General features: G+C 74.0%; 53 protein-coding genes (1 of these 53 running past the window's edge). 34 read left to right on the top strand and 19 right to left on the bottom strand.

The features are described 5' to 3' along the window. Positions 1–629, top strand: partial view of a putative bifunctional diguanylate cyclase/phosphodiesterase gene (locus AC1DQC_RS04385; protein WP_477049998.1) — the 3' end only. It extends 1,561 nt beyond the left edge of the window; only the last 629 of its 2,190 coding nucleotides appear in the window; the start codon falls outside the window, past its left edge; its stop codon occupies positions 627–629. Here AC1DQC_RS04385 and AC1DQC_RS04380 read toward each other — a convergent pair. Continuing rightward, positions 619–1,929, bottom strand: a complete 1,311-nt coding sequence (locus AC1DQC_RS04380) for a CapA family protein (protein ID WP_477049997.1) — start codon at positions 1,927–1,929, stop codon at positions 619–621. The genes AC1DQC_RS04385 and AC1DQC_RS04380 overlap by 11 nt on opposite strands. Positions 1,930–1,984: 55 nt before the next feature. Here AC1DQC_RS04380 and pgsA point away from each other — a divergent pair, with 55 nt between their 5' ends. The 3 genes from pgsA (at position 1,985) to AC1DQC_RS04365 (ending at position 3,653) form a co-directional block, all read left to right on the top strand. Further along, positions 1,985–2,605 (top strand): CDP-diacylglycerol--glycerol-3-phosphate 3-phosphatidyltransferase, encoded by a 621-nt coding sequence (gene pgsA, locus AC1DQC_RS04375; RefSeq protein ID WP_477049996.1) that lies wholly within the window; start codon positions 1,985–1,987, stop codon positions 2,603–2,605. A gap of 1 nt (position 2,606) precedes the next feature. Further along, positions 2,607–3,071 (top strand): CinA family protein, encoded by a 465-nt coding sequence (locus AC1DQC_RS04370; protein WP_477049995.1) that lies wholly within the window; start codon positions 2,607–2,609, stop codon positions 3,069–3,071. A 240-nt stretch (positions 3,072–3,311) separates the two neighbouring features. Next, positions 3,312–3,653: a helix-turn-helix domain-containing protein gene (locus AC1DQC_RS04365; protein WP_477049994.1), complete on the top strand. Its 342-nt coding sequence runs from the start codon at positions 3,312–3,314 to the stop codon at positions 3,651–3,653. A gap of 187 nt (positions 3,654–3,840) precedes the next feature. On the opposite strand, the gene AC1DQC_RS04360 is transcribed toward AC1DQC_RS04365, so the two are convergent. Both AC1DQC_RS04360 and AC1DQC_RS04355 read right to left on the bottom strand, forming a co-directional pair. Beyond that, positions 3,841–4,602 (bottom strand): DNA-formamidopyrimidine glycosylase family protein, encoded by a 762-nt coding sequence (locus AC1DQC_RS04360; RefSeq protein WP_477049993.1) that lies wholly within the window; start codon positions 4,600–4,602, stop codon positions 3,841–3,843. 12 nt (positions 4,603–4,614) lie between these two features. After that, positions 4,615–9,492: an ATP-dependent helicase gene (locus AC1DQC_RS04355; protein WP_477049992.1), complete on the bottom strand. Its 4,878-nt coding sequence runs from the start codon at positions 9,490–9,492 to the stop codon at positions 4,615–4,617. 61 nt (positions 9,493–9,553) lie between these two features. Between AC1DQC_RS04355 and AC1DQC_RS04350 the strand changes: the two genes are divergently transcribed. The 6 genes from AC1DQC_RS04350 to rny all read left to right on the top strand — a co-directional run bounded on the left by AC1DQC_RS04350 (position 9,554) and on the right by rny (position 16,144). Further along, complete coding sequence (locus tag AC1DQC_RS04350) at positions 9,554–9,787, top strand: DUF3046 domain-containing protein (protein ID WP_477049991.1); 234 nt, start codon at positions 9,554–9,556, stop codon at positions 9,785–9,787. Between the two features lie 13 nt (positions 9,788–9,800). Then, positions 9,801–11,879 carry an alkaline phosphatase family protein gene (locus AC1DQC_RS04345; RefSeq protein WP_477049990.1) on the top strand — a complete coding sequence of 693 codons (2,079 nt, stop codon included), beginning with the start codon at positions 9,801–9,803 and terminating at the stop codon, positions 11,877–11,879. Next, entirely contained in the window at positions 11,876–12,652 is a 777-nt protein-coding gene (locus AC1DQC_RS04340; RefSeq protein ID WP_477049989.1) for an MBL fold metallo-hydrolase, read from the top strand. Before AC1DQC_RS04345 ends, AC1DQC_RS04340 begins: the two co-directional genes overlap by 4 nt. A 217-nt stretch (positions 12,653–12,869) precedes the next feature. Beyond that, on the top strand, positions 12,870–13,910 hold the full coding sequence (gene recA / locus AC1DQC_RS04335) for a recombinase RecA (RefSeq protein WP_477049988.1): 1,041 nt from the start codon (positions 12,870–12,872) through the stop codon (positions 13,908–13,910). 8 nt (positions 13,911–13,918) lie between these two features. Then, positions 13,919–14,509: a regulatory protein RecX gene (locus AC1DQC_RS04330; protein ID WP_477049987.1), complete on the top strand. Its 591-nt coding sequence runs from the start codon at positions 13,919–13,921 to the stop codon at positions 14,507–14,509. A 135-nt stretch (positions 14,510–14,644) separates the two neighbouring features. Continuing rightward, complete coding sequence (gene rny, locus AC1DQC_RS04325) at positions 14,645–16,144, top strand: ribonuclease Y (RefSeq protein WP_477049986.1); 1,500 nt, start codon at positions 14,645–14,647, stop codon at positions 16,142–16,144. 138 nt (positions 16,145–16,282) lie between these two features. Here rny and AC1DQC_RS04320 read toward each other — a convergent pair whose 3' ends face one another. From AC1DQC_RS04320 to AC1DQC_RS04305, 4 genes are all read right to left on the bottom strand, one after another. Then, positions 16,283–17,143: an amino acid ABC transporter permease gene (locus tag AC1DQC_RS04320; RefSeq protein WP_477049985.1), complete on the bottom strand. Its 861-nt coding sequence runs from the start codon at positions 17,141–17,143 to the stop codon at positions 16,283–16,285. Beyond that, complete coding sequence (locus AC1DQC_RS04315) at positions 17,140–17,829, bottom strand: amino acid ABC transporter permease (protein WP_477049984.1); 690 nt, start codon at positions 17,827–17,829, stop codon at positions 17,140–17,142. The genes AC1DQC_RS04320 and AC1DQC_RS04315 overlap by 4 nt, the downstream gene beginning before the upstream one ends. A 67-nt stretch (positions 17,830–17,896) precedes the next feature. Further along, positions 17,897–18,766, bottom strand: a complete 870-nt coding sequence (locus tag AC1DQC_RS04310) for a glutamate ABC transporter substrate-binding protein (protein ID WP_477049983.1) — start codon at positions 18,764–18,766, stop codon at positions 17,897–17,899. Positions 18,767–18,827: 61 nt separating this feature from the next. After that, positions 18,828–19,601: an amino acid ABC transporter ATP-binding protein gene (locus AC1DQC_RS04305; protein ID WP_477049982.1), complete on the bottom strand. Its 774-nt coding sequence runs from the start codon at positions 19,599–19,601 to the stop codon at positions 18,828–18,830. A 123-nt stretch (positions 19,602–19,724) separates the two neighbouring features. Between AC1DQC_RS04305 and miaB the strand changes: the two genes are divergently transcribed. Continuing rightward, positions 19,725–21,290 carry a tRNA (N6-isopentenyl adenosine(37)-C2)-methylthiotransferase MiaB gene (gene miaB / locus AC1DQC_RS04300; protein ID WP_477049981.1) on the top strand — a complete coding sequence of 522 codons (1,566 nt, stop codon included), beginning with the start codon at positions 19,725–19,727 and terminating at the stop codon, positions 21,288–21,290. A gap of 12 nt (positions 21,291–21,302) precedes the next feature. On the opposite strand, the gene AC1DQC_RS04295 is transcribed toward miaB, so the two are convergent. Further along, positions 21,303–21,824 carry a type III secretion system chaperone family protein gene (locus AC1DQC_RS04295; RefSeq protein WP_477049980.1) on the bottom strand — a complete coding sequence of 174 codons (522 nt, stop codon included), beginning with the start codon at positions 21,822–21,824 and terminating at the stop codon, positions 21,303–21,305. Further along, positions 21,821–22,414, bottom strand: coding sequence for a type III secretion system chaperone family protein (locus AC1DQC_RS04290; protein WP_477049979.1), 594 nt, complete (start codon positions 22,412–22,414; stop codon positions 21,821–21,823). The genes AC1DQC_RS04295 and AC1DQC_RS04290 overlap by 4 nt, the downstream gene beginning before the upstream one ends. Positions 22,415–22,511: 97 nt before the next feature. Here AC1DQC_RS04290 and AC1DQC_RS04285 point away from each other — a divergent pair, with 97 nt between their 5' ends. From AC1DQC_RS04285 to AC1DQC_RS04265, 5 genes are read left to right on the top strand one after another with little or no spacing between them, the layout of a single operon-like run. After that, positions 22,512–23,255, top strand: a complete 744-nt coding sequence (locus tag AC1DQC_RS04285) for a class III extradiol ring-cleavage dioxygenase family protein (protein ID WP_477049978.1) — start codon at positions 22,512–22,514, stop codon at positions 23,253–23,255. A gap of 35 nt (positions 23,256–23,290) precedes the next feature. Then, entirely contained in the window at positions 23,291–23,803 is a 513-nt protein-coding gene (locus AC1DQC_RS04280) for a type III secretion system chaperone family protein (RefSeq protein WP_477049977.1), read from the top strand. Positions 23,804–23,807: 4 nt separating this feature from the next. Continuing rightward, the gene (gene miaA, locus AC1DQC_RS04275) at positions 23,808–24,776 is read left to right on the top strand and encodes a tRNA (adenosine(37)-N6)-dimethylallyltransferase MiaA (RefSeq protein ID WP_477049976.1); all 969 of its coding nucleotides are present in this window, start codon (positions 23,808–23,810) and stop codon (positions 24,774–24,776) included. After that, positions 24,773–25,738, top strand: a complete 966-nt coding sequence (gene dapF / locus AC1DQC_RS04270; protein WP_477049975.1) for a diaminopimelate epimerase — start codon at positions 24,773–24,775, stop codon at positions 25,736–25,738. Before miaA ends, dapF begins: the two co-directional genes overlap by 4 nt. Next, entirely contained in the window at positions 25,735–26,064 is a 330-nt protein-coding gene (locus AC1DQC_RS04265; RefSeq protein ID WP_477049974.1) for a TlpA family protein disulfide reductase, read from the top strand. Before dapF ends, AC1DQC_RS04265 begins: the two co-directional genes overlap by 4 nt. Here AC1DQC_RS04265 and AC1DQC_RS04260 read toward each other — a convergent pair. Beyond that, on the bottom strand, positions 26,013–27,395 hold the full coding sequence (locus tag AC1DQC_RS04260; RefSeq protein WP_477049973.1) for an MFS transporter: 1,383 nt from the start codon (positions 27,393–27,395) through the stop codon (positions 26,013–26,015). The genes AC1DQC_RS04265 and AC1DQC_RS04260 overlap by 52 nt on opposite strands. Continuing rightward, positions 27,392–27,997 carry a class I SAM-dependent methyltransferase gene (locus AC1DQC_RS04255; RefSeq protein WP_477049972.1) on the bottom strand — a complete coding sequence of 202 codons (606 nt, stop codon included), beginning with the start codon at positions 27,995–27,997 and terminating at the stop codon, positions 27,392–27,394. Before AC1DQC_RS04255 ends, AC1DQC_RS04260 begins: the two co-directional genes overlap by 4 nt. A gap of 105 nt (positions 27,998–28,102) precedes the next feature. On the opposite strand from AC1DQC_RS04255, the gene hflX reads away from it, so the two are divergent. Genes hflX through AC1DQC_RS04240 form a run of 3 tightly spaced genes read left to right on the top strand, consistent with a single transcriptional unit; the run spans position 28,103 to position 32,757 of the window. Then, positions 28,103–29,623, top strand: coding sequence for a GTPase HflX (gene hflX, locus AC1DQC_RS04250; protein WP_477049971.1), 1,521 nt, complete (start codon positions 28,103–28,105; stop codon positions 29,621–29,623). A gap of 29 nt (positions 29,624–29,652) precedes the next feature. Beyond that, complete coding sequence (locus tag AC1DQC_RS04245) at positions 29,653–31,725, top strand: ATP-dependent DNA helicase (protein ID WP_477049970.1); 2,073 nt, start codon at positions 29,653–29,655, stop codon at positions 31,723–31,725. A gap of 30 nt (positions 31,726–31,755) precedes the next feature. Continuing rightward, positions 31,756–32,757, top strand: coding sequence for an L-lactate dehydrogenase (locus AC1DQC_RS04240; RefSeq protein WP_477049969.1), 1,002 nt, complete (start codon positions 31,756–31,758; stop codon positions 32,755–32,757). Between the two features lie 36 nt (positions 32,758–32,793). Here the strand turns inward: AC1DQC_RS04240 and lexA are convergent, their stop codons facing one another. Next, on the bottom strand, positions 32,794–33,507 hold the full coding sequence (gene lexA / locus AC1DQC_RS04235; protein ID WP_477050072.1) for a transcriptional repressor LexA: 714 nt from the start codon (positions 33,505–33,507) through the stop codon (positions 32,794–32,796). Positions 33,508–33,846: 339 nt separating this feature from the next. Between lexA and AC1DQC_RS04230 the strand changes: the two genes are divergently transcribed. The 3 genes from AC1DQC_RS04230 to AC1DQC_RS04220 all read left to right on the top strand — a co-directional run bounded on the left by AC1DQC_RS04230 (position 33,847) and on the right by AC1DQC_RS04220 (position 37,162). Further along, positions 33,847–34,302 carry a LysM peptidoglycan-binding domain-containing protein gene (locus AC1DQC_RS04230; protein WP_477049968.1) on the top strand — a complete coding sequence of 152 codons (456 nt, stop codon included), beginning with the start codon at positions 33,847–33,849 and terminating at the stop codon, positions 34,300–34,302. 244 nt (positions 34,303–34,546) lie between these two features. Then, positions 34,547–35,071, top strand: a complete 525-nt coding sequence (gene nrdR / locus AC1DQC_RS04225; RefSeq protein WP_477049967.1) for a transcriptional regulator NrdR — start codon at positions 34,547–34,549, stop codon at positions 35,069–35,071. Positions 35,072–35,131: 60 nt separating this feature from the next. Further along, on the top strand, positions 35,132–37,162 hold the full coding sequence (locus tag AC1DQC_RS04220) for a S9 family peptidase (RefSeq protein WP_477049966.1): 2,031 nt from the start codon (positions 35,132–35,134) through the stop codon (positions 37,160–37,162). Here AC1DQC_RS04220 and AC1DQC_RS04215 read toward each other — a convergent pair. Continuing rightward, on the bottom strand, positions 37,128–38,150 hold the full coding sequence (locus tag AC1DQC_RS04215) for an aldo/keto reductase (protein WP_477049965.1): 1,023 nt from the start codon (positions 38,148–38,150) through the stop codon (positions 37,128–37,130). The genes AC1DQC_RS04220 and AC1DQC_RS04215 overlap by 35 nt on opposite strands. A gap of 135 nt (positions 38,151–38,285) precedes the next feature. On the opposite strand from AC1DQC_RS04215, the gene AC1DQC_RS04210 reads away from it, so the two are divergent. Continuing rightward, positions 38,286–38,486 (top strand): DUF5302 domain-containing protein, encoded by a 201-nt coding sequence (locus AC1DQC_RS04210; protein WP_477049964.1) that lies wholly within the window; start codon positions 38,286–38,288, stop codon positions 38,484–38,486. A 70-nt stretch (positions 38,487–38,556) separates the two neighbouring features. Here the strand turns inward: AC1DQC_RS04210 and serA are convergent, their stop codons facing one another. Further along, positions 38,557–39,756 carry a phosphoglycerate dehydrogenase gene (gene serA, locus AC1DQC_RS04205; RefSeq protein WP_477049963.1) on the bottom strand — a complete coding sequence of 400 codons (1,200 nt, stop codon included), beginning with the start codon at positions 39,754–39,756 and terminating at the stop codon, positions 38,557–38,559. A 73-nt stretch (positions 39,757–39,829) separates the two neighbouring features. After that, on the bottom strand, positions 39,830–42,076 hold the full coding sequence (locus AC1DQC_RS04200; RefSeq protein ID WP_477049962.1) for a HelD family protein: 2,247 nt from the start codon (positions 42,074–42,076) through the stop codon (positions 39,830–39,832). 243 nt (positions 42,077–42,319) lie between these two features. Between AC1DQC_RS04200 and AC1DQC_RS04195 the strand changes: the two genes are divergently transcribed. The 5 genes from AC1DQC_RS04195 (at position 42,320) to AC1DQC_RS04175 (ending at position 46,998) form a co-directional block, all read left to right on the top strand. Further along, a complete protein-coding gene (locus tag AC1DQC_RS04195) occupies positions 42,320–43,498 on the top strand; it encodes a PP2C family protein-serine/threonine phosphatase (protein ID WP_477049961.1) in 1,179 nt (392 codons plus the stop codon). Then, a complete protein-coding gene (locus AC1DQC_RS04190; RefSeq protein ID WP_477049960.1) occupies positions 43,495–45,063 on the top strand; it encodes a sensor histidine kinase in 1,569 nt (522 codons plus the stop codon). Before AC1DQC_RS04195 ends, AC1DQC_RS04190 begins: the two co-directional genes overlap by 4 nt. A gap of 76 nt (positions 45,064–45,139) precedes the next feature. After that, positions 45,140–45,517 carry a response regulator gene (locus AC1DQC_RS04185; protein ID WP_477050071.1) on the top strand — a complete coding sequence of 126 codons (378 nt, stop codon included), beginning with the start codon at positions 45,140–45,142 and terminating at the stop codon, positions 45,515–45,517. 71 nt (positions 45,518–45,588) lie between these two features. Further along, entirely contained in the window at positions 45,589–46,524 is a 936-nt protein-coding gene (locus tag AC1DQC_RS04180) for a PAC2 family protein (RefSeq protein WP_477049959.1), read from the top strand. 270 nt (positions 46,525–46,794) lie between these two features. Beyond that, positions 46,795–46,998: a cold-shock protein gene (locus tag AC1DQC_RS04175; RefSeq protein WP_028049841.1), complete on the top strand. Its 204-nt coding sequence runs from the start codon at positions 46,795–46,797 to the stop codon at positions 46,996–46,998. A 42-nt stretch (positions 46,999–47,040) separates the two neighbouring features. Here AC1DQC_RS04175 and AC1DQC_RS04170 read toward each other — a convergent pair whose 3' ends face one another. Next, positions 47,041–47,919 (bottom strand): spermidine synthase, encoded by an 879-nt coding sequence (locus AC1DQC_RS04170; RefSeq protein WP_477049958.1) that lies wholly within the window; start codon positions 47,917–47,919, stop codon positions 47,041–47,043. Positions 47,920–48,014: 95 nt separating this feature from the next. On the opposite strand from AC1DQC_RS04170, the gene AC1DQC_RS04165 reads away from it, so the two are divergent. The 3 genes from AC1DQC_RS04165 to AC1DQC_RS04155 are packed head-to-tail and all read left to right on the top strand — an operon-like array spanning position 48,015 to position 50,226. Further along, positions 48,015–48,485 carry an SAV_6107 family HEPN domain-containing protein gene (locus AC1DQC_RS04165; RefSeq protein ID WP_477049957.1) on the top strand — a complete coding sequence of 157 codons (471 nt, stop codon included), beginning with the start codon at positions 48,015–48,017 and terminating at the stop codon, positions 48,483–48,485. A 22-nt stretch (positions 48,486–48,507) separates the two neighbouring features. Next, a complete protein-coding gene (gene dinB / locus AC1DQC_RS04160) occupies positions 48,508–49,782 on the top strand; it encodes a DNA polymerase IV (protein WP_477049956.1) in 1,275 nt (424 codons plus the stop codon). A gap of 39 nt (positions 49,783–49,821) precedes the next feature. Continuing rightward, complete coding sequence (locus AC1DQC_RS04155; RefSeq protein ID WP_477049955.1) at positions 49,822–50,226, top strand: DUF3040 domain-containing protein; 405 nt, start codon at positions 49,822–49,824, stop codon at positions 50,224–50,226. Here the strand turns inward: AC1DQC_RS04155 and AC1DQC_RS04150 are convergent. The 3 genes from AC1DQC_RS04150 to AC1DQC_RS04140 are packed head-to-tail and all read right to left on the bottom strand — an operon-like array spanning position 50,171 to position 54,701. Then, positions 50,171–52,456: a transglutaminase TgpA family protein gene (locus tag AC1DQC_RS04150; protein ID WP_477049954.1), complete on the bottom strand. Its 2,286-nt coding sequence runs from the start codon at positions 52,454–52,456 to the stop codon at positions 50,171–50,173. The two genes, AC1DQC_RS04155 and AC1DQC_RS04150, sit on opposite strands and share 56 nt — an antisense overlap. Further along, positions 52,453–53,700, bottom strand: a complete 1,248-nt coding sequence (locus AC1DQC_RS04145) for a DUF58 domain-containing protein (RefSeq protein ID WP_477049953.1) — start codon at positions 53,698–53,700, stop codon at positions 52,453–52,455. The genes AC1DQC_RS04150 and AC1DQC_RS04145 overlap by 4 nt, the downstream gene beginning before the upstream one ends. After that, positions 53,700–54,701, bottom strand: coding sequence for an AAA family ATPase (locus tag AC1DQC_RS04140; RefSeq protein ID WP_477049952.1), 1,002 nt, complete (start codon positions 54,699–54,701; stop codon positions 53,700–53,702). Before AC1DQC_RS04140 ends, AC1DQC_RS04145 begins: the two co-directional genes overlap by 1 nt. Positions 54,702–55,058: 357 nt before the next feature. On the opposite strand from AC1DQC_RS04140, the gene mraZ reads away from it, so the two are divergent. The 3 genes from mraZ to ftsL all read left to right on the top strand — a co-directional run bounded on the left by mraZ (position 55,059) and on the right by ftsL (position 57,109). After that, entirely contained in the window at positions 55,059–55,535 is a 477-nt protein-coding gene (mraZ, locus tag AC1DQC_RS04135; protein WP_477049951.1) for a division/cell wall cluster transcriptional repressor MraZ, read from the top strand. A 144-nt stretch (positions 55,536–55,679) separates the two neighbouring features. Next, a complete protein-coding gene (gene rsmH, locus AC1DQC_RS04130) occupies positions 55,680–56,696 on the top strand; it encodes a 16S rRNA (cytosine(1402)-N(4))-methyltransferase RsmH (RefSeq protein ID WP_477049950.1) in 1,017 nt (338 codons plus the stop codon). Continuing rightward, a complete protein-coding gene (gene ftsL, locus AC1DQC_RS04125) occupies positions 56,693–57,109 on the top strand; it encodes a cell division protein FtsL (RefSeq protein WP_477049949.1) in 417 nt (138 codons plus the stop codon). The genes rsmH and ftsL overlap by 4 nt, the downstream gene beginning before the upstream one ends. The last annotated feature ends 70 nt before the right edge of the window (positions 57,110–57,179 follow it).

Below are 57,179 nucleotides of genomic sequence, written 5' to 3'. Positions count from 1 at the left end.
CCCTCGTGCGCTGGGAGCACCCCACGCGCGGCCTCCTGCTGCCCGCGTCGTTCCTCTCGCTCATCCAGGAGACGGGCATGTCGGTGGCGCTCGGCCAGCTGGTGGCCACCCGCGTCGTGGAGTTCGTCGCGTCGATCCACGACCGCACCCGGTGGGTCTCGGTCAACGTCTCGGCCGACCAGCTGGGCGACGGCGAGTTCGCGACGACCCTGCTCTCCGAGATCTCGCGGCACCGCCTGACCGCGGGGCGGATCGTCGTCGAGCTCACCGAGTCCTCCCTCGTGGCGTCCGGTACCCGGATCCGCCACGAGCTCACGCAGCTGTCCGCCGCGGGCGTGCCGATCCTGCTGGACGACTTCGGCACCGGGGTCTCGCCGCTGTCCTACCTGCGCGACCTGCCGGTCGCCGGCGTCAAGCTCGACATGTCGTTCACGTCCGGCATCCCGGAGGACCCGACCGCGGGCAAGGTCGCGCGTGCCCTCGGCGCGCTCGCCCGCGAGCTCGCCATGGTCACCATCGCCGAGGGGATCGAGCACGAGGAGCAGGCCGAGTACCTGCACCGCAACGGCTGGCGGTACGGGCAGGGCTGGCTCTACGGCAGCGCGCAGCCCGGCGACATCAGCCGCTGACGCGCTCGGCGACCACGGGCGCCGGTCCGGTGGGCGTCAGGGGAGCGGTCCGCTGCCGCGCGTCGGTCCCGGCCGCCGCGACCACGCGGGCGGTGCGGTCGGCCACCTGCACGGCCGTGAGCGTGCCCGTCCCGCCGGGGATGTCGACGAGGGCATGCACCTGGTGGCCGCCGAGCCGGTCGACGGTGACCGGGGTCCACTCGACGCCCGTCACGCGAGCGGGTCCGGCCGCGCGGCCCTCGGCCGGGAAGGCGCCGGTGCTCTCGACGTGCGCGGTCAGCAGCAGCCCGGAGTCGGTGTTCTCCACGCAGCAGCCGCCGTCCTGGTTCGACACGTAGTTGCCGAGGCCGTAGGCCACCCACATGCCCTCGCCGCGCGGCCCGCCGGACAGCTGGACCACCGGCTGCGGGACGTGCGCGTGGTGCCCGATGACCAGGTCGACCACGCCGGAGTCGGCCAGCGCCTGGTCGACCGCGACCTGCTCGTCCGTGGGCTCCGTGCGGTACTCGACGCAGCAGTGGATGCTCGCGACCACCAGGTCGGCGCCGGCCGCCCGCGCAGCCGTGGCCTGCGCCACCAGGGCGGGGACGTCGATGAGGTTGACCGACCACGGCTTGTCCGCGTCGACGGGCATGCCGTTGGTGCCGTACGCCGCGGCGATGTGCGCCACGGTGATCGATTGTCCCGCGCGCTCGAGCGTGTACAGCTGCGGCTGCGACTGCTCCACCGCGCTGCGGGCGGTCCCGACGTGGCCCAGCCCGGCGGCGTCGAGCGCGTCGAGCGTCGCGCTGACGCCCGCGAAGCCGCGGTCGACGGAGTGGTTCGACGCGGTCGAGCAGCCGTCCCAGCCCTGGGCCTTCAGCGACGAGGCGATCTGCGCGGGCGATCCGAACAGCGGGTAGCCGCTCGGCGGCGTCCCGTCGGGCGCCACGGGCACCTCGAGGTGGCACAGCGCCAGGTCCGCACCGCGGACCCAGGGGTCCATCGGCGAGAGGACCGACGCGAAGTCGTAGCCTCCGCCGGGCAGCCGGGCGTCCGCGAGCACCGGAAGGTGCGGCAGCACGTCCCCGGCCGCGACGATCGAGAACTCCGCGTCGGGGTCCGCCTCCGGGGTCGGCGTCGGCGTCGGACCGGCCGTCGACGGCGCCGGATCGGATGCCGACGTCGGAGCCACGACCGGCTGGTCCCACGGGCGTGCCGCGGCGACGGCGGCGGCGCCGAGACTCGCCACGACGAGCACCAGGATCGCGAGGCCGACAGCGACGGGCTGCCGTCGTCCGGCGCGGGAGTGGCGGGTCACGGCCGGACTGTAGTGGGTGGACGGGCCACCTCCCGCACCGCTCTAGGCTGTTCGGGTGTCCGACGCCGTCCCCGCTGAGCCCGCAGAGACCTTCCGGCCGTCCGCCTGGAACCTGGCCAACGCGGTCACGGTGCTCCGGATCGCGATGGTGCCGTTCTTCGCCTGGGCGCTCCTGGTCGACGGCGGGCACAGCACGACCGGCCGCCTCGTCGCGACCGCGCTGTTCGCCGTGGCCGCGGCGACCGACCGCCTCGATGGCTGGCTGGCCCGCCGCTCGGGTCAGGTCACCAACCTCGGCAAGCTGCTGGACCCCATCGCCGACAAGGTGCTGATCGGCACGGCACTGGTCCTCCTGTCGTGGCTCGGGGACCTCTCGTGGTGGGTGACGGCCATCATCCTGGTGCGCGAGCTCGGCATCACGGCCATGCGGTTCTTCCTGCTCCGCTACGTCGTGCTGCCCGCCTCGCGCGGCGGCAAGCTCAAGACCGTGCTGCAGTCCGTCGCCATCGGCCTCTACCTGCTGCCGCTGGACCAGCTGCCCACGATCGTCACCGTGGTCGCGGCGATCATGATGGCCGCCGCGCTCGTCGTGACCGTGGTCACCGGCCTCGACTACGCGCGGACCGGCCTGCGGATCAGCCGCACCGCGAGCCGCCCGCCCGCCGCCGGGCTGTGACGTGTCCCGCGCCCCCGAGCTGCTCGAAGCCGTCGGTGCCCGCGGCTGGACCCTCGCCGTCGCCGAGTCGCTGACCGGCGGCCTCGTCAGCGCCACGCTCGTCGACGTGCCCGGCGCGTCCGCGGTCCTCCGGGGTGCGGTCGTCGCCTACAGCACCGACCTCAAGGCCACGCTGCTCGGCGTGGACCCGGTGCTGCTCGAGCAGCGCGGAGCCGTCGACCCCGACGTCGCGCGGGCCATGGCGATCGGCGTGCGCGCCCGGCTGGGCGCCGACGTCGGCCTGGCGACCACGGGCGTCGCGGGGCCCGACCCGCAGGACGGGCACCCGCCCGGCACGGTGCACGTCGCCGTCTCGACGCCCGACGGGACGCACGTCCGGTCCCTCCGGCTGACCGGCGACCGGGCGGCCGTGCGGGCACAGAGCGCGGACGCCGTCCTGGCGCTGGGTGTGGAGATCTTGGGCTGATCGGGGTGAATCTGGCCCGTCCGGTGGGGCTACGGGCGTGCGAGCGGGAACACTTGTGGACGACGGATCGTTGTGACGACCGTGATGAGCACTCGACCCCCGGCACGACGACTGCCTTCGCGTGTCGGCGGTGCAAGGTACGGTGGAATCCTCCCGGGCAAGGGACAGCAGGGTTCTTCAATTGTTCGGACTCCGGTTCCCGGAGTGGATGTGGCACGTGACGCGAGAGGGGGAGCCCGGATGGTTGTACTCCGTCGAGAGATCGGCGATGTGCTGCGGGACGCGCGACAGCGCCAGGGGCGCACCCTGCGCGAGGTGTCGTCGGCGGCCCGCGTCTCGCTCGGCTACCTGAGCGAGGTGGAGCGGGGTCAGAAGGAAGCGTCGTCGGAGCTGCTCAACAGCATCTGCGAGGCGCTGGACGTCCCGATGTCGCTCGTCCTGCGTGAGGTGAGCGACCGCGTGGCAGTAGCCGAGGGTCTGCTGATCCCCGACACGGTGCCCGCAGACCTCGCGGCGTCGGTGGCCAATGGCACCGACTCCGGGTGGGCGCGGTCGCGGTCGGAGCTCGCCGCCATCGGCTGATCGGGTGGCTCCGGCCATCCTTCGATGATCGGGCGGACCTGTTCGCCCGATCGGTGGGTCGCTCGTGAGCGCCCACGACGACGGGCAGCGATGCCCGGTCGTCCCTCTGCACGGTCCGTGGACGATGTCCGCGGACCGTTGCTCGTTCCGGCCCTGTGCGCGGCGGCGGTCGCGCGTCGGCGTTGCGCTAGTCGCGAGGCGCCTGGCAGCGCGGGCAGTAGAAGATCGGCCGCTCCATCGGCGGCTTGCGTGCCTGGCGCACCTCGATCCTGGTCCCGCACCGGTGGCACGGCTGGCGCAGGCGCCCGTGGACGTGCCCGGGCGGCCGCCCCTCGGCGACCGAGCGCTGGAGCTGCCGGCGGGCGACGGCGAGCAGCCGCGACGGGTCCGGGATGGCGTCGGCCGGCATCCACGGCCACAGGCGCTCGGCGAACAACGACTCCGCAGCGAAGATCGTGCCGATCCCGGCGACGACGGTCTGGTCGAGCAGCACCTCCGCCACCGGCGTGGCACCGCGGGCCGACCAGCGCCGTAACGCCTCGTCGGCGTCGACCGTCTCCCCGAGCAGGTCCGGGCCGAGGTGGCCGATCAGGGTGCGCTCGTCGCGCGTGCGGACCACGTCGAGCATGCCCAGGTGATGGCCGACCGCGGTCCACTCCTCGGTGGCCAGCACCGCGCGCACCTGCGGTGAGCGCGCGGCCGCCTCGCGGGTCCCGGTTCGCCAGATGCGCCAGTAGCCCTCCATGCGCAGGTGGGTGTGGAGCGTCCGGCCGTCGTCGAAGCGGGTCAGCAGGTGCTTGCCGTAGGAGCGGGTCTCCAGCACCGTCGTGCCGACCAGGTCCACCGTGGCCGCGGACGGCCAGCGCAGGTCCGAGCGGGTCACGACCCGGCCGGTGAGGGCGAGCTGGAACCGGTCGGCGGTCCGCCGCAGGACGTCCCCCTCAGGCACGCGGGCTCGCCGTCACGGGCGGTCCCGCAGGCGCAGGCCGCGGGGGGTGGTCGCGAATCCCGCGTCGACCAGCGCACGCCCGAGGGTGCCGTGCAGCGCGCCGGAGAGGACCTCGACGCCGTCGATGCGGACGATCGTCAGCCGCCCCGCGCGACGCGTGCGCACGGTCGACGCGAGCCCGTCGGCGGCCGCCGCCAGCACCGGCGCGTCGGACGTGAACGACAGGACCGTGCGCCCGCCCCGCTCGAGGTAGAGCACCAGCGCCCCGTCGACCAGCACCACCAGGGCGCCACCCTTGCGGCCCGGGCGGTGGCGGCCGGCCGCGGGGTCGTTCTCCGTCGGGCCGGGCGCCGGCCACGGCAGGGACGCGCCGTAGGGGTTGGCGGGATCGGTCGCGGCGAGCACGACCACCTGCGGGTCGTGCGCGCCCTGCTCGTCGGCCGCCTGGTCGACCACCTGGGCGTCCACGCGCAGCCGGTCGACCGCCCCCGGCAGCGCGAACTGCGAGCCGCCCAGCCGCTCGACGAAGTAGCCGCGGCGCACCTGGCCGCCCTGCTCCAGCGCGGAGAGCACCTTGTAGACGTCGCCGAACCGGGCGCCGATGCCCTCGGCGGGCGCGACCGCCCGGGTGAGGATCCCGTGCCGGTCGAGGAGCTGGGCGGCGAGCGCGTGGGCGCGCAGCGTCGGGTCGGGCTCGCGTGCGGGGAGCAGCGACCAGCGCCCGCCGCTCGCCGCGCCGAACACGCCGAGCGCCGACGACCGCGTGCCGGGGTCACCGGCCAGCTGGACGGCGGCGCGCAGCCCGAGCCGCGGGCGCAGCGGACGCCCGCGCGGGGCCGCTGCGCGCGTCTTGTGCGCGGTGCTCCCGGTGCCCAGCCAGGCGCGCAGCGGCGCGAGGCCGTCGTTGGTCACGTGACCGGTCCACACCAGGTCCCACACGGCTTCGGCGACCGCAGCCTGGCTCGGCGAGGCCTCGTCGGGGCGCAGCTGGCGGACGCGCTCGGCCAGCGCGCCGAGGAACCAGGCGCCGCCGCCGGCCAGTGCCTCGAGGATCACGGCGTGCAGCGGCTCCTCCGGCACGGCGAGGGCCGGCGGCAGGGTGAGGTCGGCGACGGCCGCCGGGTGCAGGGAGATGAGCCCGTCGTGCCCGGCGAGGGACCCGTGGCCCGCCCAGACCACCTCGCCCGCGGCGGTCAGCTCGTCCAGCATCGCGGGGGAGTAGTCGGCCACGCGCGCAGGCAGCACGTGCGTCTCGAGGGCCGACGCCGGCAGCACCGCCCCGGCCAGCTGCTCCACCACCCGGGCGACCCCGTCGACGCCCCGCAGCGACCCGGTCGCCGAGCTGCGCCCGGACCGACCGACGGGCTGCACGCCCTGCCAGCGGGGCAGGAACACCCCGAGCGCCTGGGGCGCGACCGGTTCGACCTCGGCGCGCAGCGCGGCCAGCGACCGCCGCCGCAGGGTGCGCAGCACGTCGGCGTCGCAGAACTCGTCGCCCGTGCCGCCCAGCACGTCGGGGCGCAGCCGCCCCTGGACCAGCACCCCGAGCCGCTCCAGCCGGCGCAGGGTCTCGGTGACCACCGCGACGCCCCAGCCGAACCGGGCCGCGGCCTGCGCGGCGGTGAACGGGCCGTGGGTGCGGGCGTGCCGGCGCAGCAGGTCACCGACGGGGTCGGGCACGATCTCCGTGAACACCTCGGGCACGCCGACCGGGAGGGCGACCCCGAGCGCGTCACGCAGTCGGCCGGCGTCCTCCACGGCCGCCCACTGGTCGGCCCGCTCCGGGCTCACGGCGCCGAGCCGCACGCGGATCAGCCGCCGCGCGCCCTCGAGCTCCGCCAGCCACCCCGGCACCTGGTCCCGGACCTCGGGCCTGGTGCGCTCGCCGAGCTCGTCGACGGTGAGCGGACCGTGGCGCCGGACCGCGTCCGCGAGCTGCTCGAGCGTGCCGGCCTGCCGCTCCGGCGCCCGACCGCTGAGCTCGGCCTCGGTGCGCAGGACCGCCTCGGGGTCCAGCAGGTCGGCCAGCTGCGACTCGCCGCCCTGGCCCAGCAGCTCGGCCAGCAGCGTCGGATCGAGGGTCAGGGCGGCCGCGCGGCGCTCGGCCAGCGGCGCGTCGCCGTCGTAGAGGAACTGCGCGGTGTACCCGAACAGCAGCGACTGGGCGAACGGCGACGGCTGGGTCGTCGTGACCTCGACGACGCGGATCCGGCGCGCCGCCACGTCGCGCATCAGCGTGATCAGCGCGTCGGTGTCGAAGTCGTCCTGCAGGCACTCGCGGACGGCCTCGAGCAGGATCGGGAAGTCCGGGTACTCGGCCGCCACGGACAGCAGCTGGGCCGACCGCTGGCGCTGCTGCCAGAGCGGCTGCCGGCGGTCCGGGCGGCGGCGCGGCAGCAGGAGCGCGCGGCTGGCCGCCTCGCGGAAGCGCGCGCCGAACATCGCCGACGAGCCGAGCTCGGTCTTCACGGCGTCGAGGACCTCGTCGGGCTCGAGGAACAACGACGCGAGGTCGATCGCCGGGCCGGTCGACTCGGCCCACGGGTCGTCGACCCCGAGGCCACCCTCGTAGCCGGGGTCGAGCATGTCGGGCAGCCGCAGCACGATGCCGTCGTTCGAGTGCATGGCCGCCGCGTCCACGCCATACCGCTCGCGCAGCCGGGCTCCGATGACGATCGCCCACGGGGCGTGCACGCGCGCCCCGTACGGGGAGTGCAGGACCACCCGCCAGTCGCCGAGCTCGTCGCGGAACCGCTCGACCACCAGGACGGTGTCCGACGGCACCTCGCCGGTCGCCTCGCGCTGCTCGCCCAGGTACGTCAGCAGGTTGTCGGCCGCCCAGGGGTCCAGGCCGGCGCCCTCGACCCGTGCCCGCGCGTCGTCCGGGGACAGCGCGCCCAGCTCCCGCACCCAGGCGCCCATCGCCTTCCCGAGCTCGGCCGGGCGGCCGGGCGCGTCGCCCTTCCAGAACGGCAGCCGCCCCGGCACGCCGGGCGCGGGAGTGACCAGGACGCGGTCCGGCGTGATGTCGTCGATGCGCCAGGTGCTCGACCCCAGCGTGAACATGTCGCCCACCCGCGACTCGTAGACCATCTCCTCGTCGAGCTCGCCCACCCGCTTGCCGCCCCTGACTGCACCACCGGCCCGCTCGGCGTCGACGGGGACGTCGGTCGTGGTCGCGCTGCTGGCCAGGAACACCCCGAACATGCCTCGGTCGGGGATGGTGCCGCCGCTCGTCACGGCCAGGCGCAGCGCGCCCGGCCGCCCGCTGAGCACGTCGCGCACCCGGTCCCAGACCAGCCGCGGCCGCAGCTCGGCGAACTCCTCGCTGGGGTAGCGGCCCGCGAGCATGTCGAGCACCGCGCGCAGCGTGGCGTCGCCCAGCCCCGAGAACGGCGAGGCGCGGCGCAGGACGGTCGAGAGCTCCTCGAGCGACCAGTCCTCGACCGCGACCATCGCGACGATCTGCTGCGCCAGGACGTCGAGCGGGTTGCGCGGCACCCGCAGCGCCTCCAGCGCCCCGTCCCGCATGCGCTGCGCGGTGACCGCCGCGGGCACCAGCTCGCCGCGGAAGGTCGGGAACACGATGCCGCGGGACACCGCGCCCACCTGGTGGCCGGCACGGCCGACGCGCTGGAGCCCGCTGGCGACCGACGGCGGCGAGCCGACCTGGACCACCAGGTCGATCGCCCCCATGTCGATGCCGAGCTCGAGCGAGCTGGTCGCGACCACCGCGGGCAGCTGGCCGGCCTTGAGCTCCGACTCCGTGCGGGTCCGCTCCGCGCGGCTCATCGAGCCGTGGTGCGCCCTCGCCAGGATGGTCGCGGCGTCGCGGGTGTCGACGCCCACGGCCGTGCCGGACTGCGCGGGGACCTGCGCCGCGCGGAACGTGGCGGGATCGGGCACGTCGACGCCCGACCGCTCGGCCCACACCTCGTTCATCCGCGCGGTCAGCCGCTCCGCCCCACGACGGGAGTTGGTGAACACGAGCGTCGACCGGTGCGCGGCGACCAGGTCGACCACCCGCTCCTCGACGTGCGGCCAGATGGAGGGGCGCGGCAGCTCGCCCGCCGCGGCGCCCGACAGGTCGAGATCGGCGTCCGCCGGTGAGGCGCTGCGCAGGTCGGACAGGTCCGGCACGGGCACGACGACGTCGACCACGATCTTCTTGGTCGACGGCGGCTGCACGACGACCACGGACCGCCCCCGGTCCTCGGGCGTCCGCGCGCCGCCCAGGAACTCGGCGACCGCGTCGACCGGGCGGACGGTGGCCGACAGGCCGATCCGCTGCGCCGGCCCGGGACCGGCCGGGTGGTCGAGGAGGGCGTCGAGCCGCTCGAGCGACAGCGCGAGGTGCGCGCCGCGCTTGGTCCCGGCGACCGCGTGGATCTCATCGACGATCACCGTGCGGACGCCCGCGAGCCCGGCCCGGGCGCCCGACGTCAGCACGAGGTACAGCGACTCGGGCGTGGTGATGAGGATGTCCGGCGGCTTCGTCGCGAAGGCCCGGCGCTCGCTGGGCGGCGTGTCCCCGGTGCGGATGCCGACCGTCACGTCGGGCAGGCTCATGCCGAGCCGGGTCGCGGCCTGCCGGATGCCGACCAGCGGCGAGCGCAGGTTCCGCTCGACGTCGGTGGCCAGCGCCTTCAGCGGCGAGACGTAGACGACCCGGCAGCGCTCGACCGGGTCCTGCGGGGCCTCGCCGGTGAGCAAGCCGTCGAGCGCCCAGAGGAAGGCCGCGAGGGTCTTGCCCGAACCGGTGGGAGCGACGACGAGGGCGTGGTCGCCGCCCGCGACGGCCGACCAGGCCCCCAGCTGAGCAGTCGTGGGCTCGAGGAACGCACCCGTGAACCACGCACGGGTCGGGTCGGAGAAGCGGTCGAGCACCACCCGGCCATTCTGTCGGCCACCACCGACACCGCGCGCCCCGGCGGGGTGGCAGTGTGTCCCCGTGAGGCTACGAGAGTTCTGGCAGCTGGTGGACGAGGTGCTGGGCAGCGCGCACGGGCGCGAGCTCACGCGCGAGCTGGTGCTGCGGGGGCTCGACCAGCGGACCGCGATCCAGGCGCTGGACGACAACGTCGAGCCCCGCACGGTCTGGCACGCGCTCTGCGACGAGCTCGAGATCCCCGACGACGCGCGCTGGGGGGCCGACGCCCGCCGGCCGGCCCCGCCGCGGGCCTAGGAGCAACGCCCCCATGACCTCTCCCACCGGCGTCCGCACGCCGACCTGGATGCCCACCCTGCGCGACATCGGGGAGGCGGTGCTGACGCTCGCCACGACCACGCTGGGTCTGGCGGTGGCGGTCTGGATCATCGACGGCGTCCGCACCGACACCCCGTGGGCGGTCGTCCTGGCCGCCGTCGTCGTGGCGGTGGGCGACCTGCTGCTGCGGGCGCCGCTGCGGTTCCTGGCCCGCCGGGGCAGCGCGGCGCTCGCGCTCGGGCTCGGGCTGCTCGCCCAGCTGGCGGTGCTGTGGGTCGCCCTCGGCGTGGTGCCCGGCATCGCGGCGGACAACCTGTGGTCGGTCCTCGGTGTCCTGGTGCTCACGGCGGTCGTCATGGCCGTCGGGCGGTGGGTGATCGGCGCGAGCAACAGCGACTACGTCGTCTCCGACCTCGTGCGGCGGGCGCGGCGGCAGGCCCGCCGCGAGGGCGTCCGCGCACCGGTCGCCGGCGAGCCGCGGCCGGCCGGGATGCTGGTCGTCCAGCTGGACGGCGTGGCGGCGCCGGTGCTGCGGGAGGCCATCGAGGCCGGGCTCGCGCCCAACGTCCAGCGCTGGATGAGCACCGGCKGCCACACCCTCGAGGACTGGTGGGCCCGGATCCCCTCGACCACGCCCGCGAGCCAGGCCGGCCTGCTGCACGGCGACTCCTCCCAGATCCCCGCGTTCCGCTGGTGGGACCGGGACCTCGGTCGGCTCGTCGTCACCAACCACCCCGAGGACGCGGCCCTGGTGGAGCAGCGGCTCACCACGGGCAAGGGGCTGCTCGCGGGCGGCGGGACGGCGGTCTCGACCATGTTCTCCGGCGACGCCGCGACGGCGTTCGTGGTGATGAGCCGGTCGCGCACCAAGGGTCCCGACGGCGGTCTCGGGCCCGGTCCCGCGTACGTGCGGTTCTTCGCGAGCCCGTTCGTGCTGGCTCGTGCGGTGAGCCTGTCGGTCGGCGAGATGCTCAAGGAGCTGTACCAGGCCCACCGCCAGCGGGTGCGCGAGGTCGAGCCCCGCATCTCGCGCGCCGGCTGGTACGTGGTGCTGCGCGGGATCACGAACGTCCTGCTGCGGGACCTGAACACCTCGCTCGTGGCCGAGGCGTTGCTGCGCGGTGCGCCGACCATCTACGTCGACCTCGTCGACTACGACGAGATCGCGCACCACGCCGGGCCCACCCGGCCGGAGTCGCTGCGCTCGCTGGAGGGCCTGGACCGGGTGCTCGGCACCCTGGAGCGGGTGGTGGCCGTCGCGCCGCGCGACTACGAGATCGTGGTGCTCTCCGACCACGGCCAGGCGCTGGGGGCGACGTACGAGCAGCTCGGGGGCGAGACGCTGCTCGACACGGTGCGGGCGCTCATGGCGGAGCCGGCCGCGGACGGCGTCGAGAGCAGCACCGGCGAGGACTGGGGCCTGCTCAACGCCCTCGTCAACAGCGCCCTCAACCTCTCGCACGGCTCGACCGTGCTCGGCCCCGACCAGGGTCGACCCAAGAAGCCCGCCGACGCCGACGACCTGCCCGACGTGGTCACCGTCGGGTCGGGGAACCTGGGCCTCGTCTGGTTCCCGCAGGTCCCGCACCGGCTGACGCTCGAGGAGCTCCAGGAGCGCTGGCCCGGGCTCGTGACGGGCCTCGCCGCGCGGCCCGGCGTGGGCGTCGTCGTGGTCGACACGCTCGAGCGCGGCCTGGTGGCCATCGGTCCCCGGGGCCTCGTGCTCCTCGAGCAGCCCGGCGCCGAGCCGGAGGGCGAGGACCCGCTCGCTCCCTACGGTCCCCGCGGGCACGCGGACCTCCTGCGCGCCGCCCGGCTCGCGCACACCGGGGACCTGCTGCTGATCTCGACCGTCACGAACCGCGGGCACGTGCACGCCTTCGAGGGGCAGGTCGGCTCGCACGGCRGCATMGGGGGCGCCCAGAACCACGCGTTCCTGCTGCACCCCACCCGGTGGGCCCTGTCCGACGAGCTCCGGGAGCCCGTGGGCGACCGCGAGCTGCTCGTGGGCGCCGAGGCTGTGCACGAGCAGCTGATCCGGTGGGCGGACGCCGCGGGCCTGCGACCGTGACCCTGCAGGTCCGCTGGCTCGGCCACGCCAGCACGGTCCTCGACCTGGACGGCGTGCGACTGCTCACCGACCCGTTGCTGCTGCGGCACGCCGGGCTCCTGCGCCGCCGGGGGGCCGCGCCGCGCCAGGTGGACTGGCAGGGACCCGCCGCCGTGCTGCTCTCGCACCTGCACCACGACCACGCCGAGATCGGCTCGCTGCGGCTCCTCGACGGCGTCCCCGTGCTCAGCGCGCCCGCGAACGCGCGCTGGTTGCGCGGGAAGGGGATCCCCGACGCGGTCGGCCTCACGGACACCGAGTGGTGGACCGTCCCGGGCTCCGACGTGCGGGTGCGCCTCGTCCCGGCGATCCACGTCCACCGCCCGATGCCGCACCGGCCCAACGCGACCCACGGGTTCGTCGTGGCGAGCGACTCAGTGCGCGTCTGGTTCGCGGGGGACACCGCCCCGTTCGCGGCGATGGCGGACATCCCGGCGCTGGCGGGCGGCCCGATCGACCTCGCCCTGGTGCCCGTCGGCGGCTGGGGTCCGCGCCTGTCGGGCGGTCACATGGACGCCGTCCAGGCCGCGCGCGCCTGCGCGACGGTGGGCGCGCGGGTCGCCGTCCCGGTGCACTGGGGCACCCTGCACGCGCCGGTGTCCCGACGCCTGCCGCCGGGGTGGATGGACCGCTCCGGCCCGGCGTTCGCCGCGGCGGCGGCGCGCGTGGCACCCGGTGTCCAGGTCCACGTGGTGGTGCCGGGGGAGCAGGTCGAGGTGCCTGAGACCCGCTGAGACACGCTGACGGCGTGTCGCGTGCATCGAACATCTGTTCGGCTAGGGTGGGTTCTGCGAGAGAGCGACCGAGCCTCCCACAGCCCCCTCCGGCGTCTGCCGGATCCCCGGGCTGGGGGTGTCCCGGTCGGGATGTCGGTGGTCGGACATAGCGTCACTCGCGACGAGACCAGCCCCCGTACCGCAGCACCGCTGCTCGAGACAGACGAGGTCGGACATGCCCGCACCCCAGGATCGTGCCAAGGCCCTCGAGGCCGCACTCAGCCAGATCGACCGCCAGTTCGGCAAGGGATCGATCATGCGCCTCGGCGACGACGGGCGCGCCCCGGTCGAGGTCATCCCCACCGGCTCCATCGCCCTGGACGTCGCGCTCGGCATCGGCGGGCTGCCCCGCGGCCGCGTCGTGGAGATCTACGGCCCCGAGTCCTCCGGAAAGACGACGGTCGCGCTGCACGCCGTGGCCAACGCGCAGCGGGCCGGCGGCATCGCGGCGTTCATCGACGCGGAGCACGCGCTGGACCCCGAGTACGCCAAGAAGCTGGGCGTCGACACCGACGCCCTGCTCGTCTCGCAGCCGGACACCGGTGAGCAGGCGCTCGAGATCATGGACATGCTGATCCGCTCCGGCGCCATCGACATCGTCGTCATCGACTCGGTGGCCGCGCTCGTGCCCAAGGCGGAGATCGAGGGCGAGATGGGCGACAGCCACGTCGGCCTCCAGGCGCGGCTCATGTCGCAGGCGCTGCGCAAGATCACCGGTGCGCTCAACCAGTCCGGCACCACGGCCATCTTCATCAACCAGCTGCGCGAGAAGATCGGCGTGTTCTTCGGCTCGCCCGAGACGACCACGGGTGGCAAGGCGCTCAAGTTCTACGCCTCGGTCCGCCTGGACATCCGCCGCATCGAGACCCTCAAGGAGGGCACGGAGGCGGTCGGCAACCGGACGCGCGTGAAGGTCGTGAAGAACAAGATGGCGCCGCCCTTCAAGCAGGCGGAGTTCGACATCCTCTACGGCGTCGGCATCTCCCGCGAGGGCAGCCTCATCGACATGGGCGTGGAGCACGGCTTCGTGCGCAAGTCCGGCGCCTGGTACACGTACGAGGGCGACCAGCTGGGGCAGGGCAAGGAGAACGCCCGCTCGTTCCTCAAGGACAACCCCGACCTGGCCAACGAGCTCGACAAGAAGATCAAGGAGAAGCTCGGCATCGGCGCACGCGTCGACGCGCCGGCCGAGGCCTCTCCGGTAGTCGACTTCTGAGCGGTCCCATGACCGGGAGGACCCGACGTCGGGGGCGGGACGGCAGCGAGCCGCCCCCGACGGGCTCGGCGGCCCAGGACGTCGAGCCGGACCAGGAGTCGGTGGCGCGCGCGATCGCGCTCCGGCTCCTGACGTCCTCGGCGCGCAGCCGGTCCCAGCTCGCCGAGGCGATGGCGCGCAAGGACGTGCCGGACGACGTCGCGCAGCGCGTGCTCGACAGGTTCACCGAGGTCGGGCTCATCGACGACGCCGAGTACGCGCGGATGGTCGTGCGGACCCGGCACGCGGAGCGCGGCCTGTCCCGCCGGGCCATCGCCGTCGAGCTGCGACGGCGGGGGATCGACGACGAGCTGGCGGGCGAGGCCCTCGAGCAGCTCGACTCCGACGACGAGGAGATCGCCGCGCGCGAGCTGGTGCGGCGCAAGCTCAGATCCACGTCCGGGCTCGACGCGCAGACGCGCGCACGGCGGACGTTCGCGGCGCTGGGCCGCAAGGGATACCCGCCCGGGCTGGTGTCGCGTCTGGTCCGCGAGGAGCTCGCGGCCGTGGGCGTGGCGGGCTCGGACGACGTCGTCGCGGGACCCGACCTCGGCCTCTGACCCCGGATGGGCCGGGTTTCCCCCGGTTCGACCGGGGTGGCGATGGCCAGGGCAAGGGGTCGCCGTGAGGGAGAATGAGCCGGACCGCGCACCGGCTACGTTGCGGGTCCCGCACGGACGGACCAGGAGGACGACGTGGACGCAGGCGCCATCGCCACCATCGTGGGGCTGCTCGGCGCCTGTCTCGTCGCCCTCGTCCTCGTCCTCGTCGCCCGCCGCGAGGCCGGTGTCCAGCGCACCCGGGCCGAGCACGACGTCGCCTCGATCAAGGACGAGGCACGCGCGATGCTCGCGGACGTCGAGCGTCGCGAGCGACGGCTGACCGAGCGTGAGCAGCTGGTCGCGGCCGACCGCTCCGAGCTCGACGAGCTCGAGCGGCGCACCCGTGCCGACGCCGACGCGGCTGCCGAGGCCCGCCGCGCGAGCGCGCGGATCGTCGAGGAGGCCGAGCGCGGGGCGGCGCAGCGTGCGGCCGAGGCCGAGCGGGCTGCGCGGACCGAGCTCGAGGCGGCCAGCGGCCTGACGGCGGACGACGCGCGTGCCGAGCTCACGCGCCGGATCGTGGAGGACGCGCAGAACGACGCGGCCGCCCAGGTGCGCCGCGCGGAGGCGCAGGCGCGCCGCACCGCGGAGGCTCGGGCCCGCCGGATCGTCACGACGGCCGTGCAGCGGCTGGCGGTCCCTACCAGCTCGCAGTCCGCGCTCACCGTCCTGGCGCTGCCGTCGGACGAGATGAAGGGCCGGATCATCGGCAAGGAGGGCCGCAACATCCGGTCCTTCGAGGCGCTGACCGGCGTGAACGTCCTCATCGACGACCAGCCCGACGCCGTGGTGCTGTCGTGCTTCGACACGGAGCGCCGCGAGGTCGCGCAGGTCGCGCTCGAGGCGCTCATGGCCGACGGTCGCATCCACCCGCAGCGGATCGAGCAGGCATACGCCGAGGCGCTGGCGGGAGCGGAGGAGCGCACGGACGCGGCCGGCCACGACGCCGCCGAGCGTGCCGGGGTCCGCGGGCTGCACCCGACCCTCGTCCGGACCCTGGGTCGGCTGCGGCTCCGGACGTCGTACGGGCAGAACGTGCTCGAGCACCTGGTCGAGTCGGCCGTCCTCGCCGGCGCCCTCGCCGCCGAGGTGGGCGCTGACGTCGAGGTCAGCCGGCGCGGGGCGCTCCTGCACGACCTCGGCAAGGCCCTCACCGCCGAGGTCCCGGGCACGCACGCGCTGGTCGGCGCCGACCTGGCGCGTCGGCACGGCGAGTCGGAGGCCGTGGTGAACGCGATCGCGGCGCACCACGACGAGGTCCCGCCGGAGACGGTCGAGGCCGTGCTCGTGCAGGTCGCGGACGCCATCTCGGCCGCCCGTCCCGGCGCGCGCCGCGAGGAGCTCGACCAGTACGTCGAGCGCATCGACAAGCTCGAGCAGCTCGTGGCCGCGCACGCCGGCGTGCGGCGCGCGCTCGCCATGTCCGCCGGCCGCGAGGTCCGCGTGGTCGTCGAGCCGTCCGAGGTCGACGACTACGCCCTGCCGCAGCTCGCGGTGGCCATCGCCCGGCACATCGAGGCCGACCTGGCGTACCCGGGCGAGATCAAGGTGACCGTGGTTCGCGAGATGCGCGCGAGCGCCACGGCGGGCTGACCAGCGCCCGTCCCGCGAGGGACCGTCGGCGCGCCGTCAGATGGACTGCCCGACCCCGCCATCGGCCTGTGCGGTGCTCACGCGGTCGGCGACGCGATCGGCGCGTCGCCCCAGCACGGTCAGGCGCTGCCTGTCGCCTCAGTCCTTACCGGTCGCGACGACGAGGCTCGGCGCCTCGGCCCGCGGCCGGCCGGCGGTGCGCGTGCCGACGCGCCCGGCGAGCAGGGACGCGAGGCGCGTGAGGGCGTAGTTGATGACGATGAAGATGAGCGCCGCGACGACCAGCGCCTGCAGGATGTTGCCGTTGCCGGACCCGAACCGGCGGGCGGCATCGAGCAGCTCCGGGTACGTGATGATGACGCCGAGCGCGGTGTCCTTGAGGATCACCACGAGCTGGCTGGCGATCGCCGGCAGCATCGCGATGAGCGCCTGCGGGACCTCGACCAGGCGCAGCGACTGGGTGGGGCGCAAGCCCACGGCGAGCGCGGCCTCCCGCTGCCCGCGCGGCAGGCTGTGCACCCCGGAGCGGACGAGCTCGGCGAACACGGACCCGTTGTAGAACGTCAGCCCTAGGACGACGGCGACCAGCGGCACGTCGGACGGCTCCATGATCCGCATCTGGCCCAGGCCGAGGTAGAAGAAGATCATCATCAGCAGCACGGGGACGGCCCGGAAGAATTCCACGATGATGCCGGACACGGAGCGCACCGCGGCTGAGCCGGACAGGCGCCCGATGCCGAAGATCAGGCCGAACACCGACGCGGTGACGATGGAGATCCCGGCCGCCTTGAGGGTCTCCACCAGCCCGGGGATCAGGTAGTTCGTCCACGGGCTGGCCGTGAGGAACGGCTTCCACAGCGCCGGGTCCAGCTGGCCCTTGGCGCCCAGCCGGGCCAGCACCCACACGCCGATGCCGACGACGACGACGGTGGCGACGATGTTCGCCCACACCATCCGGCGACGGGCGACCGGGCCGGGGACGTCGAACAGGGTGCTCATCGGGCCACCGCCAGTCGTCGGGAGAGCGCGGTGGTCGCCAGGCCGATCGGGACGACGATGATAACGAAGCCGAGGGCGAACGTGAGGAAGATGGCCACGATGACGTCGGGCCGGAACTCGATCATGGTCTTCATCAGCCCGGACGCCTCCGCGACGCCCGCGGCCGACGCGACGGTCGAGTTCTTGGTGAGCGCGATCAGCACGTTGCCCAGCGGGGCGACGGACCCGCGGAACGCCTGCGGCAGGATGATCAGCCGCGCGGCCGGCCAGAACGACAGGCCGATCGCGCGCGCCGCCTCGGCCTGTCCGACGGGCACCGTGTTGACCCCGGACCGCAGGGCCTCGCAGACGAACGCGGCGTGGTAGACGGCGAGCGCGAGGATCGCGAGCCGGAAGAAGTTCGTCTGGAAGTTGGTCGACAGCGTGAAGCCGAGCTGCCCCCACAGGCCCAGCACGCAGAACACCATGATGATCGTCAGCGGCGTGTTGCGCAGGAGCGTGACGTACGTCGACCCGGCCCAGCGCAGGCTCGGCACGGGCGAGATCCGCATGGTGGCCAGCACGGTGCCGAGGACGAGGGCGAGGATGCCGGCGTAGAAGGTCAGCTGGATGTTGACCCAGAACGCGGCGGGCACGTCGAACTCGCCGAACAGCGACACGAACTGCTGGAGGAACCCGTCGTCCACCGACTCTCCTTGCTCTCAGAGGGTCCGGGGGCCCGCGCGATCACCGCGCGGGCCCCCGGAGGACGGGTCAGGCGCAGGCGGCAGGCGTCGGCGGGTTGAGCTTGTCGTTCGCCTTGTAGCCGGAGGCACCGACGTTCTTGTCGAGCAGCTCCTGCCACGTGCCGTCGTCGATCATCTCGGTGATGGCGGCGTTGATGTCCTCGCACTTGTCGCTGTCCTTGGGGATGCCGACCCCGTAGTTCTCCTCGGAGAACGGGTTGCCGACGACCTTCACCTTGCCCTTGTTGGCGGGCACGGCGGCCAGGCCCGCCAGGATGATGTCGTCGGTGGTCACGGCGTCGACGGTGCCGGCGGTGAGGGCCGTGACGCACTCGGCGTACCCGGGCTGCTCGAGCAGGTTGGTGCCCGTGGCGTACTCGTCCTTGATGCGCTGCGCCGACGTGGAGCCGGTGACGGAGCAGAGGTTCTTGCCCTCGAGGTCCTCGGGGCCGGTGATCGAGTCGTCGTCCGCGGCGACCAGGAGGTCCTGCCCGGCGACGAAGTACGGACCGGCGAAGGAGACGACCTCCTTGCGCTTGTCGGTGATGGAGTAGGTGGCGAAGATCATGTCGACCTGGCCGTTCTGCAGCAGCGTCTCGCGCTGCGCGGACGGCGCCTGGACGAACTCGATCTGGTCCTCGCCGTAGCCGAGCTTGCCCGCGACGTACTTGGCGACGTCGACGTCGAAGCCGGTGTACTCGCTGCCGTCCTGGTAGCCCAGGCCGGGCTGGTCGAACTTGATGCCGATCTTGACGGTGCCCTCGGCGCCGCCGCTGCTGGCCGACGTGTCGCTCGTCGCGCCTGCGTCGTTGTCGTCACCGCCGTCGTCGCTCGAACAGCCCGCCAGGCTGAGCGTCGCGGCGGCCGCGAGAGCCAGTACCAGTCGTCCTCGTCGCATGGTGTGTCCCCTTGTTGTGTGTGTGCGGTGTCGGTCGGTTCGTGTGGGGTTCTCGGGTGCCTCAGTGGGTGAGGATCTTCGACAGGAAGTCGCGTGCACGGTCGCTGCTCGGAGCCGTGAAGAACGTCTCGGGGTCCGCCTCCTCGACGATCTGGCCGCCGTCCATGAAGACGACGCGGTTCGCGGCCCGGCGGGCGAAGCCCATCTCGTGGGTGACGACGATCATCGTCATCCCGTCGCGTGCGAGGCCGACCATGACGTCGAGGACCTCGTTGATCATCTCGGGGTCGAGGGCGGACGTCGGCTCGTCGAAGAGCATGACCTTCGGCTGCATGGCGAGGGCACGCGCGATGGCGACGCGCTGCTGCTGGCCGCCGGAGAGCTGTGCGGGGAGCTTGTCCGCCTGGTCGCGGACGCCCACGCGGTCGAGGAGGTCGAGCGCGATCTCGCGGGCCTTCGCCGGCTTGACGCCCTTGGCCTTGACCTGGCCGAGCACGACGTTCTGCAGCACGGTCTTGTGCGCGAACAGGTTGAACGACTGGAAGACCATGCCGACGTCGGCCCGCAGCCGGGCGAGCCCGCGGCCCTCCGCGGGCAGCGGCTGCCCGTCGAGCGCGATGGTGCCGGAGTCGATGGTCTCGAGGCGGTTGATCGTCCGGCACAGCGTGGACTTCCCGCTCCCGGACGGCCCGATGACGACGACGACCTCGCCGCGACGCACGGTGAGGTCGATGTGCTTGAGCACGTGGAGCGAGCCGAAGTGCTTGTCGACGCCCTGGAGCTCGACGAGGGCGTCGGTCGGATGGTCGGTCGGAGCAGCTGACGGGTCACCCATTGGTCGAACCTAGGGGGGAATGTCTGATCTGGCGAGCGCTTCCAGTCACGATCGGGCCACGGGATCGTCAAGGGACGGGCTCGATGCGGGTGGGCCAGCGGGGTCGCCGTACCCTGGGYGGTGATGTCCACGACCCTGCCCTTCGTCCTGCCGCACGCCCCCTCGGCGACCCCGGCGGCGCGCACCTATCTGGTCAAGACCCTCGGCTGCCAGATGAACGTGCACGACTCCGAGCACATGGCGGGGATGCTCGAGCAGGCCGGCTACGTCGCGGCCAGCCCCGCGGACGCCGCGGCCGAGGACGCCGACGTGATCGTCATCAACACGTGCGCGGTCCGCGAGAACGCCGCCGACAAGCTGTACGGGAACCTGGGCAGGCTCGCGGGCACCAAGCGCGCGCGACCGGGCATGCAGATCGCGGTCGGCGGCTGCCTGGCGCAGAAGGACCGCGCGGGCATCGTCGAGCGCGCGCCGTGGGTCGACGTCGTGTTCGGCACCCACAACCTCGACGTCCTGCCGACCCTGCTCGAGCGGGCCCGGCACAACGCCGAGGCGCAGGTCGAGATCGAGGAGTCGCTGCAGGTCTTCCCGAGCACGCTGCCCACGCGGCGCGAGTCGGTCTACGCCGGTTGGGTGTCGATCAGCGTGGGGTGCAACAACACGTGCACCTTCTGCATCGTGCCCCACCTGCGCGGCAAGGAGCGCGACCGTCGTCCGGGCGAGATCCTGGCGGAGATCGAGGCGCTCGTCTCGCAGGGCGCCATCGAGGTCACGCTGCTCGGTCAGAACGTGAACTCGTACGGTGTCGGCTTCGGGGACCGTGGCGCGTTCGCCAAGCTGCTGCGCGCCGCCGGGGCGATCGACGGGCTCGAGCGCCTGCGCTTCACGTCGCCGCACCCCGCGTCGTTCACCGACGACGTGATCGCGGCGATGGCCGAGACGCCCACCGTGATGCCGCAGCTGCACATGCCGCTGCAGTCGGGCTCGGACCGCGTCCTGCGCGCCATGCGCCGCTCGTACCGGTCGGACAAGTTCCTCGGCATCCTCGACCGCGTGCGGGCCGCTATGCCCGACGCGGCGATCACGACCGACATCATCGTGGGGTTCCCGGGGGAGACCGAGGAGGACTTCGCCGAGACGCTGCGCGTGGTCGAGGCGTCGCGGTTCTCCTCCGCGTTCACGTTCCAGTACTCGCCGCGTCCGGGGACCCCGGCGTTCGACCTGCCCGACGAGATCCCCAAGGCCGTGGTCCAGGAGCGCTACCTGCGCCTCACCGCGCTGCAGGACCGCATCTCGCACGAGGAGAACCTGGCCCAGGTGGGCCGGACCGTCGAGGTGCTCGTCTCCGAGGCCGACGGCCGCAAGGACGACGCGACGCACCGCGTGACGGGCCGAGCGGCGGACAACCGTCTGGTGCACCTGGCCCTGCCCGGCGGCGACGCCGACGTGCCGCGCCCCGGCGACCTGGTCGCCGTCACCGTGACGCGCGCGGCGCCGTACCACCTGGTCGCCGATTCCGCGCTGGCGGGCGGCACGTTCGCCGTCCGGCGCACGGCCGCGGGCGACGCGTGGGAGCGCCGGCAGAACGGTGCGGACGAGCACAGCCACGGCGGCGCGGGCGACTCCTGCGGCACCGGCGGCCCGTCCGGCCCGGTCGTGCTCGGTCTGCCGACGATCGGACGCCGCTGACCGACCCGCGGGTCAGTTGTCCGGCACGTCCGGCGGCGGAGCGCCGTCGTGGGGGAGCACCGCCTCGAGCGACGAGAACATCTGCACGCCCGTGCCCAGCCCGCAGGCCAGCAGCTGCGCCAGCTGGGGATCGGTGACGCCCGGCTCGAAGTCGGCCGACACCTCGCTGTAGAGGGCGAGGACGCCCTCCTCCTCCCGCAGGTAGGCCTTGGGCCAGATCCGCTCGCGGTTCCAGTCGTTGACCGCCAGGGACGCGAGCTCGCGCTGGTCCAGCGGCAGGCTGCGGTGCCAGCGCCCGCGGACCTGGAGGATCTCCTGCTGCTCGCCCAGGAGCAGGAACCAGAACCGGCTCCCGTCCCACGTGCCGGTGAGGTCGCCGTCGTCGTCCACGACGAACCGGTAGCCCCGGCCCACCAGGTAGTCGGCGATCCGCTCGCGGGTCAGCGGGCCCGGCGGCTCGTCGTCGGCGGTGAGTCGCTTCGTGGGCTTCGGCAGCCCGCCGAGCACCCGCAGCAGCCAGCCCGGGCCGCTCACGGCGCCACTCCCGCCGGGTCCGGGTAGCGCTCGTCGAGCGCGTCGAAGAACATGCTGCCCGTCGAGAGGCCGCAGAACAGCATCTGGCTGAGCTGGGAGTCGGTCGCGCCGTGCTCGAGGTCGGTGGCGACCTCGGAGACGACGTGGACGCGCCCGTTGTCGCGCACGCGCACGTACGCCTTGGGCCAGATGCGGTCGGCGTTCCACTCGTTGCACACGTCGAGCACCTCCTCCAGGCGCTCGATGGCGACCTCGCGGTGCCACTGACCACGGACCTGGAGGATCTCCGACTTCTCGCCGAAGAGGAAGAAGTAGAACAGCCGCCCGCGCCACAGCCCGCCCAGGTCGCCGTCGTTGTCCACGAAGTAGCTGAACTGGTTGTTGGTCATCCACGCGGCGATCCGGGCCGGGGTCACGTCCGTCGGCAGGTCCGTCGCGGGCTCCGCGACCCCGAGCTCGCGCGCGAGGAGCTCCGCCACCCGGTCGTGCAGCTCGTCGTCGTCGGGCTCCGGCGCGGGGAGCCGGTCGGGCGTCTGCGGGCGCGGGCGTCCGGAGAACCATCGCCGCGCACGATCCCCGAACGACCCCATGCGCACGACAGTACCGGCGCTCGCCCACACACGGCGGCCGTCGTCCGGGGGACGCCGTGTCGCGATGCCGGCGCGGGCCGTCGCGTAGGTTCACCGCATGCTGGTCCGCGCCGCGCTCGTCCCCGACACCGCCCTGCTCGTGCCCGGGGCCGCCGGTTCCGCCGACGTGCACGCCGTGCTGCGGGCGGCCGCGCTCGAGGCGGTGGCCGAGGTGGTCGGGTCGCGGGCACGCACCATCGTCGTCGTGGCGCCCGGTCCGACGTCGCGCGAGCTCGCCGGGACCGTGCGGCCGTCGCTCGGCGCGGCCGGGATCCCGGACGACCTGCTCGGGTGGCCGAGCGACGCCGTGACGCTCGAGCACGCGGGAATCCCGGCGGGTCCGTCCGTCGCCTCCGCGGTCGCGCTGCACCTCCTGCTCCGGGCGCACCGGCGGCGCGACCTGCGCGTCGTCGAGGTCACGGGGCGGGAGCGGCGCGACGACCTGGCCGCGCTCGGGTCGGCGCTCGTGGCCGACGGACCGACCGGTCTGGTCGTCGTCGGGTCGGGGAGCGGTCGGCACGGCCCGGACGCGCCCCTCGCCGACGATCCGCGCGCGCTCGCCCACGACGCCCGMGTGCTCGCGGACCTGGCRGACGCCGGGCCGGCCGCCCGAGCGCGGCTCGCGCTCGACGACCCGGGACTGGCCGAGGAGCTCGCGGTCCGCGGGTGGGCGCCCTGGCAGGTGCTGCTCGGCGCCGTCGCGGGCGACGCGACCGTCACCGCGAGGCTGCTGGCAGCCGGCACCGAGCTCGGCGCCCAGCACGCCGTCCTCGTCTGGGATCCGCTGCGGGACGCCGGGTAAGGTCTCGCTGTCCATCCCCGACACCCGAGGTCCCGATGTCTGCCGACGCCCCCGAGCCAACCCTCCCGCCCCTGACGATCGAGCGGGTGGCCGCGCGGCTCGACGCGCGTGGCTCGGTCTACGGCCGCGACTCCGACGGTGACCTGGTCGGTCGCTGGGACGGCCACCCGTTCTGGTTCATCACGATGGGCCGCGACAAGGAGTACTTCCAGGTGCGCGGCCGCTGGGCGCGCCAGGTGCCGTCGACCGAGTTCGGCAACGTGCTGCTGGGAGCGAACGCGTGGTCGGAGACCATGGTCTGGCCCAAGCTCTACGTCCGGATCGAGATGGAGCAGGTCGCGGTCTACTCGGAGCACACCGTCGACTACGAGCACGGCGTCAGCGACGCGCAGCTGGACCTGCAAATCACGGGCGGGATCGCCAGCGCCCTGCGCTTCTTCGCGCAGCTCGACGAGAAGTACCCGGACGCCGCGGAGACCCAGCCGGTCGCGCCGCCGGCGGCGCCCCCGGTGTCGTACACGGACCCGGCGCGGCCGACGATCGACTGACGCCGTGCCCCTCGCGGTGTCCCGGGTGGTCGCGCTCGTCGGCCCGACGGCGACCGGCAAGTCCGACCTCGGGCTCGCCCTCGCGCACGCGCTGGGCGGCGAGGTGGTGAACACCGACGCGATGCAGCTGTACCGCGGCATGGACGTCGGCACCGCCAAGCTCGCGCCCGACGAGCGCGAGGGCGTCCCGCACCACCTGCTCGACGTGCTCGACGTGCACGAGGACGCGTCCGTCGCCGACTACCAGGCGCGGGCCCGCGCCGCCCTGCAGGACATCGCGTCGCGGGGCGCCCGCGCGGTGGCGGTCGGCGGCTCGGGTCTCTACGTCCGCGCTCTGCTCGACCACATGGACTTCCCGGGCACCGATCCCGAGATCCGCGCACGCCTCGAGGCGCGGGTCGAGGCCGAGGGTGCGCGGGCGCTGCACGCCGAGCTGGCCGAGAGGGACCCGGTCGCCGCCGACGGCATCGGCCCGCGCAACGCCCGCCGGATCGTGCGAGCGCTGGAGGTCATCGAGATCACCGGGCGCCCGTACTCGGCGAGCCTGCCGCAGCACGTCTACGAGGTCCCCGCGGTGCAGATCGGGCTCGACTGCGACCGTGCGGTCCTCGACGAGCGCATCGAGGCGCGGGTGGACCGCATGTGGGCGCGCGGCCTGGTCGACGAGGTCGTGCACCTGCGCGCGCACGGCCTGGGCCGCACCGCGTCGCGCGCGGTCGGCTACGCGGAGGTGCTCGCGATGCTCGACGGCGAGCTGACGGTCGACGAGGCGCGGGCGGCGGTCGCCGCGGGCACCCGCCGGCTGGCGCGCAAGCAGATGGGCTGGTTCGGCCGCGACCCCCGGGTGCACTGGCTGGACTCGCGGGACCCGGACCTCGTCGCGAAGGCCCTGGCGCTCGTGGCGGCGGCCGACGCGGACCAGCTCGGGCCGGCCACGGACGATCCCGCGCCACGACGTAGCCTGGGGTCATGACCGTCGTCACTCCACGCGCGTTCCCCACGCTGCACGTGACCAAGGGCCACGGCACGCAGAACGACTTCGTGCTGCTCGACGACCGCGAGGCGCGCGTCGATCTGTCGGCCGCGCTGGTGCGCGAGCTCGCGGACCGGCGTGCGGGCGTCGGCGGCGACGGTGTCATCCGCGTGGTCGCCAGCGAGCTCGTGCCCGAAGGCGTGGCCGCCCTGGCGCAGGAGCCGGCCGCGCGCTGGTTCATGGACTACCGCAACGGTGACGGCTCGGTCGCCGAGATGTGCGGCAACGGGGTCCGGGTGTTCGCGGCCTACCTCGAGCGGCTCGGGCTGTGGAACGCCGCCGACGGCGAGCTCGCGCTGGGCACGCGCGCCGGCGTGCGTCGGGTGCGCAGGGTGGCGGTGCCCGCCGGCGTCGCCGACGACGTCTGGTACGCCGTCGACATGGGCCGCTGGCAGCTGCCGGGCGGAGCCGAGGCCGTCGGCGCGGGAGCGGACGCCGAGGTCGAGGTCGCCGGGCTCGAGGTCGCGCGCGCCGGGCTGAGCGTCGACGTCGGCAACCCCCACGTCGTGCTGGCCCTGCGCGACGAGGACGAGCTCGCGGCGGCGGACCTGACGCGCGCGCCGCTGGTCACGCCCGTGCCGCCGAACGGCACCAACGTCGAGCTGGTCGTGCCGCTCGGGGAGCAGCACCAGCCGGACGGCTCGCTCGTCGGGCGGGTGCGCATGCGCGTGCACGAGCGCGGCGTGGGCGAGACCCGCTCCTGCGGTACGGGGGCCTGCGCCGCGGCGCTCGCGGTCCGCACCTGGGCCGGCGCCGGCGCACCGGACGTCTGGCTGGTCGACGTGCCCGGCGGCACCGTGCGCGTCAGCGTGCTGCCCGAGGGGCACGTCGAGCTCGCCGGTCCCGCCGTGCTGGTCGCCTCCGCCGACGTCGACCTGACCGCCCTGACCGCCGGCCGATGACGACGCGGCTGACCCCGGACGACCTGGGCGCGCCGCTGGGCGGGCGCGCCACCGTCGTGCAGTTCTCCAGCACGTTCTGCGCCCCGTGCCGGTCCACCCGGTACGTGGTGGAGCGGGCGGTCGCGACCGCCGAGGGCGTGGCCTACGTCGACCTCGACGTCGCCGACCACCTCGCGCTGGGCGAGCGCCTGCGCGTCGACGTGACGCCGACGGTCCTGGTGCTCGACGCCCGCGGAGACGTGGTGCGCCGGGCGTCCGGGGTGCCGACGCTCGCTCAGGTGCGCAGCGCGCTCGACGCCGCGTCGTCGGTGGCGTCCTCCGCCTGACGCCGCCCGCTGCCCACGCGCGGTCCCACCAGGGCGGCGCCGACGGCGAACAGGGCGGCGACCGCCAGCGCTGCGGTGAACGGCGCGTCCGGCCCGCGGTCGGCCGCGGCGCTGAACGCCAGCCCCGTCAGCGCGAGGGCGAGCGCCGCGCCGATGGAGTCGGCGATCGACAACGCGGAGCTGTTGACGCCCTGGTTGCCGGGCGTCGAGTACGCCAGCACGAGAACGGTCAGACGCGTGTAGACGAGGCCCATCCCCGCGCCGGCGAGCGTCCACGAGGCGATCGCGACCGCCGCCGGGAGATGGGCCGCCGCCACGGCGACGACTCCGGCGACAGCGACGGCGACCAGGACCGAGCCGACCACCACGGCCGTGCGGTGCGGCAGCCGGTCCCCGAGGCGGCCCTGCAGCCACGACGTGCCGGCCCACGCGACGCCGGCGAAGGTCAGCGCGATCCCCGCGGTCGTCGGCGAGAACGCGTACCTCTCCGTGAGCAGGTAAGGGAGGTAGACCTCCGCCCCGAGGAAGGCCCCCGAGACCAGGCCGCGCGTCGCGACGACGCTCGGCAGGCCCCGGGCCGCACGCAGGGTGCCCGTCGGCACCACCGCACGCAGCGCGACGAGAGCCACGGCGCCCGTGCCGACCGCCACGAGCGCCGACCACCGGAGCGGCACCTGGGCGGCCAGGTTGAGCCCGAGCACCGCCGCCGCGGCCAGGGCAGCCCACGCGATCMGACCGCGGGGCGCCGCGTCGCCGCGCGTCTCCGGCGCCCCGATCCGGCGCAGCGCCGGGACCAGCACGAGGGTCGTCGGCACGACGAGGAGCGCGACCCCGAGGAACACCCAGCGCCACCCGAGGTGCTGCGCCACGGCGCCCGCCCCGGCGGGACCCACGAGCGAGGGCACGATCCACGCGGCGGCGAACCAGGCGAACACCCGCGGGTGCAGCAGCGCGGGGTACAGCCGGGCCACGACGACGTAGACCGCGACGGTCATCGCGCCGCCACCGAGGCCCTGGAGCAGGCGGCCCGCGACCAGGACGCCCATCGTGGGCGCCGAGCCCGCGACGAGGATGCCCACCGTGAACAGGCCGACGGCGACGAGCAGGGGCGTGCGGGGGCCGCTGCGGTCGCTCCACGGACCGGCGAGCACCATGCCGACCACGCCCGTGGCCAGCGGTCCCGCGAACGCGAACGCGTACAACGAGGCACCGTCCAGCGCGTTCGACACCGTCGGCATCACCGTGGTCACGGCCAGCGACTCGAACGCCACCATGAAGATGAGCGCGACCAGGCTCCAGGTGGTCGGGCGCAGCGACCGCCAGTCGTTCATCGGTCCCGCACGGCGAGCACGCGGAACCCCTTCGCGCTCGCGGTCCGCTCGACGTCCACTCCCAGCTCCGCCGCGATCCAGCGCTGGAGCGAGTCCGCCCCCAGGTTCTTGCCGACGACGAGGTGCGCGTCACCGCCGGGCGCGCGCCGACCGAGCCAGCGGGTGAGCATCGCGTGCAGGGCCTCCTTGCCGACGCGGATCGGAGGGTTGGACCAGATCGTCGCGAGCTCGACGTCCTCGGGCACCTGGTCCGGCGTGACCGCCCGGACGTTGGTGACTCCCAGCCGCTCGGCGTTGCGCCGGGTGAGGTCGAGGGCGCGCTCGTTGACGTCGACCGCCCAGACGCGGGCGCCCGGCGACTCCAGCGCGAGGGTGAGCGCGATCGGACCCCAGCCGCAGCCGAGGTCGAGCAGGTCGCCCTCGGCCGGCGGCTCGGGCGCGTGGTCCAGGAGCACCCGCGTGCCGAGGTCCACGTGGTCGGGGGAGAAGATGCCGCCGGCGGTCTCGACCTCGACGTCCCGCCCGGCCAGCCGGACCCGCAGGAGGCGTCGCTCGTCGGGGGACGCCGGCTGCGCGGTGAAGTAGTGGTCGGGCTCGCTCACGCGCCGACGATACCCAGGCCGGCGCGCTCGGCCCGCAGCGAAATACCTCGTCCGCCTCCGAGCGGGCGTGCGACCCTGGAGGCACCGTACGAAGAGAGGTTCACCTTGACCGACCCGCAGCCCACCACCCGCCAGACCGACACCGCAGTGGAGCGCACTGCGCAGGAGGTTGCCGACGACGTCGTCGCGCGGGTGCTCGCCCGGGCCGGGAGCTCGCTGCACGTGGGCGGGACCGTCCACTCGTCGTACGACGGCGACCAGCTCGAGCTCGAGGAGCGCACGTCGCTGCGCCGCGTCGCCGGACTGTCCACCGAGCTCGAGGACGTCACCGAGGTCGAGTACCGGCAGCTGCGCCTCGAGAAGGTCGTGCTCGTGGGCGTCTGGGGCTCCGGCACCGTGACCGACGCCGAGATCTCGCTGCGCGAGCTCGCGCAGCTGGCCGAGACGGCCGGCTCGCAGGTGCTCGACGGGCTGCTCCAGCGCCGGCAGAAGCCGGACCCCGGCACCTACCTGGGCTCCGGCAAGGCGTCCGAGCTCGCCGCCCTCGTCGCGTCCGTCGGCGCGGACACCGTCGTCGTCGACGGCGAGCTCGCCCCCTCCCAGCGCCGCGCGCTGGAGGACATCGTCCGCGTCAAGGTCATCGACCGCACCGCGCTGATCCTCGACATCTTCGCCCAGCACGCGAAGTCGAGGGAGGGCAAGGCGCAGGTCGAGCTCGCGCAGCTCGAGTACCTGCTCCCGCGCCTGCGCGGCTGGGGCGACTCGATGTCCCGGCAGGCCGGTGGCCAGGTGGGCGGCGCCGCGGCCGGCATGGGCTCGCGCGGTCCCGGTGAGACCAAGATCGAGCTCGACCGGCGGCGCATCCGCAACCGCATGGCCAAGCTGCGTCGCGAGATCGCCGCGATGGAGCCCGGTCGGGTCACCAAGCGCGCGTCGCGCAAGAAGCACGCCATCCCGTCGGTGGCCATCGCCGGCTACACCAACGCCGGCAAGTCCTCGCTGCTCAACCGGCTGACCCACGCCGGGGTGCTCGTCGAGAACGCCCTGTTCGCCACGCTGGACCCGACCGTGCGGCGCGCCGAGACGGTCGACGGGCGGGTCTACACGCTCGCCGACACCGTCGGCTTCGTGCGGGCGCTCCCGCACCAGCTGGTCGAGGCGTTCCGCTCGACGCTGGAGGAGGTGGCCGACGCCGACCTGATCCTGCACGTGGTCGACGCCTCGCACCCMGACCCCGAGGGACAGATCGCGGCGGTCCGGCACGTCTTCGCGGACATCCCCGGCGCGATGGACGTGCCCGAGATCATCGTGCTCAACAAGGCCGACCTCGCTACGCCCGAGGCGATCGCCCGCCTGCGGTCGCGCGAGGTGCACTCGATCGTCGTGTCGGCGCACACCGGCGAGGGCATCGACGAGCTGCAGGCGCTCGTGGCCGACCAGCTGCCGCGCCCCGGCGTGGCCGTCGACCTCGTCGTGCCGTACCAGCGCGGCGACCTGATCAGCCGCGTGCACGAGCACGGCGACATCCTGGCCGAGGAGCACACGGCCGACGGCACGGCGATCCGCGCGCGCGTCGACGCGGGGCTCGCCGCCGAGCTCGAGGCGGCTGCACAGCCGCGTCCGTGACCGTCGTCGGCCGCCACTAGGCTGACGCGGTGCCAGACGCCGACCCCTCCGTCGACAAGCTGCTCGACGTCGCGGTCGAGGCGCTCGGCGGCGTCCGTCGCGACGGCCAGCACCAGATGGCGGTGGCCGTCGCCGAGAGCATCGAGAAGGGCGAGCACCTGCTCGTCCAGGCGGGCACCGGCACCGGCAAGTCGCTCGGGTACCTGGTTCCCGCCCTGCGGCACGCCGTCCTGGAGAACGAGCACGTGGTGGTCTCCACGGCCACGCTCGCCCTGCAGCGGCAGATCATCACGCGCGACCTCCCGCTCGTCGCCAAGGCCCTCGAGCCGCACCTCCCGCGGACGCCGTCGATCGCGCTGCTCAAGGGCTGGCACAACTACCTCTGCGTGCACAAGGTCGCGGGCGGGTACCCCGACGACGACACGGGCACGCTGTTCGACCTGGGGGAGCACGCGGGCGCCGCGGAGCACCCCGCGCCCGCGCGCAAGGGCGTCACCGGGCCGACCGAGAGCCTGGGCGAGCAGGTGCTGCGGCTGCGGGAGTGGGCCGACGAGACGGAGACGGGCGACCGCGACGACCTCGTCCCCGGCGTGACCGCGCAGGCGTGGCGGCAGGTGTCCGTCACGTCCCTGGAGTGCCTCGGCGGCAAGTGCCCGATGCTCGCCGAGTGCTTCCCCGAGAAGGCGAAGGCCGCGTCGCGGGAGGCGGACGTCGTCGTCACCAACCACGCGATGCTCGGCATCGCCGCCTCCGGCTCGCCCGGCGTGCTGCCGGAGCACCAGGTCCTGGTGGTGGACGAGGCGCACGAGCTGACCGACCGCGTGACCGCCCAGGCGACCTCCGAGCTCTCGGTGGCCACCATCGAGCACGCCGCGCGCCTGGCCCGTCGGCACGGCGGCATCCCGACGACCGACCTGGACTCGGCGAGCCAGGCGCTGGCCGGCGTGCTGGTCGGCCTGCCCGAGACCCGGTTCCGCGACGGTCTGCCGCCCGCCGCCCGCGACGCCGTGGCCAGCGTGCGCGACGCCACGCGCGCCCTGCTCAGCGTGCTCAAGCCGGAGACGGGGCCGAACGCACCCCCCGAGGGCGGGCGCAAGATGGCGCAGGCCACCATGCTCGCGCTGTACGAGGTGGCGGAGCGGATGGCCGCCGACCCGGACGACAACCGGCACACCGTCCTGTGGTGCTCCCGCAGCGAGGACCGCCGGGGAAGCGTGCTCACCCGCCTGAACGCGGCCCCGCTCGCCGTCAACGGGCTGATCCGCACCCACCTGCTGGCCGGGAGGTCGGGCGTGCTCACGTCGGCGACCCTCGAGCTCGGCGGCTCCTTCGACCCGATCGCTCGCGCGGTCGGTCTGGAGGTCCGTCCGGACGCCGAGCCGGTCGGTCCCACCACGCTCGGCGGGCCGCCGACCGCCGCGCCGGCGGGCCAGCCGTGGCGGGGCCTGGACGTCGGCAGCCCCTTCGACTACCCGAGGCAGGGCATCCTCTACCTCGCGCGGCACCTGCCGAAGCCCGGGCGCGAGCCGGCGACGGACGCCCAGCTGGACGAGATCGCCGAGCTGGTCACCGCGGCCGGCGGCCGGACCCTCGGCCTGTTCTCGTCGCGGCGGGCCGCGAACGCCGCGGCGGCCGCCATGCGCGAACGCCTCGACGTCCCGATCCTCGTGCAGGGCGACGACCAGCTGCCGACCCTGGTCTCGCAGTTCATCGCCGACGAGCCCACGTGCCTGTTCGGCACGCTGTCGCTCTGGCAGGGCGTCGACGTCCCGGGCGCGACGTGCCGCCTCGTGCTCATCGACCGCATCCCGTTCCCGCGCCCCGACGACCCGGTGAGCTCCGCCCGCTCCGACGCCATCGAGGCGGCGGGCGGCAACGGCTTCCTCGCCGTCTCGGCCACGCACGCGGCCCTGCTGCTCGCCCAGGGCGCCGGCCGCCTGATCCGGACCAGCGAGGACCGCGGGGTGGTCGCAGTGCTCGACCCCCGCCTCGCGACCGCCGGGTACGGCAGCTTCCTCACCCGGTCGCTGCCCGACTTCTGGCGGACCACCGACCGCGCCGTCGCCGTCTCCGCCCTGCGGCGGCTCGCCACGTCCGGATAGCCTCGACGGATCGACCACGGGGAGGACCACATGACGGAGAGCCTGGACATGGACGAGGTCGGCATGAGCCCGTTCCGGAGCGCCCGGCGCACGTCGAAGCTCGCGATCGTGGGCGCGGGGGCCGTCGGATCGACCATGGCCTACGCCGCGCTGATGCGCGGTGCGGCTCGTTCCGTCGCGCTCTACGACATCGACACGGCGAAGGTCGAGGCCGAGGCGCTCGACCTGGGGCACGGCATCCAGTTCATGCCGATGGCGCAGGTGGTGGGTTCCGACGACATCGCCGTGTGCGCGGACGCGGACGTCGTGATGTTCACCGCGGGGGCCAAGCAGAAGCCCGGCCAGTCCCGGCTCGAGCTCGCGGAGGCGACCATCGGGCTGGTCCGCACGGTGCTGCCCGCGCTCGTCGACGTCGCCCCCGACGCGGTCTACGTCATGGTGACCAACCCCGTGGACGTCGTCACCTACGCGGCGCTCAAGATCTCCGGGCTGCCGCCGGCCCAGCTGTTCGGGTCGGGCACGGTCCTCGACTCCTCGCGGCTGCGCTACCTGATCGCCCAGCACACGGGCGTCGCCGTGCAGAACGTGCACGCCTATATCGCCGGCGAGCACGGTGACACCGAGCTCCCGCTGTGGGGGTCCGCGAGCATCGGCTCCGTGCCGCTGCTCGAGTGGACCGGCACGGGTGGCTCCGGACCGCTCACCGCCGACGTCCGGGAGGCCATCACCCGCGAGGTGGTGGAGTCCGCCTACCGGATCATCGAGGGCAAGGGCGCGACGAACTACGCGGTCGCGCTGGCCGGGTCCCGGATCATCGAGGCCGTCGTCAAGGACGAGGGCCGCGTGCTGCCCGTCTCGTCGTTGCTCGACGACTTCCACGGGATCAGCGACGTCTGCCTGTCGGTGCCCGCCATCGTCGGGGCGCACGGTGTGGGCGAGCGTCTGCCGGTGCCGCTGTCCGACGAGGAGCTCGCCGGCCTGCGGACCTCGGCCGAGGCGGTGCGCTCGGTCGCCCGGAAGTTCGGCTTCTGACCCGCCGGGCCGCGGCTCGTCGGCCCGGCGGAGAGGTCAGAGGCTGCGCAGGACGCTCACCACGCGGCCGAGGATCGTCGACTCGTCGCCCGGGATCGGCGAGTACGCCGGGTTGTGCGGCATGAGCCAGACGTGCCCGTCGATGCGCTTGAGCGTCTTCACCGTCGCCTCGCCGTCGATCATGGCGGCGACGATCTCGCCCTGCTCGGCGACGGGCTGCCGCCGGACCACGACCCAGTCGCCGTCGCAGATGGCGGCGTCGATCATCGAGTCGCCGCTGACCTTGAGCAGGAACAGGTCGCCGTCCCCCACCAGCTGACGGGGGAGCGGGAACACGTCCTCGACCACCTGCTCGGCGAGGATGGGACCGCCCGCGGCGATCCGACCGACGACCGGGACGTAGGACGGCGCGGGCATCCGCTCGCCCTCGACCTGCTCCGGGAAGCTGGAGCGGCTGCCGTCCGGCGCGGTCCACGTGCCGACACCGCGCGAGTCGTCGGCGTGCACGACCTCGATGGCGCGGGGGCGGTTCGGGTCCCGGCGCAGGTAGCCCTTGCGCTCGAGGGCCGTGAGCTGGTGCTTGACGCTGGACGGGCTGGTCAGGCCCACGGCCTCGCCGATCTCGCGCATGCTCGGCGGGTACCCGCGGGACTCGACGGACGACCGGATCGTGTCGAGCACGAGCCGCTGGCGTGCCGTGAGGCCGTCCGGACCCGGCGCGCTGTCGGGCAGCGCGTGGATCGTCGCCAGGTCCTGCTCGGGCTGGGACGTGTCCCGTGAGTCCGTCACTGCGCTCCTCCTCCGTAGGGCGGCCGCCTCTCGGCCCGCTCCGCCTCCGCCTGCTGCAGCGCCGCACCAGCGCCCTGACCTGGTCTGACGGGAGATCCCGGCGGCCGTGTCAGTGGCTCGTGGTGCGCTTGTGCTGCATCGCCAGCCTAGGGATGTCGGGACCGAAGATCAAACATCTGTTCGATCGTGTCTCGACAGTGTCACCGGATGCTGGTAGACATCGTACAGACGTTCGACGAACAGGCGTTCGACGATCAGCGGTACCCCGGGCGACCGGGCCGAGCAGGAACGAGAGACGTGATGAGCGCGATGGTGATGGGACCCGCGACGAGCTTCGCGACGCCGAGCACCCGGGCGGTCGGCACCCCCCGGAGGTCCGCGGCCTCCCGGGCGCCCCACCTCCAGCTGGTCGTCACCCCGACGGCCGCCGCCGCTCCTGCCGCACGTCCCGCTCCGTCGGCGCGCGCCCATCTGCGGCTCACCACCCGCGGCCGCGTGGTCCTCTGGGTCCTCGCCGCGGCCGTCGTCGCGCTCGTGTCCCTCCTCGGCAGCCGCGCCGCGGCGGACGGGCCCGTCGGGGCGCAGGAGGTCGTGCGGCACGTCGTGCAGCCGGGGGAGACCATGTGGCAGATCGCCGCGGGCGTCGCCGGGCCCTCGGACGACGTCCGCGACGTCGTGGTCGACCTCGTCCGCCTCAACGAGCTGCCCGACTCCGGGTTGATGGCCGGTCAGGTGATCGTGGTCCCTGCCGACTGAGGCGCCGAGCGGGCTCGCACCGCCGCAAGGAGCCGAGGGGAAGTCGGTTCGCGGCCAGGCACGGCGGCGTCGCCGCGAGGGCGGTCATCTCCGGATGGCGGCCCTCGCGGCACTCCCGTCGGGGGACGCCGTGGCGGCGACCTTGCACCTGCGCAGAGCGTGGCCTAGCGTCACGGGGGCGTTCACGACGCCACCGCCGCCGTCCGAGCTCTCGGCCGGGCGCGCCAGCTCGAAGGGGACCACGGTGCACTGTCCGTTCTGCCGTCACCCGGACTCGCGGGTCGTCGACTCGCGGACGTCGGACGACGGGTCGACCATCCGGCGCCGCCGCCAGTGCCCGCACTGCAACCGTCGGTTCACCACGGTCGAGACCGCGAGCCTCTCAGTGGTCAAGCGGTCCGGCGCCACGGAGCCCTTCAGCCGCGAGAAGATCGCCGGCGGGGTCCGCAAGGCCTGCCAGGGCCGACCGGTCAGCGAGGACGACCTGGCGCTCCTCGCGCAGAAGGTCGAGGAGACCCTGCGGGGCGCGGGCTCGGCGGAGATCGATGCGTACGAGATCGGGCTCGCCATCCTCGGGCCGCTGCGCGAGCTCGACGAGGTGGCGTACCTGCGGTTCGCGAGCGTCTACCAGGCGTTCGACTCGCTCGAGGACTTCGAGGCGGCGATCACCGTCCTGCGGGCCGAGCGCGACGGCACCGAGGACGGCGACGAGGCCGACGAGGCCGACGAGATCGTCGAGCCGCAGGACGAGGCGGCGCGCACCACCTGAGGGCGGCGACACCCGCGAGCACGTCTCGCCGTCGGTCGGCGGGACACGTAGGTTCGTCGGGTGCTTCCTCGCGACCTCGAGCTCCTCCATGTCCCCGGCGCCCCCGCTGTCCTGCCCGACGGCAGTCGCGCGATCGTGTCGGTCGTCCGACCCGACCTGACCGACGACGAGTACACCGGGCACCTCTGGTCCGTCGACCTCGTCGGCCAGGACCCGCCGCGACCGTTGACCCGCGGCTACAGCGACACGGACCCGGACGTGTCTCCCGACGGCCGGTGGGTCACGTTCCTGCGCGCGGAGCGCGACGGCAAGCCGCAGGTGTTCCTCGTCGAGTCGACCGGCGGCGAGCCCGTCCAGCTGACGGAGGCGCCGCTCGGGGCCGCCGAGCCGCGGTTCTCGCCGGACGGCGCACGGATCTCGTTCGTGGCCCGCGTCCCCGAGCCCGGCCGCTACGAGCCCGACGGCAAGCCGGGGTCCGAGGAGCCTCGGCACATCACCGAGCTGAGGTACCGCTCCGACGGCGTCGGCTTCGTGCGCGACCGCCCGCAGCACGTGTTCGTCCTCGACGTCCCGACCGACGGGGAGCGTCCGTCGACCCTGCCCGAGGCGAAGGCTCTGACCGCGGGCGAGATCGGCGTCTCGGGCGCGCGCTGGCTGCCGTCGGGCACGGGACTCGTCGGGGTCTCGGCTCGGCACCGCGCCCGGGAGGAGGACCTGCGCAGCGACGCGGTCCTCATCGACGCCTCGCCCGTGGACGACCCGACGCCGCCCGTCCCGCTCACGGACGCGGACGCCGGCAGCGCGCTCGGCGTCGAGGGGGTCCTGCCGTCGGCCGACGGCACCGCGCTGTGGCTGCTCGCGAGCGACCTCGGTCCGACGGGCAAGGACTTCGTCGCCGCGCAGACGGGGCTGTTCCGGCTCGCTCTCGACGCGGGCGACAGCTCCCCGGAGCGGCTCACCGACCCGCACGCCGACCAGCTCACCGGCGTCCTGGTCGAGGTGGACGGCGACCCGGCGGTCGTCGTCGAGCGCCGCGGCGCCCAGCACCTGGTCCGCGTCGCGCCCGACGGCACCGCGACGACGCTGGTCGGCGGCACGTACGTCGTCTCCGGCGCCGCGGTCGCGTACGGGGCCGCCCGCGCGGTCGTCGTGGCGTCGTCGCCGTCGTCCTCCGGCGAGGTGCTGTCGCTCGACCTGGGCACCGGCGCCGTCGCCGTCCGCACCGACCTCGCGGCGCCGCTGCGGGAGACCGGCCGGGTGCGCGTGCCGACCGAGCTGCTGGCCACCGCCGCGGACGGCTACGAGGTCCACGGGTGGGTGGTGACGCCGGACCCCGGGCGGTACGGCGTGGGTCCGCACCCGACGATCCTGATGATCCACGGCGGACCGTTCGCGCAGTACACGCACGGGCTGTTCGACGAGGTGCAGGTGCTCGCCGAGGCCGGGTACGCGGTGGTGTACGGCAACCCGCGTGGGTCGTCGGGCTACGGTCGCGACCACGGTCTGGCCATCCGCGGCGGCTTCGGGACGGTCGACACCGAGGACGTCCTGGCCCTGCTCGGCGCGGCGCTCGAGGACCCCGCGCTGGACGGCGAACGGGTCGGCGTGATGGGCGGTTCCTACGGCGGCTACCTCACCGCGTGGCTGACCACGCGCACCGACCGGTTCGTGGCAGCGATCGTCGAGCGCGGCTTCCTCGACCCGGTGAGCTTCGTCGGGTCCAGCGACATCGGCTGGTTCTTCGGCACCGCCTACCTCGGGGACACCGCGGACGAGGACGGCGCCGTTGCGGTGGCCGCCCAGTCGCCGATGGCCCACGTGGGCGTCGTCCGCACGCCGACCCTCGTGATCCACTCGGAGCAGGACTGGCGGTGCCCGGTCGAGCAGGGGCAGCGCTGGTTCGTCGAGCTCAAGCGGCGCGGCGTCGAGGCGGAGCTCCTCCTGTTCCCCGGCGAGGGGCACGAGCTCTCGCGGTCGGGCAACCCGAAGCACCGCCAGGTGCGGTTCGAGCACGTGCTGCGCTGGTGGGGCAGGCACCTGCCCGTCGGGGGCCGGTCTACCGGTCGCTCGACCGCGGACCCCAGAGGTTGATGCCCGCGTCGACGGCGTGCGGCTCGACCGCCGCGACCTCGTCGGCGGTCAGCGGGGGCAGCGCCACGGCGGCCAGGTTCTCGTCCAGCTGCTCGGTGGTGCGCGCACCCACGAGCACGGACGCGACGCGCGGGTCGCGCAGCACCCAGGCGAGGGCGAGCTGCGGGAGCGTCCGGCCGCCGGCGCGGGCGATCTGGTCGAGGGCCCGCACGTGATCGAGCACGTCGTCCGTCAGCCACTCGGTCCGCAGGGGCCTGCCGCGCGCAGCGCGAGAGTCGGCGGGGACGCCGTGCAGGTATCTCCCGCTGAGCATGCCCTGCGCCAGCGGGGAGAACGCGACGACGGCGAGTCCCGCGTCGGCGGCGACGTCGAGCAGCGAGCGACCGTCCGGGCCGGGCCGCTCGATCCAGCGGTTGAGGATCGAGTAGGCGGGCTGGTGCACCGAGAGCCGCAGCCCGAGCGAGCGGGCAACCGCGACGGCCTCGACGGTGCGCTCGGCCGAGTACGACGAGATGCCCGCGTACCGGGCCTTGCCCGACCGGACGGCGCGGTCGAGGGCGCCGAGCGTCTCCTCGAGCGGCGTGCTCGGGTCGAACCGGTGGCTGTAGAACACGTCCACGCTGTCCAGTCCCAGCCGGCGCAGCGACTCGTCGAGGGACGCGCGCAGGTACTTCGCGGAGCCGTGCTCGCCGTACGGTCCCGGCCACGCGCGGTAGCCGGCCTTGGTGGTGATCAGCAGCTCGTCGCGGCGTCCGCGCAGGTCACCTGCCAGCATCCGGCCGACGGACTCCTCGGCGGCGAACGGCGGCGGGCCGTAGTTGTTGGCCAGGTCGAGGTGCACGACCCCGCGGTCGACGGCGTGCAGCACGAGCCGGCGCTGGTCCTCGAACGGGGTCGCCGCGCCGAAGTTCTGCCACAGGCCGAGGGAGACGACCGGCCAGGACAGGCCACCGGTCCGCCGGTGGGGGAGGAAAGGGGCGGATGCCACGCTCCGACGCTACCGGCGCCCGACGAGGCGGCGCAGCAGTGAGAAGAGGTGGCGCCGGGCGCGCGAGTCGGTCAGGCTGAGCGGGTCGCGGGCGCACACGTCCGCCGCAGACAGCACCGCATCGAAGGAGACGCCATGGCGAACGACGAAGGAACGGCGACCACGGAGGCGGCGGTGACCGAGGACACGAAGGCGAAGTTCCGCGAGGCGCTGGAGCGCAAGAAGTCGAACCAGCACCGGACCACGGACGGCTCGGCCAACACCGGGCAGGTGCACGGCTCGGAGACCGCGGGACCGTCGCAGCGGCGCTTCCAGCGCAAGTCCGGGTCCGCCTGACCCCTCGACCCACCAGCGCGAACGGGCCCGACCACCACGGTGGTCGGGCCCGTTCGACGTGCGGGGGCCGTCAGGACAGCAGGCGCAGCCGCACCGACTCCGGGCGCGTCGACAGCGCCTCGACCACCGCGGCGTCGACGGGCGCCCCGGCGTCGGTGACCACGTAGCCCAGCTCTCCCCGGGTGGCGAGCAGCTGCCCCTCGATGTTCACGCCGTGCTCGGCGAGCGTCGCGTTGACCGCGGCGAGCACGCCGGGCACGTTGCGGTGCAGGTAGGCGAGGCGGTGCACGCCGGGCTGCTGCTCGAGCGCGAGGTTGGGCAGGTTCACGCTGAGCGTGGTGGACCCGGTCGCGAGGTAGTCGCGGACCTTGTTGGACACGAACTGCCCGATGGCCTCCTGGGCCTCCTCGGTCGACCCGCCGGTGTGCGGCGTGAGGATGACGTTGGGCAGCCCGCGCAGCTCCGACTCGAACGGGTCGCCCTTGCGCTTGGGCTCCACCGGGAAGACGTCGACCGCCGCGCCGGACACGTGGCCCGAGACGATCGCGTCCCGCAGGGAGGCGTAGTCGACGACGAACCCGCGCGAGAGGTTGAGGAACACCGCACCGGGCCGCATCCGCGCGAACTGCTTGGCGCCGAACAGGCCGGCGTTCCCGCTGCGCCCGTCGACGTGCAGCGTGACGATGTCCGCCGTCTCGAGCAGCTCGTCGAGCGTGTCCATCCGGCGGGCGTTGCCGAGCGCGAGCTTCTCGGCCGTGTCGTAGAAGACGACGGACATGCCCAGGTTCTCGGCCAGCACGGACAGCTGGGTGCCGATGTTGCCGTAGCCGATGATCCCGAGCGTGCGGCCGCGGATCTCGTGCGCTCCGGTGGCCGACTTGTTCCAGATGCCGTCGTGCATGGCGCGGTCGAGCTCGGTCTGGCGCCGCGTCAGCGAGATGATGTCCGCGATCGCGATCTCCACCACGGACCGGGTGTTGGAGAACGGCGCGTTGAACGTGGCCACGCCGCGCGACGCCGCCTCGGCGAGGTCGATCTGGTTGGTGCCGATGCAGTACGCACCGATCGTCACCAAGGAGGGCGCCTGCGCGAGCACCTCGGCGGTGACGTGCGTCTTGGAGCGGATGCCCAGCAGGTGCACGCCGTCGAGCGCCTCGATCAGCTCGGCCTCGTCGAGCGCCCCGGTGCGGGTCGTCACGTCGAAGCCGGCCGTCTCGAGGATCGAGCGAGCCTGGGGGTGGAGGTTCTCGAGCAGCAGGGCCTTCAGCACGCCCCTATGGTGCGCCTCACAGCCGCCGCGGCCCACACCGGTCCGGCCCTCGGACACGCGTGAGACGCGCAGGTCAGCCGCGCTCGGCCCAGCCGCGGGGGAGCGGACGGTGGTGGAAGACGTGCAGCGCGCGGGTGGGCCGGGTCATGGCCACGTAGAGGTCGCCGGCGCTCGCGTCGATCACCTCGGCGGGCTCGACGAGCACGACGACGTCGAACTCGAGGCCCTTGGCCTCGCGCGGGGTCAGCACGAGCAGCGGCGCGTCGAGGTCGGCGGCGCTCGATCCGGTGCCGAGCGCGGGCCGCAGCCCCGCCGCGCGCAGGGCGTCGGCGATCCCGTCCAGCCGCGCCTGCACGGCGATGACGGCGATCCGACCCGCGCCCGAGGAGTCGGTGACCTCGGCCGCGAGCTTCTCGGTGCGCTCGGTGACGGCGGCCACGAGGTCGGACCTCGCCTCGACCACCAGGGAGTCCTCCACGTCGCGGGCCGACGTCAGCGGGCTCACCGGGAGCCCGGCGGCGACCGCGACCCGGCGCGCGGTGTCGGCCACCTCGGCGGGCGTCCGGTAGTTCACGGTCAGCTGGCTGAGCCGCCACGACGTGCGCAGGACGGGGTCGAGCTGGGCCGCCCAGCTGCGGGCGCCCGCGGTGGCGGTGGTCTGGGCGACGTCGCCGACGATCGTCAGCGACCTCGTCGGCACCCGCCGCAGGAGGGAGCGCCACGCCATCGCGGAGAGCTCCTGCGCCTCGTCGACCACCACGTGCCCGTACGTCCACGACCGGTCCGCGGCCGCGCGCTCGGCGGTGGTCAGCGTCGGGCCGCTCACCGCGAACCTGTCGGCCAGCATCTCGGCGGACACCATGCCGCCGCTGCCCGTCGACTCCAGCACCTGCCGGGCGTACGCGATCTCGGACGCGCGGCGCTCCGAGGCGGCGCGGGCCTCGGCGCGGGCCGCCTGGTCGTCCTCGCCCAGCAGCTCGGCCGCCTCGTCGAGCAGGGGGACGTCGGCCGGGGTCCACGGCGCGTCGGCGTCGCGCACGAGCATCGCGCGCTGCTGCGGCGTGAGCTGGGGTGCGGCGGACGCGAGCCGGTGCGGCTTGGACCACAGGTCCGCGACGAGCTTCTGCGGCGTGATCGGCATCCAGGCGAGGTTGAGCGCCACCCGGATCTCGCGGGTGGTCCGCAGCTCCTCGATGATCTCGCCGCGCTCGTCGGCGGGCACGTCACCGCCCAGCTGCAGGACGTACTGCTCCGCGAGCCGGCCGAGCATGTCCCGCACGAAAGAGACGCGTGCCTGGTTGTGCGGCTTGTGGTTGCGCCGGGCGCGGGCCATCGCGGAGGCGATGTCGTTCGGCCGGATCACCAGGTCGTGCCCGTCGACGCGGACCTGCACGGGCTGCGCCGGGATCCGTTCCCGGTCGCGCACGGCGCGCGCGATGACGCTGCCCCACAGCGCCCGGCCCTTGAGCTCCGCGACGGCCTCGTCCTCGGTGGCGGTCGCCTGGATGCCCGGGTACAGCTCGGCGACCGTCGTGGTGACCACGCCCGTCTCGCCGAGGGAGGGGAGCACCTGGTCGATGTACCGCAGGAACGTGCGGCTGGGGCCGACGAGCAGCACGCCGGAACGCTCGAGCATGCGGCGGTGCGCGTACAGCAGGTAGGCCGCACGGTGCAGCGCGACGGCGGTCTTGCCTGTGCCGGGGCCACCCTGCACGACGAGCGCGCCGCCCAGCTCGGAGCGGATGATCGCGTCCTGCTCGCCCTGGATCGTGGCGACGATGTCGCCCATCCGGCCGGTGCGTCCCGCGGCCAGGCCGGCGAGCAGCGCGCCCTCGCCGGACAGGCCGCTCAGCCGCGCGTCCGAGTCCTCGCTGAGCAGGTCCAGGTCGAGCACCTCGTCCTCGACGCTGGTGACGGTGCGGCCGCGCGTCACCACGTGCCGACGGCGCACGACGCCGTCGGGGTGCGCGGCGGTGGCGCGGTAGAACGCCTGCGCCGCGGGTGCCCGCCAGTCGGTGAGCAGCTGCGTCTGCTCTTCGTCCGTCAGCCCGAGGCGGCCGATGTACCGTCGGGACCCGTCCTCGAGGTCGAGGCGGCCGAAGGCGAGGCGCTCCTCGACGGCCTCGAGCTGGGCGATGCGGTCCTCGTAGAGGGTGGCGAACGCGTCCCGCTCGCTGCGGTTCTGCGGAGAGCCCGACGGACCCTCGCGGCGGACGTCCGCCAACCGTGCCCGCATCTGCGCGCGCAGGTCGTCGAGCCGCCCGTACAGCTGGTCGACCACCCGCTGCTCACCGGTCAGCTCGTTGTCCATGCCTGCCACCTGGGCGATCTCCGTTCCGCCGGGGCGACCCGGCCGTGCGTTGCGCGGCTCCTGCCCCGGCCGAGGGACGGCGCGGCGCGCGGAGCGGCCGTCCATTATCCGTTGTCCGCGACCCCGGTGCACACGCCCGTCCGGGTGGGTGCGGTCCCGGAGCGGGTGAGATGGCGCGCAGAGGCCGGGCGGGCACCCTACGCTTCGGGTGTCTGTCGAGCAGAGGCAGGCGAACGGCCGGGAGGAGCATTCTTGAGCGAGGCACGCACTGCGGTGCCCCGAGAGACCCACACGGTGGCCGCGCCGATCCGTCTGCTGCTCGTCGAGGACGACGAGGGCGACGCGATCCTGGTCCGCGAGCACCTCGAGGACGCCGGCCTGCGTGTCGACCTGTCCTGGGCGCGGACTCTGGACGAGGCGATCGACCGGCTGGACGTCGACGTCGTGCTGCTCGACCTGGGCCTGCCCGACGCGATGGGCATCGCGGCCCTCGAGCGGCTGCTCGGCGCGGGCGCCCCCGCCGTCGTCGTGCTCACCGGGCTCTCGGGCACCGACGTCGGCCTGGCCGCCGTGGCCGCCGGAGCCCAGGACTACCTGGTCAAGGGCGAGGTCGACGGCGAGCTGCTCGGGCGGTCGATCCGGTACGCGATCCAGCGTCGCCGGCTCGAGGACACCGACCGTGCCCTGTACCGCAGCCTCGTCCGCGCGGAGGAGGTCAACCGGCTCGAGCGCGCGCTCCTGCCGACGCCGTCCGTCGCGGACCAGCAGCTCGAGGTGCGGGTCGGCTACCGCGCCGGTCGCGACGGCGTGCTCGGCGGCGACTTCTACGACGTCGTCGAGCGCCCGGACGGCTCCGTCCTCGCGCTGGTCGGCGACGTCTGCGGGCACGGGCCCGACGAGGCCGCGCTGGGCGCCACCCTCCGCACCGCCTGGCGGACCCTGGTCCTGGCCGAGGTGCCGACGGTCCAGATCCTCGGCCTGCTCGAGCGCGTGCTGATGTCCGAGCGCGCCCGGCCGGAGATCTTCACCACCGTCTCCATGCTCGACGTCGCCGCGGACCGCGGCTCCGTGGACCTCTACCTGGCGGGTCACCCCGTGCCGCTGCTGCTCGGCGCGCCGTCCCAGCTCCTGCCCACGCACGGTCGCGGGCGGGCGCTCGGCATCCCGGTGAGCGGCGGGTGGGAGCCCGTCCGCCTGGAGCTCGGCGCGTCCTGGCGCATCCTGCTGTACACGGACGGCGTCCTCGAGGCCACGATCGCCGGCGGCTCGGACCGCGTCGGCAAGACCGGTCTGCTGCGCATCGTCGACGGGGCCCTCGGCAGCGCGCCGCAGGACGACCTGGTCGACCGGGTGCTGCACGACGTGCGCGCCCTGCACGGCGGCGACCTCGTCGACGACGCCGCGGTGGTCGTCCTCGGATGGTCTGCGTGAGCGCTGGCACGACGCCCGCGAGGCGTTCCTCGACCCTGCGCCGGCGCCTGCGCACGGTCATCATCGCGGCCGGCGCCGCCCTGCTCGTGGTGGTGCTCGGCGCCGCCTTCGTGCTGGTCCGGCTCGTGGACCGCCAGGAGGCCGTGACCCAGACGTACTTCAACGCCATCACGCTCGCCGACGGCGCCTACATCCAGCTCATCGACGCCGAGACCGCGGTCCGCGGCTACGCCCTCACGGGTGACCCGATCACTCTCGAGCCCTACGACCGCGCCATGGCCGACGACGTGTCGTTCGCCACCCTGGCCGAGACCGCGGCGCGCGGCGACGACGAGGAGCTCGCGACGGCCGCGCAGGCCGCGGCCGACGCCGCCCGGACGTGGAACGAGGAGTTCGCCGTCCCGGTGATGGCCGAGGTCGACGCGGGCGGCAAGGGCGCGGTGACCCCGGACGAGATCGAGCAGGGCCGGGTGCTCTTCGATCAGGCCCGCGCGGCCGCCGACGGCTACACCGACCTGCTGCGCGAACGCCGCGTCGACGCCCTGGACGAGCTCCACCTGTGGACCACGATCGCGGGGGCCACGGTCGGCCTGCTCGTGCTGGCGGCCGTCGCGCTGGGCATCGCGCTGTGGGTGACCCTGCGACGCTGGATCCTCGAGCCCCTCGACGCGCTCGCCACGGACGCGCGCGCGGTCTCCTCGGGTGACCTGCTGCACCCGGTCGAGACGGTCGGGCCGGGGGAGATCGCGGCGCTGGCGGGTGACGTCGAGCGCATGCGCGTGGCGCTCGTCGAGCAGGTGCACGTGCTGGAGGCCTCCCGCGCCGAGATCGCGCTGGCCCACGAGCAGCTCACCGATCAGGCCGAGGAGCTGCGCCGCTCGAACCGGGACCTCGAGCAGTTCGCCTACGTGGCCTCGCACGACCTGCAGGAGCCGCTGCGCAAGATCGCGAGCTTCACGCAGCTGCTGCAGAAGCGCTACGGCGGGCAGATGGACGAGCGGGCCGACCAGTACATCGCGTTCGCGGTCGACGGTGCCAAGCGCATGCAGCGCCTCATCCAGGACCTCCTGGGCTTCTCGCGCGTCGGGCGCGTCGGGGGCGAGGTCACCGACGTCGACCTCGGCGCCGTGCTCGCGGACGCGCTCGAGAACCTCAGCGAGGCCGTGGCCGAGTCGGGTGCCGTGGTGACGCATGACGAGCTCCCGGTGGTCCGGGGGGAGGAGCCGCTGCTGGTCCAGCTGTTCCAGAACCTCGTCGGCAACGCGATCAAGTTCCGCCACCCGGACCGGCCTCCGACCGTCCACCTGAGCGCGCGGCTCGTGGGAGACTTCTGGGAGCTCGAGTGTCGCGACAACGGCATCGGGATCGACGAGCAGTACGCGGAGCGGGTGTTCGTCATCTTCCAGCGGCTGCACGCGAAGGACGTCTACGAGGGCACCGGCATCGGGCTCTCGTTGTGCAAGAAGATCGTCGAGTTCCACGGCGGTCGCATCTGGATCGAGCAGCCCGACGGCGAGGGCACCAGCATCCGCTGGACCCTTCCCGCTGCCGACGACCGAGCCTGAACGGAGTGCCCCTGTGGCTGCGAGCACCAAGATCATCGACGTCCTCCTGGTCGAAGACGACCCTGGCGACGTCCTGATGACCCGCGAGGCGTTCGAGGACAACAAGCTGCGCAACCGCCTGTCGGTCGTCTCCGACGGGGTGAGCGCGCTGGAGTTCCTGCGCAAGGAGGGCGAGCACGTCGAGGCCCCGACGCCCGACCTGATCCTGCTCGACCTCAACCTGCCGCGCATKGACGGCCGCGAGGTCCTGCAGGCGCTCAAGGCGGACGCGGACCTGCGCTCGATCCCGGTGGTCGTGCTGACGACGTCGGAGGCGGAGGAGGACGTCGTACGCAGCTATTCGCTGCACGCGAACGCGTACGTCACCAAGCCCGTGGACTTCGACCGGTTCATCGAGGTCGTGCGCCAGATCGACGAGTTCTTCGTCGAGGTCGTCCGGCTGCCCGGTCGCTGACCCGGGAAGAACTCGTCGGGGGTTCGCGTTGTCCCCGGTAACCCGGACCGGACGGAAGTGAGCGGACACCCATGCTGAACCCGAGCGAGATCTACGACGTCGACCCGGAGGTCGCCGCCCAGGTCGAGGCGCGGACCGTGAACGGCGCCGGCCCCGTCCTCGTGCACGCGGTGCGCGGCTTCGTGGACGCGGGCAACGCCGGTCAGCTGGCCGCCGAGCACCTGGTCGAGGAGCTGCCGACGACGCGGCTGGCGACGTTCGACGTCGACCAGCTGCTGGACTACCGCTCGCGGCGACCGGTCATGACGTTCGACCAGTCGACGTGGTCCTCCTACACGGAGCCCGAGCTGGTGGTCGACCTGGTGCAGGACGCGAGCGGCGTGCCGTTCCTGCTCCTGCACGGGGTCGAGCCCGACGTGCAGTGGGAGCGGTACGTGGCCGCCGTCCGGCAGATCGTCGAGCGCTTCGACGTGCCGCTGACCGTCGGGGTGCACGGCATCCCCATGGGCATCCCGCACACGCGGCCGCTGTCGGTCACGGCGCACGCCACCCGGCCGGAGCTCGTCGCGGACCACACCTCGTGGTTCGGCACCGTGCAGGTGCCCGCCAGCGCGAGCGCGCTGCTGGAGCTGCGCCTCGGGCAGTCGGGGCACGACGCGGTGGGGTTCGCGGTCCACGTGCCGCACTACCTCGCGCAGTCCGCGTTCCCGCAGGCGAGCCAGGCGGCGCTGACCAACGTCGAGCGCGCGACGGGTCTGGACCTGCAGGTCGGCGCCCTGACGCCCGCCGCCGAGGAGGCCATGTCCGAGATCGAGCGGCAGGTCACCGGCTCGGAGGACGTCGCCGCCGTGGTGCACGCGCTCGAGGAGCAGTACGACTCGTTCACGCGCAACATCGGCCGCACGAGCCTGCTCGCCGGGTCCAACGAGCTGCCKACCGCCGACGAGCTGGGGGCCGAGTTCGAGCGCTTCCTGGCCCAGCAGGGCGACGACGGCCCGGCCATCTGAGGCCCCGCCTTTACCAGATCGTTGTCAAACCGTGTGCGCCGGTAGGGCGAAAGCGTGGCGCGGCCCGCGGGCCCGATGTAAGGATGCACACGTTGCAGTGACGTACTCGCTTGACCGGCTTGTTCGAGAGGGATCGCACCCGGGCCTCGGCTCGCGGTCGGTTCCGACCAGTCGTTCTCGGCTGGGCCACCCGGTGCAGGACGTGAGGCATTGCGGCACGGTGCAGGCAGAAGGCCAGCGCCGTCACCGGTGGGACAGAAGGAAACGAACATGGCACAGGGTGCTGTCAAGTGGTTCAACGCTGAGAAGGGCTACGGGTTCATCGCCCAGGACGGCGGCGGCGCCGACGTCTTCGTCCACTACTCCGCGATCGACTCCTCGGGCTACCGCAGCCTCGACGAGGGCCAGCGCGTCGAGTTCGAGATCACGCAGGGCGCCAAGGGCCCGCAGGCCGAGAGCGTCCGTCCGCTCTGATCTTCCTGCGAGGGGCCGCACCCGCTCGGGTGCGGCCCTTCGTCATGCCTGGGGGTCGGTCAGGACCGGAGCCTTTCCGACGAACGCCGCGGCCTCGTCGCGGTGCAGCAGCCGGGCCGGCGCGGGGAGGCTGCGGATGGCGCGGGCCAGCCGGGCCGATCCGAGCAGCTCCGGGTCGTCCGTCGCGGCGAGCACGACGTTGCCGTAGCCGCGACCCCGCAGGAGCCCGGGCTCGGCGACGACCGCCAGGTCGGCGAACGTCGCGAGCAGCGTCGCGCCCTCCGCCCGCGCGCCGGCCAGCGGGGGCCGGTCGGCGCAGTTGACCAGGTAGACGCCGCCCGGGCGCAGGACGCGCGCGACGTGCGCGACCATCTCCTGCGTCCGGACGTGGTCGGGCGTGCTGTCGCCGGCGAAGACGTCGCGGACCACCACGTCCGCCGACGAGTCGGCCAGCTTCTCCAGCTCCGCGCGCGCGTCGCCCGCGCGGATCCGCAGCGCGGGGGAGCGGGGCAGGTCGAACCAGCCGCGCACCAGCTCCGCGAGCGTCGGGTCCAGCTCCACCGCCAGCTGCCGCGAGCCGGGGCGTGCGGCGTCCACGGCGCGGGCCAGCGCGCAGCCCGCGGCGCCCAGGTGCACCACGTCGAGCGGACCCCCCGCGTCGCCGACCCGGTCGATCACCGCGGCCATCTGCTGCATGTACTCGAAGTCGAGCCGGGTCGGGTCCACCAGGTCGAGGTACGAGCTGGGCACGCCGTTGACCAGGACCGTCACCCCGTCGGGGTCGTCGAGGTCCCGGACCAGCTCGACCGTCCCCGTCGCGATGGGCAGCGGTCCGGTGGGCCACGGTGCGCGGGAGGCGGGCCGTGTGGGTGGTCGGTGCGAGCCTGGGCTGCGTCGGGCGGAGCGGTCGCGGGCGGCCATGGGCACACGCTACGGCGCCCGACGAGGGCTTGACGGCATCGAACAGGTGTTCGATACTGGAGACAGGGACGGACGGAAGCGAAGGGGACGGCGGCATGGACCAGCGGCTCGCTCAGCACGGCACGGGTGGCACGACCACGGGGGCGCCGGTCCCGGCACGCGTGCTCGAGCTCCTCAGTCGTGCGGACGCAGAGCTGCTCGCCGCGCAGTTCTCGACCGAACCGTGGGAGCAGCTGTCCCACGCGCACCTCGCCGCGCTGCGCGCCGGGGCCGCCGCCGTCGCCTTCCGGGGCACGCCGTCGGGCCGCGGGGCTCCGCGCACCGTCTGGGCGATGCTCGGCATGGTCGCGCCCGAGCTGACGTCGTGGTCCACGTACTTCGCGGACGCCGCCTCGTTGCGCTCGGCGGTCGAGGCCGGACGGTTCGAGCTGGTCGGGCCGCAGCGGGGCGAGGAAGCCGTGTGCGCCGCGGAGGACTTCGTCGACGCGGTCCGCGACCTGGTGCACGAGGGTGCGGACGCCGTGGCCGGCCGGACGTTGAGCATGCGCGTCCTGGCTGCGTCGTGAGCCCCGCCGGCTTGGCCGCGGGATGAGCCGCGGGCCTCGGTCGGCCGAGGCGAAGCGGGACTGGGGTCGCGACGAGCTCGGCTGCTCGATCATGCACGTGGACATGGACGCGTTCTTCGCGTCGGTGGAGCTGGCGCGCCGACCCCAGCTGAGGGGCCTGCCCGTGATCGTGGGCGGCGCGTCCCGCGGCGTCGTGCTGGCTGCCACGTACGAGGCGCGCGCCTTCGGCGTGCACGCCGCGATGCCGATGTCGGTCGCGCTGCGGCAGTGTCCGCAGGCGGTCGTGGTCGCGCCCGACCACGACGCGTACCACGAGGTGTCGGCGGGCGTGATGCGGGTGCTCGCCGACATCACGGCGCTCGTCGAGCAGGTCAGCATCGACGAGGCGTTCCTCGATGTGGCGGGCGCTCGCCGGCGGCTCGGACCACCGACCGTCATCGCCCAGATCATCCGCCGGCGGGTCCGTGAGCAGTTCGGGATCACGTGCTCGGTCGGCATCGGCTCCACCAAGTTCGTCGCCAACCTGGCCTCCGGGCAGGCCAAGCCGGACGGCATCCTGCTGGTCCCGCGGGCGGCGACGGTCGGCTTCCTGCGGGTGCTTCCTGTGGGGGCGCTGAGGGGGGTGGGTGAAAAGACGGAGGCGGCGCTGGCCCGGTGGGGGATCCGCACGGTGGCTGAGCTCGCCGACAGCGACGTGTMGACGGTGCAGCACGCGGTGGGCAAGGTCGTGGGCGCGCACCTGCACGACCTGTCGTGGGGTCGTGACCCGCGGCCGGTCCGACCAGGCCGCGAGGAGCGGTCGCTCGGTGCCGAGGAGACGTTCGCCGTGGACGTCGCCGACCTGGCCCTGGTGCAGGACAAGGCGCGCGAGCTGGCGGACCGGTGCGCCGTCCGGCTGCGCAGGAACGGCCTGGTCACCCGCACGATCAGCGTGAAGGTGCGCACGTCCGACCTCCGTACGCTCACCCGCTCGCGCACGCTGCTGACCCCCACCGACGTGGGGCGCGAGCTCTACCTGGTGGCGCGGGAGCTGCTGGCCGGCGTGGATCTCGGTGGCCAGGCGGTGCGCCTCGTGGGCGTGCGGGCGGAGAGCCTCTCACCCGCGGCGTCGGTGGTCCGCCAACCCACTTACGACGAGGCGTCGGACGGGCCGTTCCGGGCTCGCAGGGACGCCGAGAGGGTGATGGTCGTGGTGCGCGACCGGTTCGGAAAGGGAGCGATCGGGGCCCCGGCCTCTCAGGCAGGTGGAGTAACCTCACCCTCGACTACCACCTTCGTTCCGGCGGATCTATCCTGAACCCGAACGCAGGTCCACAAGCTGACAACGGGGGTCAGAATGCCACTCTCGGAGTACGAGCAGCGCGTGCTCGAGCAGATGGAACGGCAGCTGACCTCTGACGATCCTCGACTCGCGAACACGCTGACTCAGCGCGGGCATCGCCCGTTCGGCCGATACGTCATCGCGGGAGTCGGGGCGTCTGTCGGTCTGCTGCTGCTCGTGCTCGGCGCGGCGAACAGCCGCGCGTGGCTGGGCGTCGTCGGCTTCGTGGTCATGTTCGCCGCGGTGGCCTTCGCGTTCGCCGACCCGCGCCGTGGGTCGGGGCGCCGCTCGGGACCGCAGGGCGTGGTGCAGGGCGACGGGAAGGTCAAGCCGACCCCCTCGCGCGGGCGTCAGCGCGCCGGCTTCATGAGCCGCCTCGAGGAGCGCTGGGAGCGTCGGCGCGGCGAGAGCGGTCGCTGAACAAGGTCTCGACCCCGGACGTCATCTCGTCCACCCATCCGGCCAGCACCGCCGGATCCACGTCGGGCTGCACCGGCGCGTAACGGTCGCGCTCGACGGTGCGCGCCAGTGACTCGAACGCCTCGGCGGGAGCTCCGGTCAACGACGACCCGGCCAGCCGCTGCAGCTGGTCCTGCACAGAGCCGACGACCGTCCGAGGCGTGTCGGAGTCGGTCCAGGTGACGCCGCGTCCCGCGAGGCGCTTGCGGGCCCGCAGCCACGCGCGCTCCGGGGTGAGGTCGGCGCGGAACCGGGTGCGGCGGCGGACGACCGCAAGCCCGACGGACGCGAGGGCCAGCACGACGGCGACCGTGATCCCCACCGGCAGCCAGGCGCGTCCGGCGTCGTCGGCCGAGTTGGCGGACGGCTGGGTGGTCGGCACCGCCGGAGCGGTGGCCAGCGGACGCGACGACGGCACGAGGTTGTCGGGGACGTCGCCCTGGGCGGAGACGCCCTGGAACGGGTCGCTCCACCGCGGGGGCGCCCCGGTTTGGACGGCGGGGGTGGGCTCGAAGCGCACCCAGCCGTAGCCCTCGAAGAACAGCTCGGGCCAGGCGTGCGACTCGTGGCCGGTGACGACGTACGCGCCGTTGCGGTCGGACTCGCCGGGCAGGAAGCCGACGCCGACCCGGGCCGGGATGCCGAGGGTGCGGGCCATCATCGCCATCGAGGTCGAGAACTGGACGCAGTACCCCTTCTTCGACTGCACGAAGTCCCAGACCGCGTCGTCCGACCGGGAGGGGGCGACGCGGGTGTCGTACGTGAAGTTCGTCGTCGCCCGGAAGTACGTCTGCAGCGCCATGGCCTGCTCGTAGGGCGTGCTCGCGTCCGCGGTGATCTCCTGCGCGAGCTCGGTGACGTCGTCGGTGTGGCTGGTCTGCGGCACGGCGAGCGAGGCACCGTCGTCGCCGGGGTCGCCCACCGGGGTGTCGGCCAGGTCGTCGGCGGTCAGCGACGGGATCTCGACCGTCATCGCGTACGTCATGCCGTCGAAGGTGCCGCGTCGGCCGACCACCTCGTCGCGGGCGGAGTCGTACTCCCAGGTGCCGGAGGCGTTCACCGTGCGCGGGAAGGTGCTCACGGGCAGTCGCCGCTCACGCAGGCCGGCGACCTCGACGCGGACGTCGCCGAGCGTGCCGCGGTCGGCGTCCGGTGCGGTGCCGCGGATCGCCGGGTCGGACGCCAGCAGCGTCGCCGGGTCCCAGGACTCGAGCTCGGTGGCCTCGGTGCGGTCCCAGGACTGGCCGTCGAAGGTGGTGAGCGTGAAGGCGCGCAGGGGGCCGACGTCGGAGGCGGTGACGTTGGCCACCGACGGAGTGGGGGTGGGTGCGTCGACCGTCCCCTCGACCACCGGGGCCACGGGGGTGACGGAGTACCGCAGGACGACCTGCCCGGACCGGGAGCCCAGGCTCTCGCGCAGATCGAGCTGGTCGCTGAGCGACATGGGTCCGACGGGTCCGCTGCCGAAGCTCGGCAGGCGCATGGTGGCCCACCCGGGGAACGCGGCGACGGCGGGACCGGCCAGCAGGGTCGCGACGATGAGCGAGAGCGAGGACAGGACGGCGACCGTGGCGCGCCGGCCCCGGTCGGTGTGGGCCGACGCCGGAGCGGCGCTGAGCGCGAGCAGGAGCAGGTAGAAGAAGGCGGTCCACGCGATCGCCCAGCCGCTCGCCGGGAACCCGAGGATGATCGCGGGCACCCAGAGCCCCGCGAAGGCCACGCCCGCCACCGCGGGCATGCCCAGCCCGATCGCCACGAGGTCGGCGACGAGGAAGACGACGACCGCGCCGACGACGACCAGCAGCTCCGCGGGCCGGACGCCGGCCATCGGGACGAGCGAGGCGTTGATGACGGCCACACCCTCGCGCGCGGTGGCCAGCGTCCGCTCGAGGGAGCCGCCGTCGGGCAGGACCTGCAGGCGTCCCGGGGGAGCGCCGTAGCGCACGAGGACGATGCCGACGGCCACGACGGCACCGACGAGGGTCGGCGCCCACCAGGACCGCGTCACGGCGCGCACGCCGACGACGATCGCCGCGACCACCAGCACGATCAACCAGGTGGCGACGAGCCAGCCGCCGCGGACGATCAGGCCGGTGAGCGCGTAGAGGCTCGCGCAGGTGGCAGCGGCGCAGAGGGCCGACCCGAGGGCCGACCGGGGGCCGCGGGGGATGCGCTGGGGACGCCCGGTCATGTCGCGGACCCCAGCAGGCGCAGCCAGCAGTCGACGATGGGCTCGCCGGGCGTGACCCGGCACGCGCGCCAGCCGGCCCGGCGCAGTGCCTTGACGGTGTGCTCGGCCTCGGTCTCGTGCGCGGGCGTGTCCGCCCGGACCACGGCCCAGGCCTGGGCGTTGTCGGCGACGTGGGCGAGCGCCGCCCGGGCGGCGGCACCGAGCGGCCCGAGGACGGCGAGGACGATCTCGCCGCCGGCGTCGGTGGTCTGCAGCAGGTGGGCGGCCGCGACGAGCTCGGCCTCGCCCTGCGCGGCCGTGCGCGGGGACTCGAGGTCGATGGTGCGGTCGAGCACGGCGTTGCGGGCTCCGGGCCCCGTGCGGTTGTGCACGAAGGCCAGCGGGTACACCGACGCGTCCTCGCGCAGGCCGCTCACCAGCCGCACGGGATGTCCTCCGTCGAGCATGGCCAACGACATGGACGCCGCGAGCGAGATCGACCACTCCAGGCTGGCCACCCGGGCCGGCAGGTCGAGCAGCACGGACACCGGGCGCATGCCGGCGCGCTCGTCGGAGCGGACCATGAGGGCGCCCTTGCGCGCGCTGCTGCTCCAGTGGACGCGCCGCAGGTCGTCGCCCTCGCGGTAGTCGCGCAGCGACGCGTCGTCGGTGGACGGCGTGCGCGCGCCGAGCGCGACACGGTCGGGCTCGCCCACCAGGACGTCGCCGGGGGTCGGCAGGGGGACCACGGCCGGCCACACCGACACCTCGGCCTGCTCGCCGAGGGTGGCGGAGGTGCGGACCACGCCGAAGGGGTCGCTGCGCGTCACGACGAGCGGGCCGAGGGGCCAGCGCCCCCGTCGGGCCGCCTGCACCGCGTAGGTGACCGTGACCCGGCGGGGCGCGCGGTTGACGCGCGCGCGCAGCGGGCGGCCGCCCGAGAGCTCGGTGGCGGCCTGCTCGGCGAACTTCAGGCCGGCCAGCCGCACGCGGGCGGCCGGGTCGGTCGCGGCGATCGTGACCTCGATCTGCGCCTCGTCGCCCGCGTGCACGGGGTTCGGCGTCGCACGCCGCTGCACGCTCAGGCGGTGCTTGCCGCGACCGGGGTCCAGCAGCCCCACGCCGACGGCCGCCCCGACCACGAGCAGCAGCGCGAGCGTGCCGATCCGCACGAGGTCGACCGCGCCCAGCACCACGCCGAACTGGAGCGCCACCAGGCCGGCGATGCCGATGGCCCAGCCGCGGGGCGTGGGGCGGAGGCGCATCAGCCGATCGCGCGGCGGGAGCGCGCCGTGTTCGCCGCAGAGGGCAGGGGCACCCGGTCGAGGATGTCGGTGACGATGTCGGACGTGCTGCGCCCGGACAGCCGCGACTCGGTGCTGGGGAGCAGCCGGTGCGCGAGCACGGGGACGCCGAGCTGCTGCACGTCGTCCGGCAGCACGTGGTCGCGTCCGTCCATGGCGGCGAGCGACTTGGCCGCGCGCAGCAGCTGGATGGCGGCGCGCGGGGACGCCCCGAGCCGCAGGCCCTGGTCCTCGCGGGTCGCGGTCACCAGGTCGACCACGTAGCGCTTCACCGCCGGCGCGGCGAAGAGGCGACGCGTGGTCTCGATGAGCGCCTTGACCTGGGCGGCGTCGGTGACCGACCGGAGGCTGTCCAGCGGGTCTGACGTCTCCTGCAGGTCCAGCATGTCGAGCTCGGACTCGATGCTGGGGTAGCCGACGGTCAGGCGGGCCATGAACCGGTCGCGCTGGGCCTCGGGCAGCGGGTAGGTGCCCTCCATCTCCACCGGGTTCTGCGTCGCGACCACGAGGAACGGCCGCGGCAGGGGATAGGTGCGGCCGTCGACCGTGGCCTGCGCCTCCTGCATGCACTCCAGGAGGGCGGACTGCGTCTTGGGCGAGGCGCGGTTGATCTCGTCGCCGATGACGACGTGCGCGAAGACGGGTCCCGGCCGGAACTCGAACTCGTGGGTCTGCGACCGGAAGATGTTGACGCCGGTGAGGTCGGACGGCAGCAGGTCCGGCGTGAACTGGATCCGGCCGACCGTGCAGTCGATGGTCTTGGCCAACGCCTTGGCCAGCGTCGTCTTGCCCACTCCGGGGACGTCCTCGAGAAGCAGGTGCCCCTCGGCGAGCAGGACGGCCACGGTGACCCGGACCAGCTCGGGGCGGCCGGTCACCACGCCCTCGATGGCGGCACGCATCCGGTGCGTGGTCGCGACGACGTCCTCGAGCTCGCTCGACGACGGGACTGCCTGCAGCATGACGCCTCCTTTGGCGGAACTGGGTCCGAGCCTAAAGGTCGGGCGGGCGGAGTTCATCGCCCACGGGGCCCCCACTTCGCTCCACCACCCACCCGGCGCAGCCTCGATCTCCCCCTGACCTGGGGTGGTTCGTCCGATCCCTCCGGAAATTCGGTCGCAGGGGCGGCTCCGACACGCCCCGCGCAGCCTCGGGGGCGTCCCAGCCCTCCACTTCGCTCCACCGCCTCTGACCTGGGCATATACCGCCTCGATCGGGTGAATCATGGACTTCTCCGATGGCAGGTGGAGTGAAGTGGAGTACCGTGGAGGCACGTGGTGAGGCAGGGAGTCTCGCGTCGGCGGAGCGGAGGGGGCGAGGTGTCGTATGAGTCGACGTCAGGCACCTTCGGGTCCTTCGCGCCCTTCCTCGGGACGTACACCCCGCGCCTGGACGAGAAGGGGCGGCTCATCCTTCCGGCCAAGTTCCGTGGCCAGCTGGCGCCGGGCCTCGTGATGACCCGTGGCCAGGAGCGCTGCCTCTTCCTGCTCCCGATGGACGAGTTCCGCCGCATGCACGACCAGCTCCGACAGGCCCCGGTCACCAGCCGGCAGGCCCGTGACTACCTGCGTGTCTTCCTGTCCGGTGCCAGCGACGAGCTGCCCGACAAGCAGGGCCGCATCTCCATCCCGCCGATGCTCCGCAAGTACGCGGGGCTCGAGCGCGACGTCGCCGTCATCGGCACAGGCACCCGGGTCGAGATCTGGGACCTCACCGCGTGGGAGACGTACCTGGCCGAGCAGGAGGCCGGCTACGCCGACACCGCGGAGGAGGTCTTCCCGAACGGCCCCTTCTGACACAGGCCCACCCAGCCCGCCCGGTGAGACCTCCTCCCGAATCTCTGACGCACTTCCCCGGCGTCAGAGGGTCGGTGGGGGATCTGGTCGGACGGCGGAGGGGCCGCCTGACCACACACATCACGCCCTGGGGAGGGAGCAGCGATGACCGAGCAGCAGACGCCCGACGACGCGGCGTCCCGGCACACCCCGGTGCTCCTGCAGCGCTGCCTGGACCTGCTCGCGCCGGCGTTCGAGGTCGAGAACCCCGTGCTGGTGGACTCGACGCTCGGCATGGGCGGCCACACCGAGGGCGTCCTGCGTGCGTTCCCGCGGGTACGCGTGGTCGGGCTGGACCGCGACACGCAGGCGCTCGACCTGGCGGGCCGCCGGCTCGCCCCCTTCGGCGACCGCTTCATCGGCGTCCACGCCGTCTACGACGAGATCAACGACGTGCTGGACCGGCTCGGCATCGCCAAGGTCCAGGGCGTCCTCATGGACCTCGGCGTCTCGTCGTTGCAGCTGGACGAGCGCGAGCGCGGCTTCTCCTACTCGGCCGACGCCCCGCTCGACATGCGGATGGACGCGACGACCGGGCAGACCGCCGCGGACGTGCTCAACACCTACGACGAGCGGGAGCTCGCGCGGATCCTGCGGGTGTACGGCGAGGAGCGGTTCGCGCCGCGCATCGCCCGCGCGATCGTCGCGCAGCGCGCGAAGCGGCCGCTCGAGCGCACCGGCGAGCTGGTGAGCATCGTGCGGGCCAACATCCCGGCCGCGACGCGCAAGACCGGGGGCAACCCCGCCAAGCGCACGTTCCAGGCGCTGCGGATCGAGGTGAACGGCGAGATCGAGGTGCTGGAGCGTGCGCTGCCGCAGTCGATCGAGGCGCTCGCGATCGGCGGCCGGATCGTCGTCGAGGCGTACCACTCGCTCGAGGACCGCGCGGTCAAGCGGGCGCTCGCCGTCGGCGCCACGTCCAGCGCGCCGCCCGACCTCCCGGTCGAGCCCGAGACCCACGCGCCGTTCCTCCGCCTGGTGACGCGGGGCGCCGAGGAGGCCGACGAGGCCGAGCTCGCGCACAACCCGCGCTCGCAGTCGGTGCGGCTCCGCGCCGCCGAGCGCGTCCGTCCCACCCCTGACCACCTGATGCCACGTCCGACCGGAAGGAGGGCAGCATGAGCGCCCAGTCCGCTGCCCGAGCAACTGCCTACCCGGCCCCGGCGCGCCCGCGCGCGGCCGCTTCACCCGCACCCCGACTTCGCGTCGTCCGCGCGCCGGAGCACGCCAGGACGCGTGTTCCGTTCATCCTTGCCTGCATGGCCGTCCTCGCCGGTGCGCTGCTGTCCGCGCTGCTGCTCAACACGTCCATGGCGGCGACCGCGTACGCCAAGTACGACCTGTCCAACGAGCTGGGCCGGCTGAACCAGGACGAGCAGGACCTCACCGCGCAGCTCGACGCGAAGGCGTCGCCCACGCAGCTCGCCGGCGCCGCGGCCGCGCTCGGCATGGTCCCCACCAACGGCACGGGCTGGCTGCGGCTGTCCGACGGCAGCGTGCAGGGCACGCCGGAGCCGGCGGGAGCGGGCGGATGACGACACCGGTCGCGCGCCCGCGCGCCCGCACCGAGCAGACCGGCACCCGCCGCCCGGCGCCGAGCAACCG

It is taken from the genome of Cellulomonas sp. P4_H12 (genome assembly GCF_056400905.1).
The sequence above is the reverse complement of the archived record's forward strand: the minus strand, read 5'-3'. Positions and strand labels throughout refer to the sequence as shown.

Coding starts and splice junctions, on each gene's coding strand:
- AC1DQC_RS04365 (WP_477049994.1), top strand. CDS start 3,312: ATGGTTGTACTCCGTCGAGAGATCGGCGATGTGCTGCGGGACGCGCGA.
- recA (WP_477049988.1), top strand. CDS start 12,870: ATGCCCGCACCCCAGGATCGTGCCAAGGCCCTCGAGGCCGCACTCAGC.
- AC1DQC_RS04330 (WP_477049987.1), top strand. CDS start 13,919: ATGACCGGGAGGACCCGACGTCGGGGGCGGGACGGCAGCGAGCCGCCC.
- AC1DQC_RS04320 (WP_477049985.1), bottom strand. CDS start 17,143: ATGAGCACCCTGTTCGACGTCCCCGGCCCGGTCGCCCGTCGCCGGATG.
- AC1DQC_RS04310 (WP_477049983.1), bottom strand. CDS start 18,766: ATGCGACGAGGACGACTGGTACTGGCTCTCGCGGCCGCCGCGACGCTC.
- AC1DQC_RS04305 (WP_477049982.1), bottom strand. CDS start 19,601: ATGGGTGACCCGTCAGCTGCTCCGACCGACCATCCGACCGACGCCCTC.
- miaB (WP_477049981.1), top strand. CDS start 19,725: ATGTCCACGACCCTGCCCTTCGTCCTGCCGCACGCCCCCTCGGCGACC.
- AC1DQC_RS04290 (WP_477049979.1), bottom strand. CDS start 22,414: ATGGGGTCGTTCGGGGATCGTGCGCGGCGATGGTTCTCCGGACGCCCG.
- AC1DQC_RS04280 (WP_477049977.1), top strand. CDS start 23,291: ATGTCTGCCGACGCCCCCGAGCCAACCCTCCCGCCCCTGACGATCGAG.
- dapF (WP_477049975.1), top strand. CDS start 24,773: ATGACCGTCGTCACTCCACGCGCGTTCCCCACGCTGCACGTGACCAAG.
- AC1DQC_RS04265 (WP_477049974.1), top strand. CDS start 25,735: ATGACGACGCGGCTGACCCCGGACGACCTGGGCGCGCCGCTGGGCGGG.
- AC1DQC_RS04240 (WP_477049969.1), top strand. CDS start 31,756: ATGACGGAGAGCCTGGACATGGACGAGGTCGGCATGAGCCCGTTCCGG.
- AC1DQC_RS04230 (WP_477049968.1), top strand. CDS start 33,847: ATGAGCGCGATGGTGATGGGACCCGCGACGAGCTTCGCGACGCCGAGC.
- AC1DQC_RS04210 (WP_477049964.1), top strand. CDS start 38,286: ATGGCGAACGACGAAGGAACGGCGACCACGGAGGCGGCGGTGACCGAG.
- AC1DQC_RS04175 (WP_028049841.1), top strand. CDS start 46,795: ATGGCACAGGGTGCTGTCAAGTGGTTCAACGCTGAGAAGGGCTACGGG.
- AC1DQC_RS04170 (WP_477049958.1), bottom strand. CDS start 47,919: ATGGCCGCCCGCGACCGCTCCGCCCGACGCAGCCCAGGCTCGCACCGA.
- AC1DQC_RS04165 (WP_477049957.1), top strand. CDS start 48,015: ATGGACCAGCGGCTCGCTCAGCACGGCACGGGTGGCACGACCACGGGG.
- AC1DQC_RS04155 (WP_477049955.1), top strand. CDS start 49,822: ATGCCACTCTCGGAGTACGAGCAGCGCGTGCTCGAGCAGATGGAACGG.
- AC1DQC_RS04150 (WP_477049954.1), bottom strand. CDS start 52,456: ATGACCGGGCGTCCCCAGCGCATCCCCCGCGGCCCCCGGTCGGCCCTC.
- AC1DQC_RS04145 (WP_477049953.1), bottom strand. CDS start 53,700: ATGCGCCTCCGCCCCACGCCCCGCGGCTGGGCCATCGGCATCGCCGGC.
- AC1DQC_RS04140 (WP_477049952.1), bottom strand. CDS start 54,701: ATGCTGCAGGCAGTCCCGTCGTCGAGCGAGCTCGAGGACGTCGTCGCG.
- rsmH (WP_477049950.1), top strand. CDS start 55,680: ATGACCGAGCAGCAGACGCCCGACGACGCGGCGTCCCGGCACACCCCG.
- ftsL (WP_477049949.1), top strand. CDS start 56,693: ATGAGCGCCCAGTCCGCTGCCCGAGCAACTGCCTACCCGGCCCCGGCG.